We start from the raw sequence: 57,196 nt of genomic DNA on the forward strand, positions 1-57,196 counted from the left end.
CGCACAATCCGGCGTTTGTTGGCCCGTTTTCAAGAGGCATGAAAAGCAACCACAAGCGCCTTCCACGGCCGTTTTCTTGGCGAATCGGATCAGGTCAGCCATTGGGTAACAACTAACGGCGCGGGGCGGCTTTCACCTTGGGTATTTGCCCCGTTGAGTGAGGATGGGCAACAACGTCCGGCCGAATCGGATTGCCCTCGACAAACCCCTGAAGGCTTGGTACGGCTCTCGTCATGGGGGGATGGTTCCGACTCGCGGCCCTGCCGATGATGATCGGCGCCTTGCTGGCGCATGGAATCGCGCGAGCCGAGGAAGATCCGCCCCCGCCGACCGCTACATTGGGAGTTCCTTCCTCTCCATTGCCTCCGGATGGCGATAACACCGGCCCGGCCCCGCCGGGACCGCTGGCTCCTCCGGCTTCGTTGGGGGTTCCGGCCCGCCCGCCGACTCCCGGCGGTGATGACAATTTCGGGGCCAATCCTCCGGGGCTTCCTTCCGTCGCCCCACCGCCGCCGTTGCCGAAGAACTGGCAGCCCCGGCAGGAGAAATACGCTTTCGGAACACAGTTCGGGGCGGCGTTGCTCACCAGCAAAAACGGCCTGCCCGGTTATGGCCTCACTTGGTTTCCTTCCGGCAATGTCGGCAATCAACCCGGCAAGGATCTGGGGTTGGTTCGGCAAGAGCTTGCCCTGTTCAGCCCGTTCTGGCAGGAAGGTCCGGATGCCGCCATCGCCTTTCTCGGTGTCCGCAATTCGCTTTTCAAAACCGACGCGAAGTTAGTGAACTCTGATCGGGACTTCCCGACCAATCTCTGGGACATCAACGTGGGGGTCAGTTATTCCCACTCCTTTGCCGAGGGATGGACGGCCGGGGTGAACGTGAATGCCGGTTCCCCCAGCGACAAACCCTTCTCGGCCGCCAATGTGCTGAACGCCGGCATCATCGCCTACCTCACCACGCCGGGCCGGGCCAACGATCATTGGGTGTTCGCCGTCATTTACTCCCCGACATCGGACTTTGCCTATCCGATTCCCGGCGTGGCGTACTTTTACCAGCCGAACGAGTATTTCGAGATGAACATCGGCATCCCTTTTCTCATGAAATGGAGACCCTACGAAGATGTGACCTTGGAGGCGTTCTACCTCCCCATCCGCACACTATCGGCCAAAGCCTCTTGGGAGGCAACGCCGGGGATACGGGCTTTTGCCTCGTTCAACTGGTATTACGAAAGCTATTTTCTCGCGGAGCGGGCCAACAACGGGGACCGTTTCTTTTCATTTGAAAAGCGACTGGCCACCGGCCTGTCGTTTGATTTGCCGTTCAATCTCGCCCTCGAAGTCTCCGGGGGATACGGGTTTGATCGCTTCTATTTCCAAGGACGACGTTACGGGGACCGCAACCGCGACCGCGTGAGCGTCGATCCGGGAGTGTTCGGCCAGCTTCAAATTCGCCTCAAATTCTGACCGGATTTTCGGAACAATCCCAACTTCCCTTCCGTTCTTCCAAAAATCGTCTTACGATTCATGAGCCGGGGATTGCCGTCTCGGAATTCAAATTACCCACAGGCGAACCCCGGTCCCGCCGTTGCTCTCCTATGGATATCCCGTCCGATTGAATCGCACGCACAAGGAGTGTCCAAGCATGTCCTCCCTTGTCTCTGCTCGGCGAACCCGGAACGAATTGTTCCTCGGGTGGCACAATTCCCCGGCCAGATCGGTCGGCTTCCACACCAGCACAATGGCCCCGCCGCCTGCCGCCAGTTCAAACGGCTTGTGGTACGATGGCGACCGCCACCTGATGACCATCGCTCCGACCCGTTCCGGCAAGGGACGCGGCCTCGTCATCCCGAATCTGCTGATGTATGACGGCCCGGTGATTGTTCTTGATCCGAAAGGGGAACTGTATCGGGTAACATCCGAGCGACGGCGGGCGATGGGCCAGAAGGTTATCAAGCTGGACCCCTTCCGGGTGTTAGGACCGGAAAGCGACGGATTGAACCCCTTCGACGTGTTCGACCTTCCCAATGCGGATGTGGAAACCGACTCCCAAACGATGGCCGACTGGCTGTCCCTCGGCAACAAAGGGGTGAAAGACCCGTTCTGGGATTTGAACGCGGGGGGCGTGTTAAGCGGCCTGATCGGCTACGCCACCATCTCCGAACCGGAAAAACGGCATCTCGGCACCGTGTTCGACGTGCTGATGGCCGACGACGCGGCCTATCAAATGGCCGTGATTCTCGACACGGTCGGCAAAAGGCTCAACCGCCTCAGCTATCAGGAACTGGCGGCTTTCCTGCAACTTCCGGAGAAGGAAACCCGGCCCAGCGTGCTTGGCACGGTCAATTCCTACATCAAGCCGATGCTCTCGGAACGGGTGCGTTCCACGTTTGCCCAGTCGAGTTTCAAGTTGCAAGAAGTGATCGACGGCGAACCAATGTCCGTGTACATCGTCCTGCCGCCGGACAAGATGACCAGCCACAAAGCCATCCTGAAACTCTGGCTTGGCACCTTGATGAAGGCCGTGATCTCCCGGACGTCCATCCCCGAAAAGAAGACCATCCTCTTTTTGGACGAATGCGGCCAGATTGGCAATTTCCCGTTCCTCGAAACAATGATGACCCTGTGCGCCGGCTACGGCCTGCTTTGCTGGACCTTCTGGCAAGACCTGCACCAGCTTTCCTCGGCCTACCCGACGACTTGGCAGACCATCGTCAACAACTGTGCTGTTCTGCAAACCTTCGGCATCAACAACCGGATGCTGGCCGCTAATTGGGGCGTGTATCTGCGTCACACCGCCGACGAACTGCTGATGCTCCCCGGCGACGAACAAGTGGTGCAAATCAACGGCCGCGACGAAATCCGCTGCCGCCGGGGCGATTATCTGAACGACCCCCTGTTTGCCGGTCTGTTCGCGGACAATCCGATGTATGCGGAAAAAGTGAAAAATGGAGACGGTGAACGGGGCCGGTAAGAGAAAATGACCAGTCTACTGTGAAGCCGCGACGCGAAGGCTTTGCACAGCGGAGCGTGAACCGGAACCCAATAAAACCAAATACCCTGTTCCAGTCATCGTCCACCTCGCGTTTTGCGATTACGGTTTTTTGGTTTTCAAAGTTTTGGTATTGGCGAGCCGAGCAGCGTAAGCTGCCGGATGGCTTCCAGCGGGGAAGTCGCTCCAGCCACGGGCTTGAGTCCGGCTGAGTAAAAGGGAAGTGGTTTAACCGCCGGAAGCCACCCGGCAGCTTACGCTGCTCGGCTCGCCAATACCAAACCTTGAAAACCAAAAGACACCACCGCAAATTCGCCGACCTTCTGTTCTTTTGAAGTTTCGGGGAATTAGCCCGTTTTCAGTTCCAAGTTCCAAGTCTCGCTTGACGTGTGGTATCATGGCCTCCGCGCCCGGAGGATGATTCCATGCGGTCAATCGCTCTTGTTCTTCTTGCTTTGGTGTTCGCCGTTCCCCATTTGCGGGGTGAAACCAAAACCACCACGGTGAAGCTGAACGGCCACACGTTCACCCTTCCCGAAGGGTTCACCATCGAACTGGCGGCCAAGATACCGCTGGTGGACCGGCCCATCGTTGCCTCGTTCGATGACAAGGGCCGGCTATACGTTGCCGATTCCTCCGGGTCGAACGAGCGACCGGCCGAGCAATTGAAGAATCCCACCCACCGGATCATGCGGTTGGAAGACACCAACGGGGATGGCATCTTCGACAAATCGACCGTCTTCGCCGACAAGATGATGTTTCCCGAAGGCATCCTCTGGCATCGCGGCAGCGTCTACGTCGGCGCCCCGCCGCATATCTGGAAACTGACCGACACCGACGATGATGGGAAAGCCGACAAACGGGAGATTTGGTTCGACGGCAAAACGGTGACCGGCTGCGCCAATGACCTGCACGGCCCCTATCTCGGGCCGGACGGTTACATCTACTGGTGCAAAGGGGCATTCGCCAAACAGGAATACACGCTTCCCAACGGCAAAAAGTTCACCACGCGGGCCTCCCACATTTTCCGGGCCAAGCCGGACGGCACTGGCATCGAACCCGTGATGACCGGCGGCATGGACAACCCCGTCGGCATGGCCTTCCTGCCCAACGGTGAACGCTTCTTCTCCTGCACGTTTTTCCAACACCCCGGCAACGGCCAGCGTGACGGCCTCATCCACGCCATCTACGGCGGCATCTACGGCAAAGACCACGACGTGATCTACGACCCCGACCACAAATGGACCTCGCCCAACCTAATGCCGGTGATGACGCATTTGGGACCGGCCGCCCCGGCGGGGTTGCTGCGCGTCGGCCACACGTTGTACGCCACCCAATTCAACATGCGCAAGGTGAGCAAGCACGTTTTGAAACCGACCGGATCGACGTACACAACAGAGGACAGTAACTTTGTCGTCTCCGACAATCAAGACTTTCACCCGACAGACGTACTCGAGGAAGCGGATGGCAGCATCTTGGTTGTGGACACGGGCGGTTGGTACAAGTTGTGTTGCCCGAGTTCGCAACTGGTGAAGACCGACGTGCTGGGGGCGATTTACCGGGTGCGGAAAGCAGACAAGAAGTACGATGACGAGGCATGGAACAAAAAAGCGTGGCCCAACAAAAACTATCCCGTTTCAAAACTCATTTACTATTTGCTTGAGTTTCCCGTCTCTTCGCCTTTCGTCCAGAGATTGATCGAGAGTATTGCCGGGCGGGGCGATGAATCTATCGAAGTCATGGCGAAGACTCTCTTGTCCGCCAACAATGGCGATTTGGACGATACCGCTTGGGCAAACGCCATTCGTGTCGCCATTCGGATTGACTCCCCGGCTTCTCGTGAACTTGTTCGCAAGGTGGTGGCTGAACTGACAAAGCGGTCTTTGAAAAAGGATGGCGCATTCCAAGCGTCAGCTCATGCCTTGGGACTCTGGCGAGACAAATCCGATGTTCCCGCATTGTTGAAAATGCTCCAATCGGACAACCTCATCACCCGCCGCATGGCCGCCGAGGCGTTGGGCCGCATCGGCGATGAATCAGCCGTGCCGGGTCTGTTGGAGGCATTGGCCCCCAAGAATATCGACCGCACGCTGGAACACGCCCTGACTTATGCCCTCATTGAGATCGGTTCCGACAAGGCGACGGCTGAGGGATTGAAGAATCCGAGCATCACCGTTCGGCGGTGCGTAATGATCGCCCGCGATCAACTGGGGCTGGCAACTCCGGCCGAGAGCATCACGCTCGGGTTGAAATCGCCGGATGCCGCGTTTCAGGAAGCGGTTTGGTGGATCATCAGCCGGCATCCCGAATCGGCAGAACAGTTGTCGCCTGTCATCCGTGAACGGCTTACGGACACCACGATCAAGCCGGCCGAGTGGAATGCCCTCGCGGAACGAATCGCCAAACTGGCGGGAACGCCGGTCATTCAACAACTGCTGGCTGACCTGTTGCCCGTAGCCTCCCCGGCCATCGCCCGTGAAAGAATTTTGCCCCTGATGCGTTCGGCGGTTGGTCGGGAGATGCCACGGCCGTGGCAAATCGCGTTTGAAGGTTTTTTGGCCAAACCCGATGGCGAACTGACCGACGACGTGTTGCAGACCGTGCGGCGAATGCCCGCCCCCAAGGTTGATGCGGCGGGTTGGAACAAGTTGATTCAACACATTGCCACGAACGCCAAATCGGAGGCCACTCGGGTTCTGGCGCTCGCCTCGGTGATCGGCGGGGCAAACACCCTTTCCGACCAACAGGCAAAAATGGTCTTTGGCTTGTTGGTGTCCCCGGAGGCGAAGCATCGGAGCGTGGCCGCCGATGTGCTGGCCCGGTCAAAGTGGTCGGAGGCCCAATTGCTGGAACTCGTCCGGTTGATGCCCTCGACGACTCTTGCGGAACGAGATCGGGTGTTGGCCGCTTTTCAACAATCGACGAGCGAAACGCTTGGCCTCGAAATTCTGAAGCAACTCCAAGCCCCCGGCTGGCGAACCACGCTCCGCGTCGATCAAGTGCGGGGGACATTCGCCAAATACCCGGAGGCGGTCAAGGCCGAGGCCGAGAAGTTGAACGCCCATCTGAACGCGGACCTAAAGCAACAGACGGCCACGCTGGACGCCCTCGCCAAACGCCTTCCCGCCGGGGACATTCGCCGGGGCCAGGCGGTGTTCAACAGCGCCAAGACCTCGTGTATCGCGTGTCATACTCTCGGCTACGTCGGCGGCAAAATCGGGCCGGACCTCACCCGGATCGGCTCCATCCGCAACGAACGGGATTTGTTGGAATCCATCGTCTTCCCGTCGGCCAGTTTTGTGCGGAGTTATGAACCCGTCTCGGTGAAAACCTCCGACGGCCGGGTGTTCAACGGCGTCCCCAAAAAGGACGCCCCGGATGAGTTGATCCTGACGCTGGCCGCCGACAAGGAAATCCGAATCGACCGCAAAGAGATCGAGGAACTGACCCCTGGCAAAGTCTCGATCATGCCCGCCGGACTGGCCCAACAAGTCACGGAACAGGAACTCGCGGATTTGATCGCCTTCCTAAGAAACTGCAAGTGAGTGCCAGTTGTGTCCGCTGCGCGGAAGGGTTTAGGGTTTACAAGAGATTGGTAGTTGACAAACCTCCTGTCGCCGCTCAGATACTGCCCGCAAACCCTAAACCCTAAACCCTAAACCCTAAACCCTAAACCCTAAACCCTAAACCCTAAACCCTGCCGCGTAGCGGCCGATTTCTCTCAAATCCAGCCACTCGGCGATTGACAGTGTACAGGTGTTCAGGTATTTATTAGGGAGCAACAAGACTGCGTTTTCCCTTCGGGTGCATGATGTTATTGAGCGAACTTCCCCCCCGGCACCAGGATGGTGCGCCGCCGGTATATTCCGTCCCACACACGGAACCCGTCGCCCACACAACGGAAATCATGATTTCACATATCCCGCTGGCCAAAGCCCTCGCGTGGAAATTCGCCCGGCGGGAGGGGCGGCGGGTTCCCGTTGATGATCTGTTTGCCGAGGCTCTTTTTGGTCTGGCCTACGCCAACCACCTGTTCGATCAATCGCGGGGCGTGCCGTTTAAGAAATACGCCATCATGGTGATTTGCCATCGGCTGCGGCATTTGATTAGCGGCTGGCAACGGCATGATCGGGAAGTGCCTCTTCCCCGGCTACCCCATGAGCCGGAAACCGAATGGCAGCCGCCGGACCGGGAAGACTTCCAACAGGCGGGGCGGGACATGGATGCGGCCCAACTCTGGTCGGAAGTCCGGGATACCCTCTCGGCCCGCCAATACGAGATTATCCAGCTCCATTACCGGTCGGGTTGTTCGCTGGCCCAGATCGGCCGCCGCTTCGGGATCAGTCGGCAACGGACCAGTCAGTTGCTCGCCAAGGCCCAAAAAAATCTTCGGACTCGTTGGGCGAACCACGAACCGGAGGTGTGAGTTTCTTTGCCGCTCATCGGCGGCGTTGGCGGCATCCCTGAACACTTCCGCTTCAAAATTGTCTCTCCCCTTCGGCGATAATCCTCTTCCTGATAAGTAGTTTGAGTGTGGTTGCCCGACGTCTTCGACGGAGATGTCGTTTGGCCCGAGTCCGGGCGGCTCTCATGAAGTGAAGGCTTGATGAGAGGCGTACAATGGTGGGCCAGTCAAAAGTGCAAAATTGAACACTCTACATGTAATTCTGTCCACTAACCCACTTTCCTTGCAAGTGTTCCCGCTGATATTCTTCCGCAATTTTTAATCGCAAATCATTTATAAATAATGCTTTACAACAACATATCTGCCTGGGCCATTTTTGTTGTCAGGAATCTTTCATTTTTGGCATGACCCTTGCTTCTCTATACGGCGGGTGTCAAGGCCAGGTCGGCCGGATGCCCAAGGTAGTTGGGCGACTCGACCAACGAGACTCTGATCTTCAGAATCCGACACTTGGTCAAACTCCTCCAACCTCCTGTCCCCGGAAAAATTCGAGTGCGGAATGCAACTTTGCGTAAGAGTGGCGTTCCAGAAACGAATCTTCTTACGGGACAACAACTTATGGATATAACCGGGGAAGTGTCCCATGGAATTCCTGACTGCCGCCCTGAAAGAGTTGACCGACCAGCAAGTTCGGTACGCTCCGGCGCAGCGACGGCGGGAGCAGGCGGCCAAGGCGACCAAGCTTATCGGGGAGATCGATCCCCGGCGGTTGTATCCCTACCCGTTTGTGTGTTTTCGGATCACGGACTTTTGGTCGGAGGCTCATGCCGACCTGTTGATACCGGGATCGGATCTGCTGTCCGACCTGGCCGAGTTCATTCGGTTGGCGGGAGAGAATCTCCCGGCCCCGACGGACGAGGACATCCCCGAGCGGATGTACACGCTGGACGAACTCAGCCGGGAATTCAACGTCTCGACCAAAACCATCGGCCGGTGGCGGGTCAGGGGGTTGGTGGGCCAGCGGATGATCGTGAACGGCCGGCGACAACTCGGTTATCCCAAGTCGCTGGTGGAACGGTTTATGCGGGAAAATCACGACCTCGTGGAACGCGGCCGGAATTTCAGCCGCCTCGACGGGGATGAGCGAACGCGGATTTTGTATCGGGCCCGTCGTCTTGCCAACGCGGGTGGTGACATCACGGAAGTTTGCCGCCGGATTGGCCGCCGGTTCAGGCGATCGGTCGAAGCGATCCGTTACACGATCAAAAACTTCGACCGCGAGTGTCCGCAGCACGCGATCTTTCCGGATCGCCGGGTGTCGTTGGATGTTCAGGTCAAGGAAATGATCTTCAAAGACTACGAAAGGGGTGTTCCCGTGGAAACTCTTGCCAAACAATATGATCGGACCCGTCTCGCCGTTTATCAGGCGATCAACGAGATTCAAGCCCGCCGGGTGATGGAAAAGCCGGTGGAATATATCCACCACGAATCGTTCGAGGTTCCCGAGAACGAAGCCGTCATCATGGCCACCATGCCCGGCGAGGAAGCCTTCCAGGCGGCCTGTCTGACCATGACAGCCCCGAAGGATGTCCCGGCCGAGATGCAGCATCTGTACCGGATGCCACTGCTCAACAAAGAGCAGGAACAGCACCTCTTCCGGAAGATGAACTACGTCAAGTACCGGGTGAACAAACTCCGGGACACGATGGACCCGGCCGCCGCTCAAACTGGCGACCTCAAACAACTGGAAGACCTGCATGCCGAGATCCGGCTGGTGCGGGACCGGTTGATCGGCTGCAATACCCGGTTGGTGGCGAGCATCGCCAAGAAGCACGCCAACCAGTTCGACAACCTGCCGGAACTGATGTCCGACGGGTCGATCTCCCTGATGCGGGCCGTCGAGAAGTTTGACTTCTCACGGGGCAACAAGTTCAGCACCTATGCGACGTGGGCCATCATGAAGAACTTCGCCCGGAGCATCCCGGACGAAAAGACCCACCGCGAACGGTATGTGACCGGCCACGAAGACATGTTCGAGGCCCGGCCGGATGTCCGCACCGACGAGCAGGAAGTGCTGGCCCAAGCCGAGTTGGTCAAGGACAAGGTGAGCAAGTTGCTCGAAGTCCTCGACCCCCGGACGCGGGACATCATCCGCATGCGGAACGGTCTCGACGGCAGCGCCGAGATGACCCTCGAACAAATCGGCCAGCACTTCGGCATCACGAAGGAACGGGTGCGGCAGATCAATGTTCGCGGCATGAAGCAGTTGAAAGACAAGGCCGACGTGAAAGATGCCTGAGTCCTGACGACAGACAGTCAACGCAAAAGGCCGCCTCGAAATGAGGCGGCCTTTTTTCGTTTGAAGAAGAGCAGACTTCACGCAAAGATCGCAAAGGGGACGCAAAGCTCGCCTAAGTTGTCAAAGCCCGGTATCAACAACTTCCCCCCGCGTGTTTGGTGAAAATTAAAATTTCATCAGTCACACGGGGGCGAGCGTTTGCCAGTGGGCTTTGACAACTTAGGCGAACTTTGCGTCCCCTTTGCGATCTTTGCGTGAACTCTTCTCTTTTCTGAGCCCCTGAACTTACTTCCCGCCACCATTTGTCGGGGGCAGCAACGCCTTGCGGGACAGTTTGATGCGGTTCTGGTCGTCGATGGCGACCACCTTCACGTCAATCACCTGGCCGACTTGCAGCACGTCTTCGACCCGGCCGACGCGGAAATGGTCGATTTCGCTGATGTGCAGGAGGCCGTCTTTGCCGGGGACGATCTCAATGAACGCCCCGAATTCCTTGATGGACGCCACCTTGCCGGTGTACGTCTTGCCGATCTTCACTTCTTCGCACAGCGCCTCGACCTTGGACTTGGCCGCCTCGGCCCCGGCGGCGTCGCTGTGGGCGATGTACACGGTGCCGTCATCATCCACATCGAGCTTGGCGCCGGTGGATTCTTGAATGGCCTTGATGTTCTTGCCGCCCGGCCCGATGAGCAGGCCGATCTTTTCGGGGCTGATCTTCGTGGTGAGCAACCGCGGGGCTCGGGGGCTGAGGCTCGGCCGGGGCTTGCGAAGCGTCGTCAGCATGTGCCGGAGGATTTCGCGGCGGCCTTCCTTCGCTTGTTCGAGGGCGGCCTTGATGATTTCTTCGGTGATGCCTTCGATCTTCAGGTCAAGCTGAATGCCGGTCACGCCGTTTTGAGTCCCGGCCACCTTGAAGTCCATGTCGCCGAAGTGGTCTTCGTCGCCTTGGATATCGGTGAACAAGGTGAACTTCTTGCCTTCTTTCACGAGGCCGATCGAAATCCCGGCGACGGGTTGCTTGATCGGCACCCCGGCGTCCATCAGGGCGAGCGTCCCGCCGCACACGGAGGCCATCGAGGAGGAACCGTTCGATTCCAGAATGTCGGAGATGAGTCGCAGGGTGTACGGGAATCGGGTGGTCGGCGGCAGCACGGCCTTCAGGGACCGTTCCGCCAACATGCCGTGACCGATTTCCCGACGACCGGGAGCCCGCACCGGCTTCGTTTCGCCGACGGAGAAGGGCGGGAAGTTGTAGTCCAGCATGAACTTCTTGCTGTACTCGCCTTCCAGTCCTTCGATCTTCTGCTCATCGGCGACCGTCCCGAGGGTGGCCGTGATGAGGGCTTGCGTTTCGCCCCGTTGGAACAGGCTGGAACCGTGAACGCAAGGAAGCAAACCGACTTCGCTGGACAGCGGCCGGATTTCCTTGAAGCCCCGGCCGTCGAGACGGACGCCACTGAGGGCGAGGTCGCGGAAGACCTTTTCTTCCAGCGTCATCCACGCGAAGCCGAATTGCTGGGTGGTGTAAGCGGTCCCCTCGCCCATGTACTCGGCCTTGACCTTGGCCTTGAGTTCATCGACCTTTTCGTAGCGCTCGAGTTTGGCCTTGGTGAGCTTGCGGGTCTTCAGATCTTCGGCATACTTCTCCGCGAAGATCGCCGTCAGCGGATTGGGGGCCGAGGCCGGGGCGCCGGGCTTTTTGCCAAGGCCAGCTTTTTCACGCAGTTCTTCGATCAACTCAATGATCGTCACGATCTGCGAATGACCGAATAACACCGCTTCGAGGATCACGTCTTCGGGGAGTTCACGGGCAAAGCCCTCGATCATAGCGACGGCGTCCCGCGTCCCGGCGACCACGAGGTCGAGGTCGCTGGATTCCATGTCGGCCACGGTCGGCATCACGACGTACTTGCCGTCCACGCGGCCAACCCGCACGGCGGCGGTCGGCTTGGCGAAGGGGATGTCCGAGACGTGGAGGGCGGCGCTGGCCCCGATCATCGACAGGATGTCCGGGTCGTTTTGCCGGTCGGCGGCCATCACGGTGCAGATGATCTGGACTTCGTTAACGTAGTCGGCGGGGAATTGCGGTCGAAGGGGTCGGTCAATCAGGCGGGCGGTCAGGGTTTCCTTGATGGAATTTCGCCCTTCCCGCTTGATGTACCCGCCGGGGAACTTGCCGGCGGCGGCGTAGCGCTCGCGGTATTCCACGGTGAGGGGGAAGAAGTCGATGCCCGGCCGAATACCGCCTTCGACGACGGTGTTCAGGGTCATGGTGTCCCCGAACCGGACGAGGACGGCCCCGGAGGCTTGTTTCGCCAGTTTTCCGGTTTCAAGGACGAGAGTGGAGCCGCCAAAAGCACATTGGACTTGAGTCACTGACATCAGGGTGTTACCTCTCACATGCTGCGGCAGGAGTCAATCGGCCGACTGAGTGAGAATTTTTCGTTGTTTCTGTTCCGAAGTGACTGAGATTTGATTCTGGCTATTTGCAAAAAACCCCGGCCGTCGGAGACGGTCGAGGTTTTTTGAGAGATGACAACAAATTCCAAGCGAATCTGTTGATCGTTTGGCCGTGAACCAGAAACCAAAAACAGTTACTTGCGGAGGCCAAGCTTCTGGATGAGCGCCAGATAGCGGGGCCGATCCTTTGTTTGCAGATACTTCAGCATGTCGGAACGCTTGCTGACCATCTTCAGCAAGCCACGCCGCGACGCGTGGTCCTTCTTGTTGTTCCGCATGTGCTCGGTGAGGTCATTGATCCGCGCCGTCAGAAGCGCAATCTGAACTTCCGGTGAACCACTGTCGTTCTCTGCACGCTTGTGGTTGGTGATAATGTCCGTTTTGCGTTCCTTGGAAATCGCCATATGCGCCTCGACGAGCCCTGCCCGCTAATCGACTCCTGCCTCGTTGTTCAAACCGTTACATAGTGGTTTGCTTCGATACCTTAGCATTGTGGGAATCAGCCACCGGAACGACAAGTGAGTCATTGAAAGAAACTCGGAACTCGAAGCATGGAACGCCGAACTCCTTACAATTCGGAGTGGGGGATTTGAACTTCGGAATGGAAGACATGAAGACACACGGACGGATGCGCGGAGCATTGATGCTTGGCTGGGCGTTTCTCATGGTGATGAATCTCCCGGCCGCTGGCGGGGAGTATGCCGAACTGCGAGTCATTGACGCCGAGACGAAGCGGGGTCTTCCCCTCGTTGAACTCACAACCGTGAACGAACTGAAATTCGTGACGGACAACGCCGGGCGAATCGCTTTCCGCGAGCCGGACCTGATGGGAACGGAAGTGTTCTTCTCCGTGCGGGGTCATGGCTACGAAGCCCCCAAGGACGGTTTCGGCATCTCCGGCGTGCGTGTGACGCCAAAAGCCGGGGAAGTGGTCGAGATTCCGCTGAAGCGAATGATTGTTGCTCATCGGCTGACTCGGCTCACCGGAGAGGGAAAATGGCGGGATACCAAGTTGCTCGGACATCCTGTCCCGCTGGCCGACTCCCCGAATCCGGGGCAAGTGGCCGGGCAGGATTCCATTCAGGCGGCCGTTTATCGAGGCAAAGTGTATTGGTTCTGGGGGGATACCAACCAAATCAAATACCCGCTCGGGTTGTACCGCACAGCCGGAGCCACGACGGCCATCCCCGACGGGGATATCAGCAATGGCCTCCCCTACGACTATTTCACGGACAAAACCGGCTTCGCCCGGGCGATGATGCCATTGTCCGAGCGTCCCGAAGGAGTGATTTGGATCTTCGGCGTCTGCGCAGTGGCCGACGGCAAAAACGGCGAAAAACTCATCGGTCATTACTCGCGTCGCAAGGGTTTAAACGGTGAACTGGAGCAGGGCATCGCCGTCTTCGATGACGACAAGAACATCTTCACCGTCGCCCGACAGTTGCCGCTTGATGAAAAATGGCGATATCCTCGCGGCCATCCGATCATCATGGAAGAAGGCGGACAACGCTGGCTGATGTTCGGCGCCGCCATCCCAAACATTCGCGTTCCGGCGACGCTGGCCGCTGTTCTCGATCCGGCCCAATATGAAGCGTTTGCCTGTCAGTTCGACAAGGACGGCAAACCGGAATGGCGATGGCAGAAAGAACTTCCCCCGACCGATTCGGACAAGGAATCCAAATTGCTGAAAGCCGGGAAACTGCGCCCGGAGGATGCCCGGTTCACGCTGGTGGATGCCAACGGCAAAGACCGGATCGTGTTGCACACCGGTTCCGTCCGCTGGAACGATTTCCGCAAGAAATGGGTGTTGGTCGCCTGTCGGATCGGCGGCCAGACCTCGCATCTCGGCGAAGTCTGGTATGCGGAGGCTGATTCCCCCGTCGGCCCGTTTACGCCGGGGGTGCGGGTGGCAATGCACGACCGGCAGACGTTTTACAACGTGGGCCATCACGCCTTTCTGGACCGGGACGGCGGCCGAACGATCTATTTCGAGGGAACCTACACCAACGACTTCTCCGGCAATCCCTACGCCACCCCCCGGTACAACTACAACCAAGTGATGTACCGCTTGGATCTCGCGGCCCCGGAGTTAAAGGTGATTCAGGGGAAGTAAGACGGTCGAGATTCAGGTATTCGTTGGACGAATCCGGCCATCGTGCAGGGCCGAGGCGACGAGCGCGCCCTTCACCCCCAAATCAGCCAGTTGTTGAATGTCTTCGATTGAAGTGATTCCTCCCCCGGCGATCAAATCAAGGCCGGGGAATTCACCCGCCAACCGGCGGCACAAGTCATCAGTTCCGGTTCCTTGACCTTCTCCAACACGGGCCAGGTCCAGCACAATCATTCGTTGAACGCCGAGGGAAACGACGTGCCGGGCAATAGCCAGCGGTTCGGCGATTCCCGGCCAAGTCCGCAGGGGAGTTCCCGCTTTCAAATCGAGCGAGAAGACCACTTTCTCCGGGGAAACCGCCTCCAAAATTTCCCGCAAGACCTCCGGTGATTCGACGGTCTCCAATCCGGCGACGACGTGACACCCCGTCCCGGCAACACGCATGGCCGAGGCAGCATCCCGGACACCGGCATCGAGCCAGATTGTGACCGGGTGACAAGGGGACAAGGGGACAAGGGGACAAGAACCGGATGATTGGATCGCATCCAAATCGGCGATGTAGATTTCGGAGGGGTTGAACGCCTCAATCAGCGCATTGGCCACTGGGATGGGATCGACCGAGGAGGTGAGAACACTTTGGATCGGCCGGTATTCGTGCCGCCGACCGCCGACGCCGCGGACGACGACGCCGTTGAGAAGATCAAGGACGGGGATGATTCTCACGAAAGACCAAGCCAGTTAATCATCCACCGAATAACTCACCCCCGGCGACACGACTCCGGGGAGCTTGTTCAATTTGTCCAAGGCGGATCGGAATCGGCCGGTCTCGGCGTAATGGGTCATGATAACCAGCGGGACCACGGCCTCGGCGTGTTCTTCTTGGGCTTCGTGCTGGATCACCGTGGCGATGCTGATTTGCTCGTCGGCCAGCACGCGGGCCACGTCGGCGAGGACGCCGGGTTTGTCGGCCACCAGCACCCGCAGGTAGAAGCGGGATTTGACGCCTTGGGACGGCCGCAGGACGAATCCTTGCGGGGAACCGGACCAAAGTTTGCTGGCGGCGAAGGTTCGCTGGGCGCGACCCACGGCAATGTCGATGATGTCCCCGACGACGCTGCTAGCCGTCGGCAGTTCCCCGGCGCCGGGGCCTTGAAACAGGACTTCGCCGACGGCATCTCCCTTGATCTGGATCGCGTTGAACGCTCCGCGAACTTGGGCGAGCATGTCCGTGTGGCGAAGAAGCACGGGGGCGACGTGCAGGGCCACTTCTTTGCCTTCGAGCCAGGCCTCGGCGAGGAGTTTTACCGTGTAGCCAAGTTCTTGGGCGAAGCGCAGGTCCATCGCGCTCAGGCCGTCGATGCCTTGGCGTTCGATGTCCCCGAGAGTGGCCGTCACGCCGAAGGCGAGTTGTACGAGAATCGCCAGCTTGTGGGCGGCGTCGGAGCCATCCACATCAAGCGTCGGGTCCGCTTCCGCGTAGCCGAGTCGCTGGGCTTCCTTGAGGGCATCCGCATACGACATGCCCTTGTCGGCCATCGAGGTCAGAATGAAATTGCTGGTTCCGTTGAGAATCCCTTGGAGAGCCGTTACTTGATTAGCCGTAAGGCTTTGCGACAAAGCCCCGATGATCGGAATGCCTCCGGCGACGCTGGCCTCGAAGGCGACCACTCGCTCGTGTCGGCGGGCGTGTTCAAAGATTTCGGCCCCGTGTTCGGCCAGAAGCGCCTTATTCGCGGTGACGACATGTTTCCCGGCGGCGAGGGCTTCCATCACCGCCATTTTCGCGGTGGTTGTGCCCCCCATCAGTTCCACGACGACGTGAACTTGCGGATCGTGGACGGCTGCCTTCCAATCCGTGGAGATGATTTCTTTGGGAATCGACGGCCGGGTTTTGGCCGGGTCGCGCACGACGACGTGACGGAGTTGCACCGGGCGACCGGCCCGCGAGGTGATGCGGTCCGCATGGCCCAGCAATATCTTCGCCACGCCGCCGCCGACGGTCCCCCCGCCGAGCATCGCCAATTGCAATGGTTCCACCATGTCCCTGCCGTCTGCCTCTGAGTCGGGGAATTGCGGTTTTGATAAGCAGGTCAGGCTTTCCCGCCTGACAGAGCGTGGGTCAGGCGGGAAAGCCTGACCCACGCTCGAAAATCACGCGTCTTTCTTCAACAACTCGGCCTTGTCCGTCTTCTCCCAAGTGAAGTCCGGCAGTTCCCGGCCGAAGTGGCCGTGACGGGCGGTTTCCTTGTAGATGGGTCGGCGCAAGTCGAGGGACTTGATGATCCCGGCCGGGGTCAGGTCAAAGTGCTTGCGAATCAGGGCGACTAGCCGGTCGTCCGACACGCCCGCCTTGGTGGTCCCGGCGGTGTTCACCCAAATGGAAAGCGGGTCCGGGTGGCCGATGGCGTAGCTCAATTGGACTTCACATTGCTTCGCCAGACCGGCCGCCACAATGTTCTTGGCGATGTATCGGGCAACGTAGGCCGCCGAGCGGTCCACTTTCGTCGGGTCCTTGCCGCTGAACGCCCCGCCGCCGTGCCGGCCCCGGCCGCCGTAGGTGTCCACGATGATCTTGCGGCCGGTGAGTCCGCAATCCCCGTGGGGACCGCCGACGAGGAAGTTCCCGGTCGGGTTGATGTAACAGGGGATGTCGTTCTCGCCGAGCTTTTGGTCCGGCTTGTTCGGGGTCATCATCACGAGTTTCCCCTTGATGAGATCGGCCCGTTCGGCCCGCAACGTCGGATCAATCAACTTGTCGATGATGAGTTGCCGGGCGGCGTCCGTGAAGGTGTCTTTGCCGTCCACCTTGGTCATCACGGAGTCGTCGTGTTGCGTGGACAGCACGACGGTGTGGAAGCGATGCGGCGTTCCGTCCATGTTGTATTCGACGGTCACCTGGCTCTTGGCGTCAGGACGCAAGAACTTCAACCGGCCGTCTTTGCGCATGGCGGCATGATTTTCGACCAGCCGGTGAGCGACATGGATCGGCAACGGCATCAGCGACTTGGTTTCGTCGCAGGCGAAGCCGAACATCATCCCTTGGTCGCCAGCCCCGCCGACATCAACACCCATGCTGATGTCCGGGGATTGCGAATGCACATAGCTGATGACATTGCTGGTCTGGGCGGTGAATTCCATCGCCGGGTCGGTGTAACCGATCTCGGTGATGGTGTCCCGCACTAATTGCTGGATGGCCCCGACCGTGAGGGGGGCACTGGTGGTGATTTCCCCGGCGACAACGGCCAAGTTGGTCGTCACGAGCGTTTCACAGGCGACCCGGCTTTTCGCATCGTGCTTCAAACAAAAATCCAGCACGGCGTCCGAGATTTGGTCAGCCACCTTGTCCGGATGGCCCATCGACACCGATTCGCTCGTGAACAGATAACGCTCGCTCACCGTTTCGTCTCCCCATAGATCGGTAAAACCGTAATCCTTGTGTTCTATGGCGGGCGGGAGTTGTTCCAAGTGGAAGATGCCAAGGCGGCCGGACGAAACCTCGTGAAGCCGCGACGCGGAGTCTTCGTAGCGGAGCGAGGACTGCCAGTCATCGATTCGCTTGGGCCAATAGCACTGACATGTGTGCCAGCTTCAGTCAAACTACTTCGTCCGCAAACCGAAGATTAATCTTACGTTCGACATCATCAATGCGTGTGACGACGACTTTGACCTGATGACCCGGCTGAAAAAAATCCGGTGGCAAGTTAGCCGGGTGCGACCATCGCCCTTCGGTTGTCCATATGATGCCTTCCACGCCGGGTTCCAGTTCGACAAAAATGCCAAATCCGCTGATTTTTGTGACAGTTCCGATTATGACCGTGCCCACCGGAAGGATGTGCCGCACGCCAGACCAAGGATCAACCCCCGTCCATGCCATCCCAAGAATTTGCCGCTCACTTTCCTTTTCGATCTCCAAAAGTAGCACATTTAGGATGTCGCCGGGGGCACACCAATTTGGCTTCCCTCGTTTCTGAGGAGGATTAGTCATATCTTTCACATGAAGCCATCCGATTGTTTGATCGATCCGAACTCGAATAGAATCGTCAAAAATTTCCGCAATGGTGGCGGGGACATGCTCCCCAACTAACAAAAGCCATTCCTTGCTCAAGGTTCGCATAAGCGTTTCTTTTCGCTCACACGCCGAAGCATATTCCGGAGTTCGCCAATAAATATCCTTCAAGTCATGCGAAACTTTGAGGAATTCGCCACGCGGATCGCCTCGTTCTTGTAACCAGTCTGCATATTTGAGCCGTAACCCCTCATCATGAGGGGCTTCGCGCAACGCCACCAAGAATTGATCCTCGTCATTCATGCGTGCCATGTCGCCCATTCTCGTACCATTGTGGTTGTTTTCCTCACGCAAATTAACCTCGAATCCTCGCCTCCAACCCCATCTTCACCAACGCCCATTGCTCCCTGACAATGCCGAACATCACCGTGTCCCGCACGCGGCCTCCCTGCGAAATCATGTGTGATCGAAGAACGCCTTCGCGGGTGGCGCCGAGTTTGGCGATGGCGTTTTGGGAGCGGAGGTTTAGGGCGTCCGTTTGTAGGGCCACGCGGTTGACGCCGAGAATCTCAAACGCATGAGCAAGCAACAGAAGTTTGCATTCGGGGTTGATGGCCGTTCCCCATGAATCGGGGTGGTACCATGTCGAACCGATCTCGATTCTTTTGTGCCGCAGGAAAATGTCGAGGTAACTGGTGCTGCCGATCAATTGGCCGTCGTTGAGTTGCCGAACGACGAACGGCACCCGGTGCCCGGCCAATATATCGGCCTGCGCGGTGTCAAACCATTGATTGAATCCCGCCCCGTCACCGCGTGTGAGTGTGAGTTTCCAGATTCGCTCGTCTTCGGCCGCCAGACGCAATGGCTCGCGGTGCGACTCGTCGAGCGGTTCAAGCCGCACTATTCGGCCGCTTAAAATGGGAATCTCAAGCCTCATGGTGTCTCCGTGATGGTCAGTCCCCCATTTCCGGGAACTTCGCCACCAATTTGGGGAAATGCTCGGCCATCAACTCTTCGTCATCATGATCGAGTTGCTCGCCGACAGGTTCGTCGGGATGGTCGCTGGCATATAGCGGCATGTCCTCCTCGCCGGTTTTCTCCCGGTAAACCTTGGAGGCCACATACTGAAAGCCCTCGGCCTGCATATACGGGACATCCGGACGGTCCACGATGTCCGCCAGCGAATCCGGGTCTTTCAAGATTTGGAAATACAGTTCTTGCCAAGACTGATGAGGCAAGCCCGGAAATCGGTAAACCCGTCGTCGCTGCAACCGCCATGCAACCAATAAGCCGCCGCCCAGAGATCCCAATGGTAAGCCCGGCCGGAATAATGATGGAATCGTTCGTCAAAGGCGGCGATTTCCTCGGCCGGTAGCTGACGAAGCGCGTCCGCAAGCGTCTTCTCGTGAATGTCGATGAAATCTTGGCCCTGACGGCGTTTCTGCTCGCTCGCTTGTTGGCGGGACGTGTCGATGATGTTCCAGAACCGGGTTTCATCCATCATGGCCATGCTCCAGAATCATCAATGTTTGTGATGGTCGATCAAAAATTCATTCCAACGTAGCCGCTTTTGCCGCCAATCCCCGGACGGCTTCTGTGATGTTCGAGACCTGCCAGCCTTCCATCATTTTGCCGTTGCGGACATGAATCCAAGACATGCCGTTGAACGCGACTTGGGAGTGCGTTTCTTTGAAACCGAGACCATCTCCGGTGTGGGTGCCGACCGCGCTCCAACGGATCGCCACCTGATCCCCGTCCCCGATCACCGACTCGACTTTCACCCGCATATCCGGGAAGGCGGCGATCAACGGATAGTATTGCTTGTCCTTGAACTCTTGTGGACCGACGATCGGGCCCTCGTCTGAATAACAAGTGCTTTCGGCAACGAGCAGTTCGTCGATGACCTCCGGCTTTCGCTGGTTCCAGATTTCCTCGAACCAACGCCGAACGATGCCGATGTTTTCGTGGGCCATGTTGTCTCCGAAAAGGGGCTTTGATTCACTGTTTCGGCAGGCGTGTGGGTTGCCATGCCGGACGAGTCTTGCTTGCAAAAATTTGCAAAGGAAGATGGGATTATGCCCGGAAATTTCGGGCGATGCAAGCCGGTGTTTGGCTTGCATCGCCCGAATCTTGATGATCGGTCCAGACGATACATCTAACCCGATGCGGAAGCGCACGCTTCAATTTCGCGGACATACCAATCCGGCAACCCGTGTTCCCTCGCGCCCGTCAGGATGCGACGCAGATATTCGGCAGTTGGGAGGCGGCCTTGCACAAGCCCTGTCGGCCCGGCGAAGTAGGCGAAGGCTTCTTGCCGGTCGCCGTTCTCAAGAACGACGGTCACTCTCTGCCGCTCGTATCCATGTTCAAATTCGTCCAGCCGTTTTAAGGTGTCCGAAGTGCAGCAATAAAGAACGCCATGAACACCCGCTCCCGGTGAATGAATGTTGGCAAACACCTGCCCGTTCTCGCCTGGAACATCGAAGGTGAGGCGATGATCGGGCAGGAAAGCTCGCCGGGGCCGGTCCTCGCCTTCGGCAACCGGGCCGGTGCGCGCGGCCATTTGGTCGGTCCAGAGGTTGCTGCCGTAGGCAAAATACCATTCGGTCATGCCATGCTCATCGAGAAGATTTCCTCGGTCACCACTTTGAAGGACTCCAACTTGTTCACGCCGAAGGTGGTCGTGAGAGCCACATCGGCGGCATCCCGGCCGCGGGCCATGAGGGTACGGCCGATGCGGGGGATGTTGTTTCGCGCATCAAAGGCGTACCAGTTCCCGCCAAGATAAACCTCGAACCACGCGCTGAAGTCCATCGGAGAGGCAGCCCTCGGAACACCGATGTCGCCGAGGTATCCGGTGCAATAACGGGCCGGGATATTCAGGCAACGGCAAAAGGTGATCGCCAAGTGCATGTAATCCCGGCACACGCCGATGCGTTCCCGGTAGACGTCCAACGCCGTTCGGGTCGCGCGGGCTTGCATATAGTCGAAGCGAACATGCCGATGAACGAAGTCGCAGACCGCCTGCACCAGCGGCCAGCCGGCCGGGAGATGGCCAAACGTATTCCAGGCAATTTCCTTGAGTTCGCTGTCGACTTCGCAATATCGGCTGGCGAGCAGAAACAGCAAGGCGTCGTCCGGCAAATCCTGCACGCTGTGTTGGCGGGCGTTGGAGGCTTGCGGGTCGGTCAGGCCATTGTCTTCCACGATCGCATCGTTGCGAAACACCACATGCCCCGCCGGGACATGGACGCGGGCGCATTGGTTGCCATAGATGTCAAAGTACTTCATCACCGGGACATAAGGAACCGTCTCCAACCGCTCAAATCGCCGGGTCCGGAACGACAGCGAGGGATGCAGATGCAGCATCAGGACGATGGCCGTCGGCTCCGGAAGGATAAACCCGATTTCGCAATTGACGTGAAGCAGCATAAACCTTGTTCCCGGTGAAAAACGTCCGCGTCCCGGAGCAAAAAGCATCCGGAAGCCGCCGACAGCGCCGATCACGGGCGGGGGCAATTGCAGCGTTTGATTATTTCAGATGACGCCGATGACAACGGATCGGAACCGCCCGTCAACGGCAAGAAAAGGATCTCGGCCAATGCCGGTCCCGACGCGGATATTTCAGGAGAGGAACCCCGTTATGCTATGGAATCAGGGGGATTTGACATTCCAAAGCGATCTCGGGAATGGAATCAAAAAGCGATTATCCTTTGCTGCCGAACAATAAAACCGTCGGCCGTGAGTCTGAAAATTTCGCAAGGGTTTTCAAGTTTTCTCTCCCCCTTCGGCGTCTCTCGGCCGGTGAATACAAAGAGGGGAAGCAAACAATCACCCCGCCCCTGTGGGAATCCCCTGATGTCTCTTCCGGTTCTTCATCGTGTGTTGCAAACCGCCCCCCAGCCGACCATCACGGACGTGGCGGGCGAAGTGCGGCGGCAATGGCTCTCGTCGCGGCTCATCAAGCGGGTCAAACCCGGTGACCGGATTGCCATCGGCTGCGGGTCGCGGGGGATTCGGCATATTGATGTGATCGCCAAGGCCACTGTGGATGTGTTCTTGGAACTGGGGACGAAGCCGTTCATCGTCGCGGCGATGGGATCGCACGGCGGGGCGACGGCCGACGGCCAGCGGGAATTGTTGGCCGAGTATGGCATCACGGAGAAAAACCTCGGCGTCCCCGTGAAGACGGAAATGGAAACCGAGCAAATCGGCGTCAACTCTTGGGGAGATCCCGTATGGTGGGACCGCAATGCGGTGGCTGCCGATGGCGTGGTGGCGCTCGCCCGCATCAAACCGCACACCGATTACCGGGGGCCGTTGGAGTCCGGCATCGCCAAGATGTGCGTCATCGGTCTCGGCAAGCGCGACGGAGCCAACCAGCATCACCGTTGGGGTTGGAAAGGGTTGCAGCAAATGTTACCCGAATCGGCCAAAGTCATCATCGAGAAGACGAAATTCCTCGGCGGGCTGGGCATTTTGGAAAACGCCAACGAGGAGACCGCTCATCTGCAAGTGGTGGATCGCGATGAGTTGATGACCGTGGAACCCGGCTTGCTTGACCGGGCCAAGGCGATGATTGGCACGATTCCGTTCGATGAAATCGATGTGCTGATTATCGGCGAACTCGGCAAGAATTATTCCGGCGCCGGGATCGACCCGAACGTCGTCGGCCGGTTGTTGATCGAAGCGGCCCCGGAACTGGAAACCAACCGCCCGAAAGTCACGCGGATGGTGGTTTTGGATGTGTCCCCCGAGAGCCACGGCAACGCCACCGGCGTCGGCATCGCCGACCTGACCACCAACCGACTGATCGCCGCCATCGACCCGATTCCGTTTCGGATGAACAACCTGACGGCCTGTTTCCTGCGACGGTCTCAAATCCCGTTCGCCTTTGAAACGGATGCCGAAACCATCGGCATGGCGATTCAAACCTGCTGGCAGCCGATTGCCGAGAAACTGAAAGTGGTCATTATTCCCAACACGTTGGAAGTGTCCGAAATGTGGGTGTCGGCCCCGCTGGCCGCTCTGGCCCGCCAGAAGGCCGACTTGAAAGTGTCGGACGAGGCCATCCCCATTCCGTTCGACAGCAAAGGGAACATTGAACAGGAAAAATTGTTCCCCCATTCCGTGCGGGGACGCCGCAAGAAAGCCCACTGAGGTTACACAAACCTTCTTGCCGGAGAGGGGTTAAGGGACTATTGAATCCTTCGCCTTGGAGACGAATCGGCGGCGGGTTGATAGACCATGATTCCAACACACCGTGACGCGACACCATGATCCACGTCGAACACCTGACCAAGTTTTACGGCGATTACGCGGCCGTCAAGGACGTGTCGTTTGATGTGGACCGGGGCCAGGTGGTTGGTTTTCTCGGGCCAAACGGGGCCGGCAAATCGACCACCATGCGGATGTTGACGGGGTATCTCACCCCCACCTCCGGCCGGGCCTCCATCGACGGCAAAGATGTGTTTTGGGACCCCATCGCCGCCCGCCGCAAGATCGGCTATCTGCCGGAAAGTTGCCCCCTTTACACCGAAATGCGGGTCGAGGAATATCTGCACTTTCGCGGTGGCCTGAAGGGAATGAACCGCAGGGAAACCGTTCAACGCAGCAACTTCGTGATGGAACGTTGCTGGTTGAAGGAAGTTCGGCGCCAACTGATCGGCACCCTCTCCAAAGGTTTCCGGCAACGGGTGGGCCTTGCGGATGCCTTGCTCGCCAACCCGGCCGTGCTGATCCTCGACGAGCCGACGGTGGGGCTGGACCCCACGCAAATCATCGAAACCCGCAAGCTCATCAAGGAACTTGGGGCCGATCACACGGTTTTGCTCTCCACGCACATTTTGCCCGAGGTTGAGATGACCTGCGACTCGGTCATCATCATCTATCAGGGACAGGTGGCCGTGCAGGGCACCCTGGACGGAGTGCGGGCCATCCACCGGGCCAACACTCTGGAAGATGTGTTTTTGAAAATCACGGGTCTGATGGTCTGACCTTCCGACACTCCCTCCGAGACCCACCTCATGCGACCAACACTGGCCCTCATCAAACGCGAGTTCACCGCGTATTTCCTGTCGCCGATCGCGTATGTCGTGCTGACGGTCTTCCTGCTGGTGACCGGCAGTCTGTTCGTGATCACGCTCAAGTTGCTCACCAGCGACGGACCTCGCGGCATTGAATACCCGATGTCCCTGATGCTCGGGGAAGATCGCTTCTGGCTGGTCTTTCTGTTCATTCCACCGCTGCTCACCATGCGGCTGTTCGCCGAGGAACGGGGTTCCGGGACACTGGAAATGCTGATGACCTCCCCCGTGCGGGACTGGCAGTTGGTCTTCGCCAAGTATGTCGCCTGTTACGGCTTCTACTTGTTCATGTGGATGCCGACCGCCGTTTATCTGCCGGTGGTGATGGATTTGAAAGTGGATTGGAACCTCTCGGCGTGGACGCCGTACAGCGTGCCGTTCGTGGCGGGGTTGGTTCTCGCGGCCTTGGGACTGGCGATGATGCCGATCGGCTGGATCAGCCGGGGCGCTTTGCTGTTCATTGCCGGGGCTTTGATCGCGACCGCCGGGGGATACTTTCACTATCGGCATGATGCGAATCATCTGGCAAGTTTCACCGCCGGGATCGACCCGTATCCCGTGCTGACCTCTTACATCGGCATTTTGCTGGCCGGGGCGATGTTTTTGGCCTTGGGATTGTTTGTCAGCAGTCTGGTGAAGAGTCAGATGGTGGCGGCCATCGTGTCGCTGGCCATCGGGTTGCCGTTCATCGCCGGAGTGCTGCTCTTCCCGTACATCGACGCCTCCGGGGATACCTTCCGGGTCGTCTCCTCCTTCACGGTTCCGTTGCATTTTGCCCGAGACTTCACTCGCGGCGTGCTGGACACCCGGCACATGATGCTTTATGTGACGGCCACCATGTTGTTTTTGTTTCTGACGGTCCGCAGTGTGGAAAGCCGCCGTTGGCGGTGATTTCGGCCCTTGAGAGTCTTCCCGGATGAACACCCACGGTAGCCGACGATGAAAGCAGACGCACGACAAAATCTGGGATGGGGCAGCCGCCTGCGGTTGGGGGGGCGCATGCTCGGCCTGACCGGCCTGTTCGCCGCCGGGGTCGGGGCTTTGTTGCTCGGGCCAAGCCTCCCGGATTGGAACCATTCCACGCTTGAAGCCGCCACTCACGGGCATCTTGGCCAGACGCCGATGATCGGGGCTTGCCTGCTCTTCCTGGGGCTGGCGTTGGCGGCTCTTGTGGTGATCATCGAACTGCTGACCTCGCTGTTCGGCTCCGGCCGACGCTCGGCGGCCGGGTTCAACTCGACCGTGCAAACCGTGCTGGCAGTCGGCATTCTGCTGGCCGTCAACTTCCTGGCCTTCCAATATCCAAAGCGTTGGGATCTGACACGAGATCGTGAATTCACTCTGCCGAAAAGCGTCGTCAGCGAGTTGAAAAACCTTAAAGGTCAGACGACCATCGTGGTTCTTCAGCAACACAAGACATTCGGCCAACTCTCCACGAAGCCAGATATTTACGACTATGCCGCCGAGCGCAAAGTCGTCGAAAAGGTACGCGATCTCGTCGATCAGTTCCGCGAAATCGGCCCTCAATTCCATGTGGTTTCGCTCGACGTGGAGGCCATCGGCTTCGACAAGTTGCTGAACAAGGAAACCAGCCAACGCCCCGGATTGCGGGAAGCCATTGCCGCCGCCCCGGAGAACAGCATCTTCTTCTATGCGGACGACCGGGTGGAAACCCTCACCACCGAGGAAGCCGCCCGGCGACAGGCCGACGGCCGCAAGTTGTCCGTCCAGCCGCTGACGAATGCCCCGGAAAAGGTTGTCACGTTTGAGGGGAACATTCCCCGGATGAGCTTCAACGAGTTTTTCCAACTGGACAAGACCGCCTCCAAGGCCGCCAACCCGGATGCCGATGGAAAAGCCCGCGGCAATCTCGTGCTGCGTCCGCAGGGCGTGGAATCGTTCGCCAAACGGGTGATTGCCATTGAGGAGAGGAAGCCAAAGATCGCCTTGATGACGATTCACCCCGCCCTCTCCACCCGGCGCCGCGAGGGTGGCAAGTCTCAATACTCTGCCCGCGGCCTCGGTGTCTCACTCGAACAGCACGGTTTCGAGGTGACAGACGTGCTGTTAATGAACTGGGGATCGGACGAGGGGCCAGCCCCTGCCGCCGACAATTTAGAGCAGGGCGAATTTGATCGATTGGCGGCGAAACTGGATGCACTCGAAGGAAACATTCTGCTCTATCGCGAACAGGAAGAGCAAGCATCGGCATTCCGCAAAGATTTCAAGGAACTTTCGCTTGAGGAACTCAACAAGCAATATCGATCTCCTCTCCGCCGTGAGGTGACCGAAGAGGTTCGTCAGCAAAGTTTGCGAGAAGTGGAAGACGCCCTGAGACGCTTCTCTGAACGATTGGGCGAGCTGGAAAAAAAACGGTTGGACACCGAGACCAAGGTACAGATCCTGATGCGAAAGGATCGGGCTTTTGAAGACCGCCGCATGACTGACTTGCGGGCCAAATTGACCCGGATGGTCGCGGATTGTGATCTGCTCATCATTCCCCGCCATTCGCTCATCGACAACATGGGGCCATCGTTCATCCCCTCCTCCTTGTACCGGATGTCCAAAGAGCAGGTCGCCGTGGTCAAGGAATTTATGGCGGCCGGCAAACCGGTGCTGGCGTGCATCGGACCGAACATTGATCCCCGGTCGCCCTCGACCTCGGAGCCATTGGACGACTTCGAGCGTTTGCTTGGAGACGTCGGCTTGGAACTCGGGCGGCAAACAGTCTTGTACGACAACGAGGCGGAAGGCTTTGCCGCCCGGCAGGCCGACAGCCAGCTTGGCGGAGATCCGACCGAAATTCCTCCGGTGGTTTTTCCGTCGATTTCCAAAGACAAGCGGCCAAACGCGATCGCTCAAGCCATGAAAGTCATTGCGGACAGCGCCGGACAACCGCTTGAAATCCGTATTCGCCATCCCCGGCCGGTCTATTTCAGCCCCGATCTGACCAAGAAACTGACGGTCTCGCCTGAGTTCTTGCAAACAACAGGTGATTCGTGGAATGAAGAATCTCCCCTGCCTCGCCGGAGACAGATCGCTCCGGGCCGAACAATTCCCATCCCGCCACGATTCGAGGCGACGCCGTTCGACGATCCGAAAAAAGGAACTCGGGACGAAATTCGTCGGGGGCCGTTCCCGATCGGAGTGGCTTTTGAGGCGCAGATCCCTCCGGAATGGTCTGATAGCCATGACCAAGCGCCCGCCCAACGACTGTTCGCCGCCGCCGTGATGCCAGTCGAGAGAGGATTGACGGCCGGATTGATGACCGTCGCGTCCCTCTTGGAAAAAGATCGTCACACGCTGGACTTGATCACGGCGACCCGGCCAAAGACTGCAAGACTTGCCGTGATTGGCAACGGCGGCGTTTTTATCGGCGAGGAACTCAGCCCGGCCCACGAGCAATTGCTGCTGAACACCTGCAATTGGCTGCTGCAACGGGATGATCGCCTCCCCCGGACGGAGGAGACCTGGAGCTATCCCCGCACGGAGCTTTCGGAAACCAACCTGTTCTACTGGCAATGGGGGCCGTTGCTCGGGTTGCCGCTGCTGTTCTTTTATGTGGGCGTGATGGTGTTGATGATCCGACGTGTTCGCTAAGACCTTCTCTCCCTGGACGGACGACCGCCATGAATTTTCGCACAACCTTTGTTCTCCTTCTCGTCGGCGGGGCCGTCGGGGCATTGGTCTGGAAACGGGACACGGTTTCGGAAATGGCCGGCCTTGCGGAAAAGCCGATCAACCCGCAGCCCCGCGAAACTTCGGGCACGCTGGGGGAACTGCGCGCCGACCGGATCTCGGCCATCACCGTCCGTGTGGCGGGCAGCACTCCGGTGGAATTGACGGCCGCCGGTCCCGGCTTGCCGTTGGAGCTCCCCGGCAACTGGCCGGTGCGGCGCAATGAAGTCGGCGAGTTGATCGGGGTCATCACCAACCTCAAATCGCGGTTTCAGCCGATCCCGATGGGGACGGAGGAAAATCTGCGAAACTTTGGCCTGATCGCGTCCCACAATCAATCACCCATTTTCGCGGACGTCGTCACCCGGTCTCCGGAAGGGCAGATTCAGCTCATCCATTTGAGTTTCGGCCAGCCTCTTCCCGCCCCCGGCGGCAATCCCTTTTTGATGCCCGCGTTTGTGCGAGTCAACGACGAACCCTCGGTGTACAGCGTCAGTCAGGATGTTTTGGCCATCCTGCGGCGGCCGCTCGATTTTTACCGGAAACGGCAAGTGTTCCCCGAAGCCGAGCGAGTGAAGATCGCCGACAGCGCCCGCGACACGGGAAGCGCCCAGCCGACATTTCTGATGACGGACGCCGTCACCGCCATCAATGTCAGCGGCCCGAACGGGGGATACACCCTCACCCGAGTCGCCCCGACACCGAAACCGGCCCCGCCCGTTGACAAGCCGACCGGCGAGGCCATCCTCCCGGCCAGCGCCCTCGCCGAAAGCTGGCGGTTGGTCTCCCCTGTCTCCGACCGGGCGGACCCGGTGAAATTGAAGAACGTGCTGACGGCCATCCCCGATCTATGGGTGGAGCAGTTCATCATCAATCCGGACCCGTTGTTGTCGCTGACCAGCTTCAGCCCCGTTTTGTTCGGCGACATGCCCCTCACCTCGACGATCCGTTATGTCGGCGGCGTGGTTGAAGCGGATTCTTATTCCCAAAACGGCCCGTTCCTTGACATCACCGGATTGAAAAATCCCCCGATGACGCTGGCGGTCACGATGGCCGATGGTTCGACGCGAACGCTCTTGGTCGGCAAGGTCTCCCGCACCACCAAACGGACGGAACCCGCCCCGCCGCCAATGATCCCCGGCCAGCCGCCAAGCCCGCCCCGCGTGATCGAGGAACCGTACTATTTCGCCAAACTCCCGAACACCCCGCTGGTGTTCGAGATCAAGGGAGAGAGGCTCAAGGATGTGTTCTTGCTGCCCCCGCCGCCCGAGGGACCGAAGGTTGAATTCACCGGCAAGGCCCACGAGCAACTCCGCGACGCGAACGTAGTCCGCTTCGAGACCGAACACGTCACCGGAGTGGAGATTCGCGGACCGAACCAGACGCTTCATTTGAAGAAGACAAAGAAGGACCCGAAGGCCGAATCCGAATCAGCCCGGACGGATCGCTGGGATCTGACCGCTCCCTTCAGAGGATTGGCAGAGACGAAGCAGGTGACTGACCTGCTCGACCCGCTGGACCGGCTCGCGGCCAAACGCGGGGACATCATCGACCGCGCCGCCCTGCATGCCATCACTGGTTCGATGGGTGCCATCGATCTTCGTCTCGCGGGGCTGACGGCCGATCAGGCGATCACCGTGGAACTGACTTCCGACGAGAAAGCCAAAGTTCCCGCCCGTACCTTATTGGTGGGCAAACACGATGCGGCCAAGAAAAAATTCTTCGTCTGGTCCCCGGCCACGCCGAACCGCATCAACCAAGTGGATGATGCCGCATGGGCGGTGATCGACCGGCAACCACGGGCCTACCGGGCGTTGAAACTCTTCGATCTCGGGGACGACCGGGTTGAGTCTATCCGCGTCGCCGGAGCCAAGGGAACATTCGGTCTGCAGGAAACCTTCGATTCGAAGAAGACCTACCGCCTGACCGAACCCGTCGCCACGGAAACGGACACCGAGAAATCCGCGAAACTGTTGGCTGATTTGGGGAGTTTGGAAGCCACCGAATACGTTTACGACCCGCCGGGGGAAAAAGACCTCGCGGCCATTGGCGCCTTCCTCGGCGCCCTTGGCGAAAACCTGTTGAAGACCGCCTCCGGTTCATTCGGCTTCGACAAGCCCATGGCCACCGTCACGCTGAACTTCGGCGGTCCGAAGGAAATGCCCGCCCGTCAACTGGTCATCGGCAAAGCCCGCGATGGCAAGCCGGAATATTACGCCCGGCTGGATGGTTCGCCGAGCGTGTTTACGATCAAGAAAGAAGTGCCCGAAACTCTGGCGGCCGGTTCGTTGGGATTGCTGCCGACGCAACTGTGGAACGGCAGCCCGGACGGATTGGCCGTCGCGGAAGTGAACCGGGGCAAAGAGACGCCATACACGTTGAAGCAAGAAGGCGGGACATGGAAACTGACCGCCCCGTTCGAGGCGGCCGTGGATGCCCCGGCGGTGATCCCGCTGGCGACGGCCCTGTCGGCCGTGAAAGCCGAACGATATGAAGCCCATGTCGCCAAGTCCCTCACGGAATACGGACTGGACAATCCCGCCTTGCGAGTTCGCTTCACCCTGACCGAACGGCTGGTCGCCAAACCGGGCGACGAACCCAAGGAAACCACCAAGGAACGGGTGTTGCTGATCGGCAAACCCGAGGGAGAAGGCAAACCCGGCCGCTTTGCCAAACTGGAGGGTGACGCCAATCCGGCCGTGTTCGTGTTGAGCGACAAGACCTTCGCCGATCTCGACAAACCCGCGTTGGAACTGCTCAACAAGAAACTGCTGAGCCTCAATCCGTCGGCCGTCACCAAGCTGGAACTCACCGGCCCGGATGGCCCGATCACGCTGGAAAAGCAGGGCAACGACTGGAAGCCGGTCGGGGCCGTCTTCCCGGTGGACCGGCCGACCGTCGATCAACTAATCCGCTATCTGAGCAATCTAACCGCCCTGAAATTTGCCGAATATGGCCCGAATCTGCCGTTCGCCAAATACGGCCTCGATCCTGCTTCCAAGCCGGTAACGCTGAAGGTCAGTCTGGGCATGGAAACGCACACGCTGGAAATCGGCAAAGTGGCCGAGGGGACGCCGAACGACCGCTATATGCGGGTAGATGGCGGCAATGCCGTTGGCGTTCTGGCCGTCACCACGGCCCGCGATCTTAGCAAAGGCAAACTGGAACTGGCCGACCGGGGCATCTTCAAGTTCGACCCCATCGACCTGCAGGCGATTCGCCGCACGATGGATGGCAAAGACTTGGAATTGACGATGGATGCCGCCAATTGGTCGATTACAAAACCGGCCAAAACCGCCGCCGACCAACCGATGGTTGAAGAACTCGCCGACCGGTTGGGCAATCTTCGGGCCGAGCGTATCGCGGATATCGAAGGCAAAGACCTGCCGAAGTTCGGGCTGGACAAACCGGCCGCCACGCTCAAGTTGGAGATGATCGGCAAAGGGGCCAAAACCGTCGAAAAAGCCCTGAAGATCGGCGCCCCGGTTGACCCGGCTAAGCCGGAGGGCGAACGCTTCGCCCAAGCCGAGGGAGCCAGCACCGTCGTTGTGCTGTCCGCGTTCATGTCCAAGAAAATGCTGGCTGACCCGATTAAGTTTCGGGAACGCAACCTCGCCAGTTTCGTGACGGCCGACAAGGCGACCGTTACCCGCAACGGCAAGGACACCACCTTCGAGAAAGTCGGCGGCGTCTGGAAAGTGAAACAACCCGCCGAGGGGGATGCCGAGGACGAGGGGTTGCGGGAACTGCTGGACTTGCTCGCCCGGTTGCGGGCCGAGGAAATTGTCGCCGAGAAACCGGCCGACCTCAAGCCCTACGGCCTCGACAAGCCCGACCGCTGGAAGTGGTTCAACGGAGACAAGGAAGTGTTAAACCTGCTCGTCGGCTCGCCCGAAAAAGCCGGTGATCCGACCAAGCCGACGGAGACGATGCGGAGCTATGCAAAGCTCGACAAGGGCGACATGGTGGTGCTGCTCGACATGGCCCTTTCCACCAAACTCCGGGCCGAATATCGCAAGCGAGCCTTGTGGGAACCGCTTGATGTCGCCCAAGCCATGATGGTGATCGTTGACACTCCCGAGGGGCCGGGGTCGTTCAAATTAACCAAGGGGCCGACTGGCTGGATCGATCCCGTGAACATGGGCGACAAGATCGACACGGCCGCCGTCACCGATTTTCTGGACGCCTTCGCCGGGCTGAAGGCCGAGCGTTTCGTGGACACGGACGCCAAGGAAGGGGCCAAAATCTTCGGCCTCGATCCGGCCCGCAAGACAATCACCATCAACACGCAAGGGGGCCAGAGCCGCACACTGTTGTTGGGCCGTGTGGATGAGCAAAAGCGGGTGTATGGCCAAAGTCCGGGCCGCAAGGATGTGTTTGTCCTCAACGCCGGAGACACGGCCAAAATCAACCGCGACCGGGTCGGCTTCTTGGTGTCTCCTCCCAAGGAGGAGCCGAAGAAGACCGAGCCGAAGAAGGCCACAGAACCGAAAAAGGATGAGTCCAAGAAGGACGAACCCAAGAAGGACGAACCGAAAAAGGATGAGTCCAAGAAGGACGCAGAACCGAAGAAGTAACCCCGCCGGAATCCATCTCATGCAACGAATCGTTCGAGAACAGGCTAAAAAATTCGCCTTTGACTGGCGGGACGAACCTCTTCTGAAGGTTTCGCCCGGCGAAACCTTCGAGATGGAAACATGGGACGCCAGCGTGGGCTATTTCAAAACGCCCGAGGACAAGGCGATCCCCGGCAAACGCCCCGGTTTTGACCGTCATCCGCCGCTGGTCAACCCCATCGCCGGCCCGGTGTATGTGGAAGGCGCCCAGCGGGGCGACGCGGTGGCCATCACCATCGAGAGCATCACGGTGGAGCCGTATTCATGGGTGGCCGTCGGCCCGAAACGCGGCCCCTTGGGTGAATCCACCCGCTTTCCGGATTGTTCGACCGAATACACCACCAAAATCTTCAAACACACCCCCGGCCCGAGCGGCACCACCCGCGACGGCACGCTTCACTTCAATGACAAAATCTCGTGGCCGATCACCCCGTTCATCGGCACCATCGGCGTCGCCCCCGACCGCGAAGTGACGACCACCCTCGACGGCCAGGGAGAATGGGGCGGCAACCTCGACATCCGCGACGTGGCCCCCGGCAACACCATCCTGCTCCCCGTCTGGCACCCCGGCGGCCTGCTCTATCTGGGAGACGTCCACGCCTCGCAAGGCGACACCGAATTCACCGGCACCGCCGCCGAGACCCAATCCACCGTCCGGCTAAAAGTCGAACTCCTGCCCAAAAAACGCATCCCGTGGATGCGCATCCGCAAGCCGGACTCCATCGTCTCGGTCTACGCCTTCCGCCCCCTCGAAGTCGCCGTGGAAACCGCCACCATTCAACTCATCGAATGGCTCGTCGAAGAATACGGTTTCTCGGCCGTCGATGCCTACTGCCTCGTCAGCACCTGCCCGGATTTCCGGATCAATGTCTATCAGATGTGCAAGCTGGCCAAGTTGAACTATGTGGCAGGAGCGGAGATCCCGACGAAATATCTGGTTGGGTAATGCCTGTCAGATGTTTGGTAGGATTTTTTGTCAAGAACCTGTCGAGAACCCTGTTTACATCTAATACCCGAGAGGATTGAACCCGGAGGATAGGCAGAGAGGCGCGAACCCAAGCCGACACACTACCCTGAATGCCGATCCCCAAGAACCGCCCCTATCAGTTACGGGGCTCATCCGGGATGAGCCAAATTTCATTTGGATGTCAATATCTGCGGCAGGGGCAACAAGATGGTTGACATCGCGCGGGCGTCGGCAGAAACTGGTCTGGATCGCGGCCCAATCGAGATGGTCGAAGGACCGTGATTCACCCCTGCCGAGGAGCTCTTTCGATGATTGTTGTCCGGCCGTTTTTGAGGTTTGCCTTGGCGGCCTCCGCCATCTTCGCGGCAATATCCCCTTCGTTGGCGAAAGATCCTCTTGTCTTCGTTTCGGCGTTTGCCCCCGGCGACAAAGGGGGCATCCATGCCTACGAGTTCGACACCAAAGAGGGCAAACTCAAGCCGGTTCACCGTATCGGCGGGGTCGAGAACCCGTTTTTCCTGGCCCTCTCTCCGGACAAGAAGTTTCTGTACTCGATTCACGCGAAGCAATTCGGCGGGAAGGAAAACGAACACGTCGCGGCCTACGCGGTCGTTGGCCGGACTGGCGAATTGAAACTGCTCAATCGGCAGTCAGCGGAAGGCACGGCCGCTTGTTATCTCGATGTTGACAAGACGGGCAAGTCGGTCCTGGTGGCGAACTACTCTTCAGGGAGCGTGGCCTCGCTGCCGGTGAAGGCTGATGGGTCGCTCGGCGAACCGGTGTCGTTTCACCAGCACAAAGGCTCCAGCGTGAACCCCCGACGTCAGAAAGAGCCGCACGCCCACAGTATTGTCATCAGTCCGGACAACCGCCTTGCGTTCGCCGCCGATTTGGGGCTGGATCAGATCCTCTGCTACAAACTCGATCCGGCCACGGCGAAACTGACGCCGAACGAGCCGCCTTTCACGAAGTCGCCGGCCGGAGCCGGACCCCGACATCTCACCTTTCATCCGAACGGGAAGCGGATTTATGCCATCAACGAGTTGCTGAACTCCGTCACGGTGTTCGATTTCAACGCGGAGTCTGGCGTCCTGACGGAAAAGCAGACGATCCCGACGCTTCCGAAAGACTTCAAGGGTGAGAGCTATTGCGCGGATTTGAAGATCACGCCGGACGGGCGTTTCCTTTACGGGACCAATCGCGGGCATGACAGCATCGCATGCTACTCGATTGGGGACGACGGAAAATTGTCCCTCATCGCCATCGAGCCGAGTCTTGGCAAGGGACCGCAGAATCTGGCAATCACGGCCGACGGCGGCTGGTTGCTCTGCGCCAACATGCCGGGGAACAATTTGGCGGTCTTCAAAATTGACGGCAAAACGGGGCAGTTGAAATCAGTCGGCGACCCGGTCAGCCAGACAAGCCCGTCTTGCATCATGCTTTTGCCATAACATGGATGTTGCATTGTTTCCCAAGAGTGAGTCGCCGCGATGCGCTGGCTATTACCCGTCTTGATGGTCACAGTCTCAGCCGCTCACTCGCTCGCGGCCGAGCCAAAATCTCCGATTCAGCATGAGCCTGTTCAGCCGAAACCGGATGTGCCGGTGCTGGTCACCGCCCAATTGGCGCCCGGCGTGACCAAGGCGGTTTTGAAACTGCAAGCGGTCGAGCCGGGGAAATACATCCGCAAATCCGATCCGGCTTACGAAAAGAGCTGGACCGATTTGCCGATGCACGATGACGGCAAAGACGGGGACGCCAAGGCTGGCGACGGTGTTTTCAGCGTCCAAGTCCCGGCGAAATATCAACAGCATCGCTGGCTGATTCGTTACCGCGTGGTGGCGACCGAACAGGATGGCAAAGCGAAGCAATATCCCGCCGATGAGGCTTGTCCCAATTTCGCCTGGTGGTGCGATGCCGGCACTGCTCCTTGGACGGGAAGCCGGGAGCCGGGGAAGACGCCGCCGCTGGTTTTCTCTCAAGAATTTCTCGGCACGATGCAATCGCTCCGATTGATTGCCCGAAACGAAGATGTCGCCAAGAGCCAGTGGGATGGCAATGCCCACAAACAGAAACAACAGGGCACGATTGTCTATCGGGGTATCGCTTACGATCACATCCAATTCAGCAACCGGGGACAAGGGAGCGCCCATATCTCCGGGAAGAACAAGTGGGGTGTGAAGTTCAATCGCGGTCATGACCTGCCGCTCGTGGATCACGATGGGATTCCGTTTCCGGATACCTGTGACAGCCTGAATCTCAACCCCGGCGGTTCAACGCCTTATTTGCCGGTTCTGCGCGGCGTCGCCGGTCTTGATGAGGTGCTGTCGATGCGGGCCTATCGGCTGGCCGGGGTTCCCAGCCCGCCCGCCACTTGGATTCAATGGCGAGTGGTCGATCATGCCGAGGAAGTCAACGCCAAGGATCAATATCAAGGCGATCTCTGGGGGCTTTATGTCGCCATCGGCGAGATGAAGCCCAAGATGCTCGCCGACCAGAAATTGCCGGACGGCATCACATTCAGCACCCAAAGCGGCTTGAAGCACACTCCCAAGGGCATGACCGACGCGGACAAGGTGTGGGAGAAGTTTCTCACCGGCATGAGGTCAAACCCCAAAGAAAGCTGGTGGCGTGAGAATCTGGATCTGCCCGCTTACTTCAGTTTCCACGCCATCAATCGGCTGATGGGCAACGTCGATCTGCGACCCGATGGCAACCACGGTTATTACCGTCATCCGGACGGGCATTGGCTGCCGATCCCTTGGGACAATGACATGATGTTCGTCCCCCGACACCACCAACCCGGTTACATCGAAGCCGTCGGCTGCCTGAACCATCCGAAGATCGCCCTCGAATACCGCAACCGGGTGCGTGAAATCCTCGATCTGTTCGCCGCGAACCCGGGCCCAACCGGCGGGCAGGTTGGCCAGTTGGTCATGGATTTGGGGGCGGCTCTCACGCCCAAAGGCTTCAAGGTTGACTGGCCCCGGCTTGACGAAGCCATCTGGAACCAGCATCCGCGAATGAATCAGAAAGGGTCGTATTATGTGAATCCGGCCGATGGCTCACACTTCGGCGGGCCTTGGAAGCGGACGCTGGCGACCAACGATTTTGCCGGCTTCGAGAAGTACCTCATCGATTTCTGCACGGATTCCCGGCCTGTCAAGAACTACGCCCCCAACGACGGCGACCAGCGTGGTTACGGCTGGGGATATCTGAATCACGAGGCAAAAGACGACAAAATCCCCGCCACTCCGAAAGTGGAACAACTACCCGGCGATGCCAAGCAGTTTCAAGCGAGCGAGTTCAAATCACTCGCCGGCCATCAGCAAGCCGCGCTGGAGTGGCGGGTCGGCCGGGTGGGCAAACTTGGCTGGTATGAACTCAGCCCGTATTGGCGAAAAGACGTTGAATCCGGCTCAAAGATCGAGATCCCGGCCGAGACCTTCAAAGAACCGGGAGAATACCGTGTTCGGGCCCGCTGGCGGGATAGCACGGGCCGGTGTGGTCACTGGAGCCCGCCAGTCGAAGTCCGTGTGCGGTGATGATCCTCAAGCGAAATCCAGATTGCCAGCGGGAGAATGCCGCTATTTTTTGGGAGACGAGGCCGGAGCCTTCCCCTCGCCGAGTTCCTTGAAATCGCCGTTCGTCTCGGCCTCCTTCGCCGTGCTTGTCCGGCTGCAAAGGCTGACCGGAAGGGGTTTGTCCTTCATGGCCGCCCCAGCGTAGACTAGATAACGACTTCCCTTTTTAAAACCGTATCCGCAGGTGGCCCCGCTTTTGTGGGTGGAAACGGTCAACTCGGCCGATTCGCCCCCCTTCCACCACTTCTCCACCTTGAGCGTTACTGTCCAATACTGACCGTCGTCTTCAAGTTTGACCACCTCGGCCAGACACACCGCCGTCGCCCACTCCATCTCCGCCTTCGGCGGCGGAGGCGCGGCACAGCTACAGGCGGACAGATTTTGTCCAGCCACGCCAATAATCAATAACAAAACAGCCACAGAGAATCGCATGAGATTGTTCCTCAGTTGATAAGGGAGACTGATCGGGCAAAAGGCTCTCTACACGTTAGACGACATTCGAGGAAAATTCACTTGTGTTTGTAATGTATTCGTCTTGAAAACTTGGAGGACATCATAATGTTGTTTTGAACTCGATTAATAGCGTTCGGGAACAATAAAGCAAAACCCTTTGTTTTTACGGGTGTTCATCATTATTTCCGAACGTTCTTGGAATGTGGCATCTCTATCTTTAGTTGTTACCTGACCGACGGGCGGGGATAAGAGATGCCCAGACGGACAAGCTCTCTCGTCGCTGCAGCCAATCCGTCAACTCCTGGAAACAGTGAGGCGGCCGTGACGTTCATCATCCGAAGCTGACGCAATATCAAGGGCTTTAATGCTTTCGGGACAATCAATTTTCGATACACCTCGCCTTGTCCTGACGCATGCGATGGTGCCAGAAGCGAGCGAAGCAATGGCTCTTGATCGTCAATAATGTCCTCGGAATACAAAAACAAACCTTGTTGGGCGACCATCCGACGTGAGGGGCGTTCTGGAAAGAAGATCGTGAGTTTTTGATACGCAGCTAGCGCCTGTTCAAAAAGAGCCATTGGATGAACAACCCATATTGCTCCGTCTGATTCCCAAGAATTCACCGAGGCAAAATATGCGGCAACATATGGGGAACGAGTCCAGTCGAGCAATCGCGTCGGAGCTCCGTGATGCTGCATTAAAGCCCACCATGCTGTTCTATCATCAGGCTTGGGCAATTCACATGGTTCAATGAGCAGGTGAGCTTGCTCTCTGAACGCATTGACACAATCTTCTTCAACTCTGATGGCGTCTGCCAGTTGAATCGAATTTGGGAGTAACCGACAGAGGGATGATGTGATGCCCCAACTCGCGTCTGATTGTCCCCGAAAAATGTAGGCGGTTGTGGTCGCCGGGCCAATTGAGCAAAGCTGATTTACGATTTGTCCGAAGTGTTCAAGGTCTCGCAATTCAATCGGTAACGAATTCAATCGTGCTTCTCCTTGAGTAAGTCAATGAAGAGGAGAGATCGCGGCACTGCCATGATCGAATGTCTGACAGACAATCATGCCATGAGTCAGGTTCGCACCATGACCTTTAAACAGCATCAACTTTGGAGTGGTATAATTTCCGTCGAAAACATGCCCCTTTTGCCTCATTGGTAATTTCAATACATCCAAACATCACGGTTTCAGGTGCTTATCCAAAAACTCGTAAGCCGTATTCCGGGCGGCTTCGGGAAAGTCGTGGCCCGCGTCAGGGTAGATCGCCTTTAGGTTGTCGGCCGCGTTTGCCGCTTTGTAAACCGGTTCGGCCACCGCGATCACATCCTTCACCCCGTCCACGGCAAAGTTGTCATCCCGCACCGGGGACACTGCCATGAATGCCCGAGGGGCAAAACTTGTCACCACGTCCGTGAAATCGAACGGCATTTTCTTTGCGTCATTCTTGTATTCGGACGAAATTCGCGGCATGTAGCGGTCGCTTGTCCAGCCTTTCAGGTCGCCGTTATAATACTTGGGGAAACTGGTGAATCCGCAGCATGACACCACCGCTTTGAGCCGTTCGTCGAAGGCGGCCGTGAACATCGCATTGTGACCGCCGAGCGAGTGGCCGATGACGCCGATGCGTTCGCTGTCCACGTTCGGCAGTGTCTGCAGCAGATCGACCGCCCGCATGTTGTTCCAAATCGCCTTCATTGATCCAGACTGGTAATCGCCCCGCTTGAACGCCGCTTGAAAATCGCATTTGTAATCGCCGAAACTCGGGTAATCCGGGACGAGGCAAACATACCCGCGTTTGACGAGATGCTGCGCGTACCAGAGGTTGGGGTTGCCTCCCAGCCCGACCGGTTCGTTCTTGCCAATCCCGACGGTCTGTTGAAGGCACAACATGGCGGGCCGCTTGCCCGTCTTGCCGGTCGGAACAAGGAGCCACGCCGGAACGCGGTCCCCCTTCTCGGCGGCATAAGTGAGCTTCGTTCGGGTGTAGCCATCGAGCTTTTCCTCGGCGTCAAGTTTCACATCCAGCGGCACCTTGCGATCGGCGGCCGGCAGCGGTCCCATCGCCTGTTCCATCTTCTTGCGGATGGCCGCCCGGTCAGGCTCGACCGCCACGGAATGGAGCGACAGTGAGAGTGCAAGAGGAAGCGCAAGGCAAAGCGTGAAGCGAGGCATGTCGGTCTCGGTGTGATGGAAAAAGGATCAACCACAGAAACAAGGTGGGAGAGAGCAGATATTTTTATAGCCCTCTTCCGGGTTGGTAACCCGTCCGTTTTTGATCTCCCGTCAGTCTGATTACAATGAACCCCGAAGAACCACAAGGAACGAACTTGAGATGAAAGACGCCGAGTTGGCGATGATCGACAGCCGGATCAACGCCCTCCTGCCTCCCGTGTATCGGGGATGCTACTCTCGCGTCTCCCCGTACTCCATGAGTTCTACGAAACTCAAGTATGGCCCGGACGGAAGGGTTGCTTGGGATGACATCTGGACAACTTTTTGCGACCTGGCTCTGGCCGGCGGGCCGCCTCATCGTGGCAAACTCCTTGAATTCGTCACCGCCAAGGCCATTGCCGACGATCCGGCCCGTCACCATGAAGTGGTCGAAGAGATCATCAGGGCGATTCAACTCACGACTGGTCTGACCGCCGCCGGAGACTCCACCGGGTGTGTCGCGGTCACTTGCCAGACCGAGGCGATGGCCGTCTGGCTTCAGTTCGCAGTGGTCGCTGAAAACGTGTCCTGCCGCCGGAAGGGTTGTTTCCTTCTGCTTCCGGCCGGGCCGGAGTTTCGGGTAGAAAAGGAAATCAAGAACGTCACCGTCGCCCTGGCCAAAGCATGTCACTATTGGGAAGGGCATATTTCGGAGGACCAACAGACGACCGCCGGAACGTTTGCCGTTTGGGAACCGGCCACCCCGTCGGAAGCCGCCGAGTCACCGGTCGAATATCAGACGTCCGTCCAAATGGTGTCGAGTGGTATCGGAGAGGCGACGGGCCTGCCCGTGGAGACCCGATCAACGGGATGGGTGGAAATTGACGCAGACGGTTCGGACGCGGCCGTCTGGATGCTCCGGGCGATCGTGGCTTGCGGAGTCCTGACCCGCCGGGAAGACGGCCGCTTGTGCCTACCGGTTGGCTACCCCGCCGACCCCGTCAAATCCAACCATGTGGCGAGGACTTTTTCATCCGTGTGGCGGCTGTGGAAATTGCATGAAGCCGGGGAGTGATCGGTTGCTCTTCATCAAGGACGGGGGCAAGCCTTTGAGAAATCCGATCTTCACCCGAAAATCCCGCCCCCGCCTGTCACGAATGACTTTGGGAAGAGGTGTGATTCATTCGGAACAATCTTGGCCCGTTTCGCTAATATTGATTCAAACACCCGCTTCCACGGAGATTGACCCACATGGCCGAGCCGACATCGAAACCGAACCTCCCCAAACTCATCGTGACCACCGGCAACGAAGTGCAGGGGCATGAGATTCACGAATATCTGGGAATCGTTCGCGGCATCGTCGTCCGGGCCGCATCCATTTCGCAGGGGATTCGCGGAGCGTTCAAGAGCATCCTTGGCGGAAACGTGGAGGCTTATGCCGAGGTGTGCGAAGCCGCCCGGCAGGATGCCTTCAAGCGGATGGCTAAGCAGGCCCGTGAGATTGGCGCCGATGCGATCATTGGCATGCGATATGATGCCACCGAGTTCATGCAGGGCGCCACGGAAGTGCTGGCTTACGGAACCGCCGTCACGCTCACGCCGCATGCCTGAGCATCAGACAGGAATTGGCCGCGACAAACACACTTTCGGGGATGTCGCGGGTTGCCGCACTTTGTGTCCCGCCGGTCAGTCCGGGACAGATCATCGTTCAACCGCACATCTTCCCATCGACTGATGGCTGAACTCCCGCCCTCACTTTTACGTTTCATGTGATGACGGACAGGGTCGCCATCTTGAAACATCCCGGCGAAGTGAGCAAACTCATCTCATGCTGAATTGTTGATTTTTACCACCAGTCCCGAGACTCTCCCATGTCATCGCTTCGCACGCTGTCGGATCGTTCGCTCGTCACCGGTTGGGACTTTAGCACCGGGGCCGTCAAATGCCTCGCCTTCGATCTGGCCGGGCAGGTCGTCGCGGAAGTGCGATTCCCCACGGACTTGTGGACCGAAGGGGGCGTTTCCGAATTCAACATGCTTCAACTGGAAGGCCAGGCCCGCGCCACCACTCGGGGAATGGCCGCCCGGTTGCGGGAGTTGGGCCGGCTTCAGGACTGGGTGGCCGGGGGCATCTCCGCGACGCACCACACCGCCGGACGGGTGGATGCCCTCGGCAACCAAGTCCGCCGGATGATCTGTTGGAACGACCAAACGCTGGCCGCTTATCACGCCAAGGGAATGGAACGGCTCGGCGGGCCGGATGTGGTGAAAAAGCTCATCGGCGGCCCTTGGGCGATCCGGTATAGCCTCAGCCATTTGGTGAAGGACGAGGATACCCTGAACGCCGCCGACTGGAAGCGCACTTCCCGCGTGTTGCCGCACGGCCCGGCCGCCGGCGGATATCTGACCGGGAAGTTTGACGTGACCAGCGTTTCCTCGGCCGCCTCCACGGGCATCATGGATTTTCGCACCAACCAATGGTCGCGGGAAATGCTCGGGAGCCTCGGCTCGGCCGAACATCGGGAAATGGCTTGGAGCTCGTTGCCCAAGATCATCCAAGACATGAACGAACCCATCGGCCCCCTTTCGGAAAGCATCGCCCGCGATGCCGGCTTGCCGGATGGCTTGCGGCCGCTGGTCTTCCCGACACTCGACGATCAGGCGGCCGGGTTGGTCGGCGGCGGGGCCGTCGATGCGGGACAGGTGGCCATCATCCTCGGGAACTCGGCGGTGGTGAACTCATCGGCCTCGGCCGCCCCGCAATCGGGTTCGCTGGATGCGATGAAACTCAACTGGGGTCCGTATCTCTGGATGCGATGCTACAGCAACGGCGCTCAATTCCTTGATCGCGTGATTGGCTCGAAGCCCGATTGGGAATCGCTGGAGAAAGCGGCGAGGGCCGTGCCGCCGGGTTGCAACGGAGTGAGCGTTCTGCCGTTCGTGTTGTCTGAACCATCCGTGGGCGTGACCGCCCCGCGCGTGCAATGGTTCCCCCAAGAGCCGACGGATGCCGGAGTCCGTTTCCGGGCGGCCTTGGAAGCCATTGCTTACCTGATCGCTTTGGCGGTGAAAGAACACGAATCAGCCGGGACAAAAGTTACCCGGATCACGGTTTCCGGCGGAATTGCGAAGAGCCCGTTGATGGGAGAGATTCTCGCCTCCGTGGTGAACAAGCCGCTGGAGCGGTTGCAATCCAGCGAAGGCACGGCCCTCGGGGCGGCCGTCGTGGCCCTCGCGGGAATCGAGAACCACAATCGACGGTCACAAAAGATCGCGGAAGAATACACCGTGGCTGATGCCGTCACTCAACTGGTGCGATTTGGCGAACCCGTCGCCCCGGTCGGCGAATGGACGAAGACTTACGCGACGGGGCTGGACGGGTTTCGGAAGAAAATCGGGTGACGCTTGAGATCACCCGAGAATGACATCACTGCTTGAGCGTTGGGGTGGCCGGTTGGGCCGGAACAGTGGCCGAGGGGACAATTCTGATCTCTGCCGGCACTGGTTTAGCGGTGGCTGGCTCCCCCGGTTTCGGTTGAACGAGGATAAAATTCCCCGACGTTGTCTTCTGGGGAACCGCAATTGTGGACGTTGTCTTCTCGGTGTCCGCAATCGTGGTCCAGTAGACATTCTTGGTCTTGTCCCCCAATGTGTTCGTCGTCGGGCGGTCCGTGGTGATATTGATCGTCTCCGGCTTTTCCGTGTTTTCCATTCCCAGCTTCAATCGTAAATAGATGCCTTTGTCTCCCCCCGTCATCATCTTCACAAAACCCTGAATCGCCTGCTGGGCTTCCGGGGTGGTGGTCACGATCAGCGTGTCTCCATCCGTTTTTATTTCCATCACCACGTTCTTGATGCCGTTGAGCAGCGTGATCAGCGAAGCGGCTTGCTCTTTCGGGAGTTTGTACGTGGCCCGCGACAGGAGGATTGTTCCGGCCGTCGAGGGCATCGTGACAAGGTGAGGTTGATTCAACCAAACCCCCATCGGGGCCGGTTGGGCGGGGGGGACCGCAGGCGCCGTTTGTGCCCATAGCATGGGGGGGGCAACTGCAGCGGGGGTCAACGGCTTGGCGGGGACGGCGGGAGCCACGGCCGTGGGAGCCGCGCCCGGAGGCAACGGCTGGGCGACCGGCGGCGTCACGGGTGTCGTGAAACCGTAAAACGTATTAGCCGAGGGCTGAGACGCGGTAGCGGAGGGCTTGAGTTGATTTCCGTCGATCACCACGATCACGCCGGGAATCTCTTTGCCATCCGGCCCGATGACTTTGACGCCGTTGGTCCCCGCCTTAATCAGACGTTGTTCCGGCTTGGCCTTGGCCGCCAGCAAGTCATGAAGCCGGGCAACGAGGGCTTCATGGGGGACGTTCGCAGGTTTCGGATCGGCCGCGTCCCGAGATTTGAGCTCGTTTGCTTTCAGGTGCTCGTCGAATACCTTTCTCTTTTCCAGTTCGCGTTGCTGTCGTTCAAGCAACACTTTCGCCTCAATGATCTCTTTGTTGGCTTGGGCAATTCTGGCGGCTTCTTTCGCCTCTTGTTGTTGTTTGGATCGCAGGGCATCCATCCGCGCGGTCAGGGCTTTGATTTGTTCTTGAAGCACTTTCAACTCGGCGTCTTCCGGCGGCGTCTTGACCAGAATCCCCTGCATTTCGATGTCAGCTTCCACCAGGAGGGGCGGTTTCGCCGGTTCGGGCTTGGCCGGGGCCTGTCCGAGCGTTAACGCGGGGATGGCGGCCAGACCGAACAAGGCCACGCAGAGTTTGGCGGCAAAGGCCGCGCGGCTTGGTGTCGTCGTTCGCATGATTTGAGTCAACCTTTCTTGCATGTCCCGCTTACCTTCCCCAAGAACACCGACGGCGGCAGCGGGTCGCCGGCGGGGTTGAAACATACACACGGTCAGCAAAGCCTCGGCATACGTCCGGCGGTCGGCCTGCGTGGTCGCCCATTGATCGCAGGCCAGTTCGGCGTCGGCCCGCAACCGTCGGCGGGCCAGCCAGAACACCGGATTCCACCAATGAACCACGGCCGCCAGCATTTCCAGCCAGCGCACCCAATGGTCCCGTCGTCGCAGATGAGCGAGTTCGTGGGCGATCACCGCCCGGCGTCCCTCGCCGCTCACCTGTTTTTCCAAGTCGGCCGGCCACAACAGCACGGGCCGGCCCACGCACCACATCACCGGGGAGGCCAGTCCCGCCAACATCCGCACCACGGGCGTTCGCAGGCCCATCCCGTTCGCCACAATGGCCACCTCGGACACCAGCGAGTCCGGCGCCTTCTTCGCCAGCCGGGCAAATCGGCCGAACCGCCAAGTGTCCCGTGTCATCCGCAGGACCGTCAGCATCCCCCCGCCCATCCAGACAAACAACACCCACCATTCCCATCGCCGATCAGGTTCCGGCTTGGCGACAGTGACGGCCTCGATCTTCGACGAAGTGGATTCTTCGACAACCGGGAATTCCTCGCGGACAAACACCGGGGCGGCATTTTCCCCGAGCGGCACTTCGATCATTTCTTCCGAGACCAACCCATAAACCGGCTCGGGCGAAAGCGTCAACGGATCAACCATCGTTGATACATCTTCCAACGGCGGGGCCGGCAGCGCCGCCACGGGAACGGACCAGAGGAATTCCACCGGCGACACGAGTTTGAACAACACAATCAGCCAAAGGGCATGCCGGACGCCGGGGGCGGGCCGGCCGAAACGAATGACCGTCCACACCAAGGCGGCGAACAGGGCGGCCGTCAGCGTGTTGGCCAAGAGCCACGCAATCATTTTTTGCCCCCCTTCTTCGGCTTCGCGGGCGGTTCGCCATCGAGCTTGTCGAGAAGTTCCCGAAACTGGGCGATCTCCTCCGGCGAGAACTTGCCCCCCTCGACCAAGGCAAGCATTAACGGGGAGGAAGTTCCCTCGCAATACGTGGCGGCCAGATCGGTGAGTTGCTGTTGCAGCAACTCATTGAGCGTGACGGCCGCCTTGTAAACATGGGCCGGGGTGGACCGGCCGCACTCCACATACCCCTTGCCCGCCAGCCGGGTAAGCAGGGTCTGCACGGTGGTGTACGCCCAGGTGGCGCCCTGATCCAACAAGACCGTGTGCAGCTCACGAACAGTTCCCGGCCCGTGGTCCCACAGGGCCTTCAGCACGGCCCGTTCGGTTTCACTGATGGGTGACGGCGACGACAAGAAAAGCCCTCCTACATGTTGTCGGAGGACAGTCTACTACAATGTGTCGGAGGATGTCAATCCGAGATTCTGGATTTGTTACACTTCGGGGGAATGACCAACTTGGAATGACCAACTCAGAATGACCAATGACCAATGACCAATGACCAATCAGGATTTGTTCACTAACCCAGATAAGGCTCAAACACAATCGGTTTGGTCATTGGTCATTGGTCATTGGTCATTCCGAGTTGGTCATTCCAGCCGGTCATTTCCACCATCATTCCCGCCGGCCCGGCGTTGACAACGAGCGTTGGGCCGTTTTGGAATTGCTTGCCGCCGCTGGCATGAATATGCCCGCAGACGACGAGACGGGGGAGCCGCTCATCAACGATCTTTCGCACGGCCTGGCTTCCGAGATGCTTGCCGTTGGAAGCCATGTCGAGCAATCCAAACGGCGGGGAATGGCTGACGAGGATGCCCCCGGCCGGGAAATCTCGCAACAATTCGGCCGCTTGTTCTTCACTGAAATCGTAACTCCAGCTTCCGAACGGCGTGACCGGAACCGCTCCGCCGAGGCCGAAGATATCGAGGCCATTCAGAGTGATCCCCGTGCCGTGCAAGACGTGCGTGCGGGGATGATCCCGGCAGGCTTCTGTGAGTTCCTCCAATGATTCATTGTTGCCGGGAACATAGACCGCCGGACATGAAAGATCCCGCAGAATGTCCAGTGTCAGCGCCAGACGCTGGCGGCCATTGGCGAAGTCCCCCGCGCCGATGGCAATGTCGGTCTTCGCGGACAGGGCGACCAAATTTCGGGCGGCCGCGGTGTCACAATGCAGGTCGGAGAATAAGAGGAGTTTCATCGCGAGAGTTATCCGGTTGCCTGATGTGGGTTTTCGACTAACCTACCCGAATCGGTTCCGGGGGGCGAGATGCCCGTCAACGGAGGAACGGATCATGCAAACGCGGCTTGCGGCCATCATCACACTGCTTTTCATCGGCTCCATCAGCCGGGCCGATGAAAAGGATGGTTGGATGGAATTGTTCAACGGCAAAGACTTCACCGGCTGGGTGATCGACGGCCCGAAGGACTACAAGGACAAAGCAGACGGAAACAAGGTGAAACCGCTTTGGACCGTCGAAGAGGGTCTCATCCGCACGACGGGCAACGGTTTCGGCTTCTTGCGATACGACAAGAAGTTCGACAATTTTGTGTTCCACGTCGAGTACCGGATGGTGAAAGAAAAAGACGTGAACAGCGGACTTGGCATCCGGACGATGATTTTCGATCCGAAGAAATCATTGGAAACCCGGCCGAGCATGTATTCCTACGAAGTCCAATTGCTGGACGACACGGGAGCCAAGCCGAACGAACATGGAACCGGATCGCTATACCGTTATGTGGCCCCGGCGAAAACGGCCCATAAACCGGCCCCGGAATGGAACACCGTTGAAGTGGAATGCGTCGGCCCGAAGATCCGAATCAGTTTCAACGGAACCGAAACACTGAACTTTGACCAGTCGACAAACCCCAAATTAAAGGACAAACCCCTGAGCGGTTATGTGTGCCTGCAAACGCATAGCAAACAGGTGGAGTTCAAAAATGTTCGATTGAAGGTTTTGAAATGAGATGTTTGGCGAGTAGGTCAGGCTTTCTAGCCTGACGTGTTCGTCAGGCTAGAAAGCCTGACCTACTTTCTTGAAGTGCCGACGCCCGAAGTGAAGCTCCCCCAAGTTGAAAGTGAATCATGAGCGACGAAAACACCACCCCGACACCCTCCCCGGCCCCGGCCGAAATCCCCGCCGCCGAAGCGGCCGCTCCGGCTCCGGCGACGGGAGCAACCCCGGCACCGGCCGGACCTCCCGCCACCGGCGAACGGCCGAAGATTGTCAAAAAGTTCTTCAAGGATCGACCGAAGGACGACCGGCCGAAACTAGACCTGACGGAAATCTCCACGGGCGTGAAACTTCGTCAATTGGACGCGGACATCGAAGCCGAACTGGCTTCCGCCATGTCCGGGTTCGACGACCGGATGACCACGGACACCAAAGCATTCAAGGAGAATGCCGCCAAGCCGAAGGAGGCCAACAGCGGCCGGTTCATGGGCACGGTGTTGAGCATCCACGGCAAGGATGTGTTTCTGGACATTCCCGGCCGCCGACATCAAGGACTTCTGCCGTACAGCGCCTTCGAGAAACCGCCGGTGATCGGCGATCAGATCGAAGTGGGCATCGAAGGATTCGACTCCGAAAACGGCGTGCTTCGCCTCACCAAAGACGGTTCGGCCATGTCGGTTGACTGGTCTTCCGTGAAAAAGGGGCAGACGGTCGAGGCCCGCGTTGTGGGCACGAACAAGGGGGGATTGTCCGTTGAAGTCAACGGCATCCGGGCCTTCCTGCCGATCAGCCAGATTGACATGTACCGCGTCGAGAACATCGAGCAGTTCATGAATCAAAAGCTGATTTGTCAGGTGATGGAAGTCATTCCCAGCGAGAAGAATCTCGTCGTGAGCCGCCGGGCCTTGCTGGAGGCAGATCGCAAACGATTGGAAGAATCGTTCTGGAACGACATCGAAGTCGGTCAAGTGAAAAAGGGAACCATCCGCTCCATCCAGAAGTTCGGGGCTTTCGTGAACATCGGGGCGGCTGATGGTTTGCTCCCCATTTCCGAACTGATGTGGGGCCGGGTCGGCAAAGTCGAAGATGTGGTGAAAGATGGCCAACAGGTCGAAGTTAAAGTGACGAAGGTGGACCGCGAAGCCCGCCGGTTGACCCTGAGCTTGAAATCGATGACCGAAAGCCCGTGGATGTCGATCTCGGAACGGTTGCCGATCGGCACCAACCTGAAGGCCAAGATCACCCGCATCGCCGAATTCGGCGCCTTTGCGGAAGTGGAACCCGGCATTGAAGGCTTGATCCACATCTCCGAAATGGGCCTCCCCCGTGGTCGCCGGATTCGTGATCGGTTCCAAGAGAACAAAGAATACGACGTGCAAGTCGTGAGCATCGACAAGGAAGCCCAGCGGATGGGATTGTCGGTGCAGGCAATTGAAGTGGCGAAGCAAAAGACGGAAGCTGAGGCCGCCAAAGCCGAGATGGCCGCCCGCGAAGCCGCCGAAGAGGCCGCCGAGGAAGAACCGAAGCCCAAGAAGGTCTTCCCGTTCAAACTCCGCGGCGGGAAGTAAAGAGAAGACAAGAAAAGACTTAACCACAAAGACGCAAAGATCACACAAAGTTTCACAGAGAAAGCAAAAAAAGATTTCTTCTTTCTTCTCTGTGAAACTTTGTGTGATCTTTGCGTCTTTGTGGTTAAGTCTTTTCTTCTTGTCAGTTAGCCGCGACCGGGTCCAACAGCGTGTTCCACTTGCGGAACGTGCGGTTCTTCCATTCGCCGGTATGATAGGCGTAGCCTAGCAGCAGCGGCATCGCCAGTGTCGCTTCGGCAAACACCATTTGCTCGTAAGCCAAATCCACTTTGCCCCAACTGGAGGCTTCCTTCAGCGTGCTGCCGGAGAGGGCGCCGTCGCGGGAGTCAGCCACCGTCACTTGAATGGCATACTTGTGCATCGGGGCGTCATTGCCGAGGATTTCGGCGGCCACCACGATGTCTTGGGCGAAGTTCTTCGGCACGCCGCCGCCGATCATGAACAGGCCGGTCGTCGGGTTGGCGATCTTCAATTGCGTCAATTCGTAGAAATCTTTGGCACTGTCGATGGACACTTTCGGGGCGTCGCCTCGGGCGTGCTGATGGGCGACGAAACCGAAACCGGCCGAACAATCGCTGAGGGCCGGGACGAAGATCGGCACTTCGTGCTTGAAGGCTTCGTACACAATGCTGTCAGCAGTCTTGCAGCCGTTCTTGTCGAGGTATTCGCCCATCGCCCGGACGAACTCGCGGGAAGAATACGGCCGGGGATCGAGGTCGTCCGTGATTTGCCGCATCACGTCGTCGCACACCCGCAGTTCGTCTTCGTCGATCAGCGTGTCGTAAATCCGGTCGATGGCCAGTTCTCGCAAGTCGGCATCGTGCATGCCAGACTTCAGGGCTTCTTCGGCCACATAGTGCTTGAACCCGAGGGCTTCAAAGAAGTCTTGGTCAACAATGTTGGCTCCGGTGCTGACGATGGCATCCACCATTTTGCAGCGGATGGCGTCGACAATGACCTTCTTCAACCCGGCGCTAATGAGCGACCCGGCGAGGCAGAGAATGATGCCGCAATCCTTGTCCTGGACCATACGAGCGGTGATGTCGGCCGCCCGGCCGAGGTCGCGGGCCGAGAAGGCCATGTTCTTCATGGCGTCCACCATCGGCACGACGTTATGCTTCGTCATGTCGATGTGTTCGATGGGCGTCTTCAGCAATTCTTTCTTGGTCAACATGGCGTCGGCCTTTCTCGGGTCAAAGCGGGTTCGGAAAACGAAACAAGCCACCACGGCCTGCTACGGTGTGGGTCGCCCGTGCGACGCACCCGCCATTGCAGCCCGAGGTGGCTTGAGAAATTAATATATACGTCAGCCGAACGCTAAGACAAGTCTCCGGGATGTTCTCCAAAATTTCATGATTCGATGCCGAGTTCTTCCAAGGTATTTGCCGTGAGAATTCGCGTGGAAAGCTCCATTAGTTCATCAATACTCTTCATTTCAAGTTGATGATCCAGTTCGGATGGGACACCGCCAAACTTCGCCGTCAATTGACGGATCACGACCTTGATAATTCCCTTGCTAATTCCCTCTTGAACACCTTTCTCTCTTGTAGTCACGTTCATGGCTTTTAATCCTCGAAAATTAGGGCTGCCCTGAAGTTGTTCAAACTGGTTTTGCTGATCGGGCGTCAGCGGAAGATATGCCTGCACACATTCGGCAAGCAAGTATTTCCGGTTTTCATCCAGTTCTGATCCGGCGATTCGCTCCAATGCCCGGCCACCCAGAGGCACTGTTTGCGAAGGGTTCATCTGCATGAATGGAATCAGGCCGACACCGAGCAGGTTTTGCCCCTCGACATATTCTAACGCATCCAACCGGGGAAGACCGACGTACAAATAGCGAAACCGCAGTACTTCCAAGTTTCCGAACGTCTCGGTGTATTCGTCCTGATCGATGCCGCCCATGCCGACCTTGAGATAGATGGCCACGGGAAGAACCGGCAAGCCGTGTTTTGTCCGCAGGTGGGAATAGCTCTCCCACAATTGTCGGCGGGCAACGGTGGTCCGGTCGGCCGATTTGATCTCCACATGAACAAGGGCCAGATATTCGGCCGGATCGCCGGGCCGGACCAGTTCCGGTGAGCGAACCGGAACTCGGGCCAGCAAATCAAGCGTCCGGCGCCGCCCCTCCGGCGGATCGGCAAAGACTTCTTTGTCCAGCCACTCAACGTGAGAGAAGTCCAGCCATTCGGCCCACGACGGGAAGAACAGTTCAAAAAACTCCGGGAAGAACAAAGCGAACAAGTTCTTCAGGCGTTGATCGTGGTCTTCCATGTCTGGTTCCTCAGCGCACGATCACATACATCGCCTCGGGGGGCAGCGTCACCTTCAGCGTTCCGGTGGCCAGCTTATTGCTTTTCACCGGGGCGACGGGGTTAAAGTTTGCGTCCAGCAGGGTGGCGTTGGAGAGACCGGGGCTGGTGAAACTTACGGTCGCCTTGGTGGCGTCCACCATCCACGGGCCGCTGCCGATGTTGTCCACTTCTTTGCCGTCGAATGGCTTTTCGCCCTTGGGCATCACCTTTTTGGCGGTTTCCTTCCAATCCTTCGGATGGCATTTGGTGCCGATCTGAAGCAGAATTTTCCCGGAGGTCTGAATCGGCTTACCATCAAGGCTCACAGCCAGAATCGCCGCATAGTCGTTTTCGCTGGTGATCTCCAATCCGTCCGTTTTGAACGTGCCGCCCGCCTTCTTCAAAAAGCCGCAGATGCCTTGGGCGTTCGGGGCGTTGATGATGGCCACTTGCTTGCCCCAGTCGAGCGTCAGTTCGCCGGTGTTGCTCTTCACGGTCTTGGCGGTTTGATCGATGAACTTGGCTGAATCGTTCGTCGTCTCATTAGCCTTGCCGCCGTAGACCACCTCCACCGGGCCGACGTAGAACGCCAGCGGGTCGATGGCGGCCATCTCCGATTTCTTGGCGGTGTTGCCGGTGTCGCGGTTGGGGTCGTAGCCCGGATCTTCGGCGATCAACGGCGGGTTGCGATTCCACAAATCCGGCAACGGGCGATACTCGACGACGGCGGGCGTTCCTTTCTTCACCAAATTGGTTCGGAACAAATACGCGGCCGCCGGGAATTGGCCGAGTTGGGTCGGTGTGGCAATCACCCATTTGCCGAGCGTTTCCTTGTTGAAACCGTTGGCCGAAGTTGGCGGCATCCATTCGGTGGCAGTCGTCGCAAACCAATAGAAGCAATCGACGCCGCTGAGGGATTGGTAAGCGGCCGCGAGGAATGCTCCCTCGGCCTGAAATTCATTGGGCGTCACCCATGCGGATTCGGGTAGGATCATTGCCTTGCCCCGAACTTGCTTCAAATTCACCGGCAATTCGCGGGGTTCTTGAAGCACGGAGACGCTGGCGAACGTGTCTTTGCCCGTGATCGCCCAACCCCGGTTCACTCCCAAGTGCGGCGGGCTGAAATAGCGGTTCACGCCGATCACTTCGCCGGGGGTGTAGGAATATCGCTCCGCGTCATCGAGCAAAAACGTGTCCGCGCTTCGCCAGTTGCCACAGTTCACCACTTGTTTGCAACCCACATCATTCCGAAGAAAACCGATGATTGATTGGTTGAATTCTCGCATTGTTTCCGTCAAAAATTCAAGTTGATCGGCCAACCGCTTTCCTTTCGATGCCTCCCACTTCGGCGCCCCGCGAGTCATATCCCAAGTCCCGTAGAAGCCGAGACGTTTGGCGGCCGCGTCGTCTCCGGGAACTTTCGTGTTATTCCATGCGGCTTGGGCTTTCTCCAGCGAGCCGTATTTGGTTCCCGCCCATGCGGCAAACTGCTCGCCCAACACTTCTTTTTGCGGGCCGCTGATGCCTTGGAAGGTCCAGAACAGCAGGCTGTCCTCGTTTTGAATTTGAATGATGGCGAGGGCCGGATCATCCTTCAGGGCCAGCCCGGTATATGGGTTCTTGGTGGTGAAGAGGGTCTTCAACCAGCCTTTGTAAATCTCCCGTAACTTTGGGTTGAAGAACAGCAATCCGTGGGAATCTTGCCTGTCCGGCCCGTCGATGTTCCAAGTGCGGGGCACCCGAAGAGCGTTGGCCCAATATGGGCTGACAGTGGTGTAAATCCCCTCTTTCTTCATCGCGGCCACAAGTTGGAACAACCGGTCCATATAGGGTTCATTGACACGGGTTGGATCGTTCGATGCCCCTCCCTTCGGCGCAGCATTCGGAAGATCGGCGCCGTGCCAGCGGACCATGTTCACGCCGCGTTTCGCCAAGAAACGGGCGTGGCGTTCGAGGTCTTTCTTCGGATGTGAACTGTATTGCGGCAGCGGGTCTTGCACGTTGGTGTTGATGCCCCAAAACCGGATCGGCTTCCCGGCTCCGTCGAGGAAATCGCCATCCTTGGAAACGGTGATGAAGCCGTTTTCTCCGGCGACCTTCTCGTTGAGAGACCGGAGATCGAAGAGAGCGTCTTTGGAAAAATCATCTGGTTTCGGATCAAACGGCCATGCCTCTTGGGCCGTCACAATCGTTGGGAGGAAAAGCAGGAGCAAGAAGTAGCGGGACATGGAGAAAGTCCTTCTGTTTTCAGTGAAAGCGCGGCCAAGGTGGCGTGTCCGCACTCTGAAGTGAGATTACTGAAAACAGAATGCGGGATGCTCATTCCTTGAGCAAAACCCCAACCAACGACTTCAATGCGGTCAAATTGGCGGTGAAGTCTCCATCCGGGTCGTGGCTTTTCTCGGCCCGCATGCCATCGAAAAATCCCCGGATGTTCCCGGCCTTGTCCACCACCACCAAGCGGGAACTGTGGTCGAATTCCTCGCCCGGTTTGGGCGTCTTGCTTCGTTGAGCCGAGACTTTGAATCCGTCTTTCAACAGGTGATGAATCTTTTCTTCCGGCCCGGTGAGAAACAGCCATTGCTTGGGGTCGGCCCGAAACTTGGTGGCGTAATCTTTCAATTCATCCGGCGTGTCCCGTTCGGGGTCCACGGTGAAAGTCACCAATCGCAAGTTCGGTTCGGCCGTCAGGTTCAACTCCGATTGCAGGCGCCCCATCGTGGCGGTCACCTGCGGACACGGGCCGGTGCAACGGGTGAACACAAACGAGGCCACCCACACCTTCCCTTGCAGGTCGGTGTTTTTCACAGATTGGCCGTTGCGCTCCGTCAGCGTGAAATCGGGAACCGGAATGCTGACTTCGGCTCGCACAACTCCGGGCGTTGGTTTCGGTGAATCGGGGCAACCGAGAAAAGGCAACACACACAATGCGAGCAGGAGGCGGGAACGCATCGAACACCGTTGACAGAGGAGAAATCAACCAAGCAAAAACGCATGAACCATCAGCAGGGCCATCACGGCAGGCAGATACAAAATCGAAACCTGCAACACCTGCCGGGCTTGTTTGTCCGTCCGTTCGCGGGAAAACTTCAACGTGCTGAGCAGAAACAGCACCCCGCAGAAGATGGCGCCGAAGGCATAACTCACATCGGCCAGTTGAAAATCGGCCCGCATCACCGGGAGCAGGCTGCTGACAATCAGCAACACACACCAAACGATCATCGCCCGGCTGGTCCGGCGGCCGGTTTCGTCAACCACCGGCAGCATCAGATGCCCGGCCTTCGCGTATTCCTGCCGATACATCCAGGCGATGGCCATGAAGTGTGGCAATTGCCAGGTGAACAACACCAAGAAGATGGCGACGCCCCCAAGGCCGATTTCCCCCTTCGCCGCGTACCAACCGATCACCGGCGGCAACGCCCCCGGAATCGCCCCGATCACCGTGTTCCAAGTCGTGACGGGTTTGAGCGGGGTGTAGATCGCCACATACGAGATAAACGTGATCGCGGACACAATGGCCGCATAGGGAGTCGGCAAGGCGTGCCACAAGTAATTCACGCCGGTGACCGCGATGGCGGTCCCGAACACGACGACTTCCAAATGATGCAACCGCCCGGCGGGCAATGGCCGATTGGCGGTTCGCCGCATCCGCGTGTCGGTGTCGCGTTCGATCCACATATTCCATGCGCTGGCCCCGGCGGCCACCAACCCGGCGCCGAGGAGCGTATGGATCATCGGAGCCAGTTTGGCGCTCATGCCGGCCCCCATCAGGTAGCCAGCGCCGACGGTGATGAGAACCATCACCGCAATGCGAGGCTTGGTGAGGGTGACGTAGTCCGACATCCGCTGACGCAGCAGGACCGGGAACGGAGCTTCCGGAGTGGACAAAGTAATGGGACCGCTGGCCAGTTTCATGAGGTTATTCCTGCCGTGCCGGCCAACGATGGTTCCGGTCGCGGCGATTCTTTCCAATCTACGTTTCCTTGGGCCGTCGGGCCAACCGGAGTAGCCGGGTTCTTTCGCACCAGCAGGGCGACAATCACGGACACCGCGAGAATCCATGTTCCCGTGTGAGCATGAATGGTGCGGATCACCGCTTTTCCGACGGTGATTTTTTCCAATTCAGGCAGGGTGGGACCGAGGAATTTGCCGATCCATGCCTCGACGCCGAGGAGAATTTGCACGGTGATTAATCCCATCAGAACACGAAAGGGGAATTTCAATTTCGCCTTGCTCTCGGGGTCCGACAGTCCTTGTTTCATCACCAGCGTGGCGAACCCGACCACCACAAACGCGAAGATCAAATGCAACCGGATGCCGATGGCGTCCGGCGAATGCCTGATCCACGCCCCCCAGATAATTTGCATGTACGCGAACAACACCAGGGAAATCGTCTGCCATCGCAACCGGCGGCGAGTTTCTTCGGGAATCATCACCGGACCGGGTCGCCGGGTGAGAACGGCGATGGCGATCAGCAAACTGAAAACAATCTGGGCGAAACTGCCGTGGACGGCGGCGAGGTCCGTGCCCGCCAGTTCGTTGAAACGAACACGCAGGCCGCCGAGCATCCCCTGAATCATTACGGCCACCAAAGCGATCACGCCCAAGAGCCGAACGCCGGAACCTTGCGCCCCGGCAAAGCACCGGCCGATGGAGATCAGCAAAATCACCGCGAGCGAACCGAGCAGGGCATAGATCACCTCCATCGGCCAGACCGCCACCAGCAGTTCCTTTTGGGCAGTCATTTTGCCGTGGAACTGGCCGAACAGGGCGAGAAAAGCGACCAGCGGAACCAACCCGGCAAAGCGAGCAAGCTTGTTGCGATCCGTGAACCAAAGACCGATGGACAACACCGAAACAAAACCGCCGGTGAGAAAGCCAAACAGCCGATGAGTGTGTTCGATGAGAAAGCCGGGTTCCTTCTCCTGCCAGTTAATCATCGCCAATGCCCACGGTTCGGTGGGCCAGACAGGGTCGGCCATGCCGACTTTGAACGTGGTGACCAGTCCGCCGAGGATGAGAAGCAGCGTGGTCACCACCACGGTGGTGATGGCCCAGACATGCAGCCAGCGGGGAAACGGGCGGGACTCGGCCGGGGTGTTCATCAGGGGAAGCTCGTCGGCGGGGCGACATTCCGGGCAAAAAACCATTATCGGAATGAACCGTCAAACAGAGTAGATGACAACCAGCCGGGAAAAGCGGAATGCGAAATTTGAAAAACAGAGGCGGTGTTCGCGTCTGACAAAGACCGCTGAACACCGCTGTGAAGTCATCGTGGCCAATCGACGGGCTTGTAAGGAATCTTGTGTCAGGGGAGTGGAACGGGTATTACCCATCCTCTTTCTTTGACGGAGATTACGCATGGACGCGATCTTGAAATCCCAAGCCGAGCAACTGGCGCGGGACATGGCCGCGCAGGCCACGACGATTGACGACCTCAACGCCCTGATGCGGACGATGATGAAGTCGGCCCTCGAACGGATGCTCAACACCGAGATGGATGTTCATCTCGGACGCCGGCCAACCCCGGCGTTGGCGGCCGGTCCCGTCGAACCCGCCGCTGTTCCCGACGATGCCAAACCGGCGGCCAAAAATCGTCGCAACGGACATTCCCGCAAGACGGTCGGCGGTGATATGGGGGAGTTCACGCTCCAGACCCCGCGTGACCGGCGGGGCACCTTCGAGCCGCAGGTGATCGCCAAACACCAACGCCGCCTGGACGGGTTCGACGAG

Annotated in this window: 44 protein-coding genes; 20 read left to right on the forward strand and 24 right to left on the reverse strand. The window is 58.5% G+C overall.

From position 1 onward, the window contains the following. Window positions 1-233: 233 nt before the first annotated feature. The 5 genes from BGIM_RS0139115 to BGIM_RS0139135 all read left to right on the forward strand — a co-directional run bounded on the left by BGIM_RS0139115 (window position 234) and on the right by BGIM_RS0139135 (window position 9,692). Window positions 234-1,463, forward strand: coding sequence for a hypothetical protein (locus BGIM_RS0139115; RefSeq protein ID WP_029631555.1), 1,230 nt, complete (start codon window positions 234-236; stop codon window positions 1,461-1,463). Between the two features lie 178 nt (window positions 1,464-1,641). Beyond that, the gene (locus BGIM_RS0139120) at window positions 1,642-2,970 is read left to right on the forward strand and encodes a type IV secretory system conjugative DNA transfer family protein (RefSeq protein ID WP_020475053.1); all 1,329 of its coding nucleotides are present in this window, start codon (window positions 1,642-1,644) and stop codon (window positions 2,968-2,970) included. 443 nt (window positions 2,971-3,413) lie between these two features. Beyond that, window positions 3,414-6,533 carry a PVC-type heme-binding CxxCH protein gene (locus BGIM_RS0139125; RefSeq protein WP_020475054.1) on the forward strand — a complete coding sequence of 1,040 codons (3,120 nt, stop codon included), beginning with the start codon at window positions 3,414-3,416 and terminating at the stop codon, window positions 6,531-6,533. Between the two features lie 362 nt (window positions 6,534-6,895). Continuing rightward, on the forward strand, window positions 6,896-7,414 hold the full coding sequence (locus BGIM_RS0139130; RefSeq protein ID WP_157369768.1) for a sigma-70 family RNA polymerase sigma factor: 519 nt from the start codon (window positions 6,896-6,898) through the stop codon (window positions 7,412-7,414). A gap of 622 nt (window positions 7,415-8,036) precedes the next feature. Then, window positions 8,037-9,692: a sigma-70 family RNA polymerase sigma factor gene (locus BGIM_RS0139135; protein ID WP_020475056.1), complete on the forward strand. Its 1,656-nt coding sequence runs from the start codon at window positions 8,037-8,039 to the stop codon at window positions 9,690-9,692. A gap of 285 nt (window positions 9,693-9,977) precedes the next feature. On the opposite strand, the gene pnp is transcribed toward BGIM_RS0139135, so the two are convergent. Both pnp and rpsO read right to left on the reverse strand, forming a co-directional pair. Then, the gene (pnp, locus tag BGIM_RS0139140) at window positions 9,978-12,074 is read right to left on the reverse strand and encodes a polyribonucleotide nucleotidyltransferase (protein WP_020475057.1); all 2,097 of its coding nucleotides are present in this window, start codon (window positions 12,072-12,074) and stop codon (window positions 9,978-9,980) included. 212 nt (window positions 12,075-12,286) lie between these two features. After that, entirely contained in the window at window positions 12,287-12,556 is a 270-nt protein-coding gene (gene rpsO, locus BGIM_RS0139150; RefSeq protein WP_020475058.1) for a 30S ribosomal protein S15, read from the reverse strand. A gap of 206 nt (window positions 12,557-12,762) precedes the next feature. On the opposite strand from rpsO, the gene BGIM_RS0139155 reads away from it, so the two are divergent. Further along, window positions 12,763-14,265, forward strand: a complete 1,503-nt coding sequence (locus BGIM_RS0139155; protein ID WP_157369769.1) for a hypothetical protein — start codon at window positions 12,763-12,765, stop codon at window positions 14,263-14,265. Between the two features lie 12 nt (window positions 14,266-14,277). Here BGIM_RS0139155 and BGIM_RS54800 read toward each other — a convergent pair whose 3' ends face one another. The 10 genes from BGIM_RS54800 to BGIM_RS0139205 all read right to left on the reverse strand — a co-directional run bounded on the left by BGIM_RS54800 (window position 14,278) and on the right by BGIM_RS0139205 (window position 21,700). Further along, window positions 14,278-14,985, reverse strand: coding sequence for a HisA/HisF-related TIM barrel protein (locus BGIM_RS54800; RefSeq protein ID WP_020475060.1), 708 nt, complete (start codon window positions 14,983-14,985; stop codon window positions 14,278-14,280). Between the two features lie 15 nt (window positions 14,986-15,000). Continuing rightward, on the reverse strand, window positions 15,001-16,302 hold the full coding sequence (locus BGIM_RS0139165; RefSeq protein ID WP_020475061.1) for a homoserine dehydrogenase: 1,302 nt from the start codon (window positions 16,300-16,302) through the stop codon (window positions 15,001-15,003). A gap of 111 nt (window positions 16,303-16,413) precedes the next feature. Next, entirely contained in the window at window positions 16,414-17,658 is a 1,245-nt protein-coding gene (gene metK / locus BGIM_RS0139170; protein WP_029631559.1) for a methionine adenosyltransferase, read from the reverse strand. 196 nt (window positions 17,659-17,854) lie between these two features. Then, on the reverse strand, window positions 17,855-18,580 hold the full coding sequence (locus BGIM_RS0139175; protein WP_162136336.1) for a TIGR02996 domain-containing protein: 726 nt from the start codon (window positions 18,578-18,580) through the stop codon (window positions 17,855-17,857). 43 nt (window positions 18,581-18,623) lie between these two features. Beyond that, window positions 18,624-19,205 carry a GNAT family N-acetyltransferase gene (locus tag BGIM_RS0139180; protein WP_020475064.1) on the reverse strand — a complete coding sequence of 194 codons (582 nt, stop codon included), beginning with the start codon at window positions 19,203-19,205 and terminating at the stop codon, window positions 18,624-18,626. A gap of 16 nt (window positions 19,206-19,221) precedes the next feature. After that, window positions 19,222-19,437, reverse strand: a complete 216-nt coding sequence (locus tag BGIM_RS59065; RefSeq protein ID WP_238537811.1) for a hypothetical protein — start codon at window positions 19,435-19,437, stop codon at window positions 19,222-19,224. Between the two features lie 26 nt (window positions 19,438-19,463). Beyond that, window positions 19,464-19,772, reverse strand: a complete 309-nt coding sequence (locus tag BGIM_RS0139190; protein ID WP_020475066.1) for a DUF4240 domain-containing protein — start codon at window positions 19,770-19,772, stop codon at window positions 19,464-19,466. A gap of 46 nt (window positions 19,773-19,818) precedes the next feature. Continuing rightward, window positions 19,819-20,241, reverse strand: a complete 423-nt coding sequence (locus BGIM_RS59990; RefSeq protein ID WP_084760451.1) for an ester cyclase — start codon at window positions 20,239-20,241, stop codon at window positions 19,819-19,821. A gap of 182 nt (window positions 20,242-20,423) precedes the next feature. Then, a complete protein-coding gene (locus BGIM_RS0139200; RefSeq protein WP_020475068.1) occupies window positions 20,424-20,879 on the reverse strand; it encodes a gamma-glutamylcyclotransferase family protein in 456 nt (151 codons plus the stop codon). Continuing rightward, window positions 20,876-21,700: a transglutaminase-like domain-containing protein gene (locus BGIM_RS0139205; protein ID WP_020475069.1), complete on the reverse strand. Its 825-nt coding sequence runs from the start codon at window positions 21,698-21,700 to the stop codon at window positions 20,876-20,878. The genes BGIM_RS0139200 and BGIM_RS0139205 overlap by 4 nt, the downstream gene beginning before the upstream one ends. A gap of 426 nt (window positions 21,701-22,126) precedes the next feature. Here BGIM_RS0139205 and BGIM_RS0139210 point away from each other — a divergent pair, with 426 nt between their 5' ends. The 8 genes from BGIM_RS0139210 (at window position 22,127) to BGIM_RS0139245 (ending at window position 37,160) form a co-directional block, all read left to right on the forward strand. Beyond that, window positions 22,127-23,428: a nickel-dependent lactate racemase family protein gene (locus tag BGIM_RS0139210; RefSeq protein WP_029631563.1), complete on the forward strand. Its 1,302-nt coding sequence runs from the start codon at window positions 22,127-22,129 to the stop codon at window positions 23,426-23,428. Between the two features lie 116 nt (window positions 23,429-23,544). Beyond that, window positions 23,545-24,264 (forward strand): ABC transporter ATP-binding protein, encoded by a 720-nt coding sequence (locus BGIM_RS0139215; protein WP_020475071.1) that lies wholly within the window; start codon window positions 23,545-23,547, stop codon window positions 24,262-24,264. 30 nt (window positions 24,265-24,294) lie between these two features. Next, complete coding sequence (locus BGIM_RS59070; protein ID WP_020475072.1) at window positions 24,295-25,245, forward strand: ABC transporter permease; 951 nt, start codon at window positions 24,295-24,297, stop codon at window positions 25,243-25,245. A 48-nt stretch (window positions 25,246-25,293) separates the two neighbouring features. Then, a complete protein-coding gene (locus BGIM_RS64020; protein ID WP_157369772.1) occupies window positions 25,294-27,954 on the forward strand; it encodes a hypothetical protein in 2,661 nt (886 codons plus the stop codon). Window positions 27,955-27,983: 29 nt separating this feature from the next. Beyond that, entirely contained in the window at window positions 27,984-32,609 is a 4,626-nt protein-coding gene (locus BGIM_RS61850; protein ID WP_020475074.1) for a DUF4340 domain-containing protein, read from the forward strand. Window positions 32,610-32,628: 19 nt separating this feature from the next. Then, a complete protein-coding gene (locus BGIM_RS0139235) occupies window positions 32,629-33,594 on the forward strand; it encodes an acetamidase/formamidase family protein (RefSeq protein WP_020475075.1) in 966 nt (321 codons plus the stop codon). A 329-nt stretch (window positions 33,595-33,923) separates the two neighbouring features. Further along, window positions 33,924-35,066, forward strand: coding sequence for a lactonase family protein (locus tag BGIM_RS0139240; protein ID WP_020475076.1), 1,143 nt, complete (start codon window positions 33,924-33,926; stop codon window positions 35,064-35,066). A 39-nt stretch (window positions 35,067-35,105) separates the two neighbouring features. Next, a complete protein-coding gene (locus BGIM_RS0139245) occupies window positions 35,106-37,160 on the forward strand; it encodes a choice-of-anchor X domain-containing protein (protein WP_063607951.1) in 2,055 nt (684 codons plus the stop codon). A gap of 42 nt (window positions 37,161-37,202) precedes the next feature. Here BGIM_RS0139245 and BGIM_RS54820 read toward each other — a convergent pair whose 3' ends face one another. The 3 genes from BGIM_RS54820 to BGIM_RS0139260 form a co-directional block, all read right to left on the reverse strand. Continuing rightward, the gene (locus BGIM_RS54820; RefSeq protein WP_052640199.1) at window positions 37,203-37,631 is read right to left on the reverse strand and encodes a hypothetical protein; all 429 of its coding nucleotides are present in this window, start codon (window positions 37,629-37,631) and stop codon (window positions 37,203-37,205) included. A 245-nt stretch (window positions 37,632-37,876) separates the two neighbouring features. After that, window positions 37,877-38,641 carry an FRG domain-containing protein gene (locus tag BGIM_RS60735; protein ID WP_084760431.1) on the reverse strand — a complete coding sequence of 255 codons (765 nt, stop codon included), beginning with the start codon at window positions 38,639-38,641 and terminating at the stop codon, window positions 37,877-37,879. A 192-nt stretch (window positions 38,642-38,833) separates the two neighbouring features. Next, on the reverse strand, window positions 38,834-39,826 hold the full coding sequence (locus BGIM_RS0139260; protein WP_020475080.1) for an alpha/beta hydrolase family protein: 993 nt from the start codon (window positions 39,824-39,826) through the stop codon (window positions 38,834-38,836). A 160-nt stretch (window positions 39,827-39,986) separates the two neighbouring features. Here BGIM_RS0139260 and BGIM_RS59080 point away from each other — a divergent pair, with 160 nt between their 5' ends. From BGIM_RS59080 to BGIM_RS0139275, 3 genes are all read left to right on the forward strand, one after another. After that, window positions 39,987-40,880, forward strand: a complete 894-nt coding sequence (locus BGIM_RS59080; protein ID WP_020475081.1) for a hypothetical protein — start codon at window positions 39,987-39,989, stop codon at window positions 40,878-40,880. A 176-nt stretch (window positions 40,881-41,056) separates the two neighbouring features. Then, window positions 41,057-41,416, forward strand: a complete 360-nt coding sequence (locus BGIM_RS0139270; protein ID WP_020475082.1) for a YbjQ family protein — start codon at window positions 41,057-41,059, stop codon at window positions 41,414-41,416. A gap of 260 nt (window positions 41,417-41,676) precedes the next feature. Beyond that, the gene (locus tag BGIM_RS0139275; protein ID WP_020475083.1) at window positions 41,677-43,206 is read left to right on the forward strand and encodes a xylulokinase; all 1,530 of its coding nucleotides are present in this window, start codon (window positions 41,677-41,679) and stop codon (window positions 43,204-43,206) included. 25 nt (window positions 43,207-43,231) lie between these two features. On the opposite strand, the gene BGIM_RS0139280 is transcribed toward BGIM_RS0139275, so the two are convergent. From BGIM_RS0139280 to BGIM_RS0139290, 3 genes are all read right to left on the reverse strand, one after another. After that, window positions 43,232-45,574, reverse strand: coding sequence for a M56 family metallopeptidase (locus BGIM_RS0139280; RefSeq protein WP_020475084.1), 2,343 nt, complete (start codon window positions 45,572-45,574; stop codon window positions 43,232-43,234). Next, window positions 45,571-45,984 (reverse strand): BlaI/MecI/CopY family transcriptional regulator, encoded by a 414-nt coding sequence (locus tag BGIM_RS54835; protein ID WP_020475085.1) that lies wholly within the window; start codon window positions 45,982-45,984, stop codon window positions 45,571-45,573. The genes BGIM_RS0139280 and BGIM_RS54835 overlap by 4 nt, the downstream gene beginning before the upstream one ends. A gap of 206 nt (window positions 45,985-46,190) precedes the next feature. Beyond that, window positions 46,191-46,829 carry a metallophosphoesterase family protein gene (locus BGIM_RS0139290; protein WP_020475086.1) on the reverse strand — a complete coding sequence of 213 codons (639 nt, stop codon included), beginning with the start codon at window positions 46,827-46,829 and terminating at the stop codon, window positions 46,191-46,193. Between the two features lie 94 nt (window positions 46,830-46,923). Here BGIM_RS0139290 and BGIM_RS0139295 point away from each other — a divergent pair, with 94 nt between their 5' ends. Together BGIM_RS0139295 and BGIM_RS54840 are read left to right on the forward strand one after the other, a co-directional pair. Continuing rightward, window positions 46,924-47,595, forward strand: a complete 672-nt coding sequence (locus tag BGIM_RS0139295) for a 3-keto-disaccharide hydrolase (protein ID WP_020475087.1) — start codon at window positions 46,924-46,926, stop codon at window positions 47,593-47,595. Window positions 47,596-47,714: 119 nt separating this feature from the next. Then, on the forward strand, window positions 47,715-49,151 hold the full coding sequence (locus BGIM_RS54840; RefSeq protein WP_020475088.1) for a 30S ribosomal protein S1: 1,437 nt from the start codon (window positions 47,715-47,717) through the stop codon (window positions 49,149-49,151). Between the two features lie 142 nt (window positions 49,152-49,293). Here BGIM_RS54840 and BGIM_RS0139305 read toward each other — a convergent pair whose 3' ends face one another. The 6 genes from BGIM_RS0139305 to BGIM_RS64025 form a co-directional block, all read right to left on the reverse strand. Further along, window positions 49,294-50,346: a 1,9-bis(guanidino)-5-aza-nonane synthase gene (locus BGIM_RS0139305; protein ID WP_020475089.1), complete on the reverse strand. Its 1,053-nt coding sequence runs from the start codon at window positions 50,344-50,346 to the stop codon at window positions 49,294-49,296. 176 nt (window positions 50,347-50,522) lie between these two features. Then, a complete protein-coding gene (locus BGIM_RS0139310; protein WP_020475090.1) occupies window positions 50,523-51,443 on the reverse strand; it encodes a DUF4351 domain-containing protein in 921 nt (306 codons plus the stop codon). Between the two features lie 10 nt (window positions 51,444-51,453). Further along, window positions 51,454-53,691 carry a hypothetical protein gene (locus BGIM_RS54845; RefSeq protein ID WP_020475091.1) on the reverse strand — a complete coding sequence of 746 codons (2,238 nt, stop codon included), beginning with the start codon at window positions 53,689-53,691 and terminating at the stop codon, window positions 51,454-51,456. Window positions 53,692-53,782: 91 nt separating this feature from the next. Next, complete coding sequence (locus BGIM_RS54850) at window positions 53,783-54,415, reverse strand: SCO family protein (RefSeq protein WP_052640201.1); 633 nt, start codon at window positions 54,413-54,415, stop codon at window positions 53,783-53,785. Window positions 54,416-54,439: 24 nt separating this feature from the next. Further along, the gene (gene cyoE, locus BGIM_RS0139325) at window positions 54,440-55,378 is read right to left on the reverse strand and encodes a heme o synthase (RefSeq protein WP_020475093.1); all 939 of its coding nucleotides are present in this window, start codon (window positions 55,376-55,378) and stop codon (window positions 54,440-54,442) included. Next, window positions 55,375-56,568, reverse strand: coding sequence for a COX15/CtaA family protein (locus BGIM_RS64025; RefSeq protein ID WP_157369773.1), 1,194 nt, complete (start codon window positions 56,566-56,568; stop codon window positions 55,375-55,377). The genes cyoE and BGIM_RS64025 overlap by 4 nt, the downstream gene beginning before the upstream one ends. 256 nt (window positions 56,569-56,824) lie before the next feature. On the opposite strand from BGIM_RS64025, the gene BGIM_RS66725 reads away from it, so the two are divergent. Beyond that, window positions 56,825-57,196, forward strand: a 372-nt coding sequence (locus tag BGIM_RS66725) for a transposase (RefSeq protein ID WP_202947376.1), incomplete at its 3' end; no start/stop codon positions are given.

Source organism: Zavarzinella formosa DSM 19928, from assembly GCF_000255705.1.
Classification (GTDB): domain Bacteria; phylum Planctomycetota; class Planctomycetia; order Gemmatales; family Gemmataceae; genus Zavarzinella; species Zavarzinella formosa.

What these genes read in the sequence shown, in the direction of transcription:
- BGIM_RS0139280 (WP_020475084.1), bottom strand. Translation starts at nt 45,574, where the DNA reads ATGATTGCGTGGCTCTTGGCCAACACGCTGACGGCCGCCCTGTTCGCC.
- BGIM_RS0139115 (WP_029631555.1), top strand. Translation starts at nt 234, where the DNA reads ATGGGGGGATGGTTCCGACTCGCGGCCCTGCCGATGATGATCGGCGCC.
- BGIM_RS0139270 (WP_020475082.1), top strand. Translation starts at nt 41,057, where the DNA reads ATGGCCGAGCCGACATCGAAACCGAACCTCCCCAAACTCATCGTGACC.
- BGIM_RS54850 (WP_052640201.1), bottom strand. Translation starts at nt 54,415, where the DNA reads ATGCGTTCCCGCCTCCTGCTCGCATTGTGTGTGTTGCCTTTTCTCGGT.
- BGIM_RS0139245 (WP_063607951.1), top strand. Translation starts at nt 35,106, where the DNA reads ATGCGCTGGCTATTACCCGTCTTGATGGTCACAGTCTCAGCCGCTCAC.
- BGIM_RS0139175 (WP_162136336.1), bottom strand. Translation starts at nt 18,580, where the DNA reads ATGGCACGCATGAATGACGAGGATCAATTCTTGGTGGCGTTGCGCGAA.
- rpsO (WP_020475058.1), bottom strand. Translation starts at nt 12,556, where the DNA reads ATGGCGATTTCCAAGGAACGCAAAACGGACATTATCACCAACCACAAG.
- BGIM_RS0139190 (WP_020475066.1), bottom strand. Translation starts at nt 19,772, where the DNA reads ATGATGGATGAAACCCGGTTCTGGAACATCATCGACACGTCCCGCCAA.
- BGIM_RS61850 (WP_020475074.1), top strand. Translation starts at nt 27,984, where the DNA reads ATGAATTTTCGCACAACCTTTGTTCTCCTTCTCGTCGGCGGGGCCGTC.
- BGIM_RS0139135 (WP_020475056.1), top strand. Translation starts at nt 8,037, where the DNA reads ATGGAATTCCTGACTGCCGCCCTGAAAGAGTTGACCGACCAGCAAGTT.
- BGIM_RS0139210 (WP_029631563.1), top strand. Translation starts at nt 22,127, where the DNA reads ATGTCTCTTCCGGTTCTTCATCGTGTGTTGCAAACCGCCCCCCAGCCG.
- BGIM_RS0139155 (WP_157369769.1), top strand. Translation starts at nt 12,763, where the DNA reads ATGAAGACACACGGACGGATGCGCGGAGCATTGATGCTTGGCTGGGCG.
- BGIM_RS0139295 (WP_020475087.1), top strand. Translation starts at nt 46,924, where the DNA reads ATGCAAACGCGGCTTGCGGCCATCATCACACTGCTTTTCATCGGCTCC.
- cyoE (WP_020475093.1), bottom strand. Translation starts at nt 55,378, where the DNA reads ATGAAACTGGCCAGCGGTCCCATTACTTTGTCCACTCCGGAAGCTCCG.
- BGIM_RS0139120 (WP_020475053.1), top strand. Translation starts at nt 1,642, where the DNA reads ATGTCCTCCCTTGTCTCTGCTCGGCGAACCCGGAACGAATTGTTCCTC.
- BGIM_RS64025 (WP_157369773.1), bottom strand. Translation starts at nt 56,568, where the DNA reads ATGAACACCCCGGCCGAGTCCCGCCCGTTTCCCCGCTGGCTGCATGTC.
- BGIM_RS0139240 (WP_020475076.1), top strand. Translation starts at nt 33,924, where the DNA reads ATGATTGTTGTCCGGCCGTTTTTGAGGTTTGCCTTGGCGGCCTCCGCC.
- BGIM_RS0139205 (WP_020475069.1), bottom strand. Translation starts at nt 21,700, where the DNA reads ATGCTGCTTCACGTCAATTGCGAAATCGGGTTTATCCTTCCGGAGCCG.
- BGIM_RS0139310 (WP_020475090.1), bottom strand. Translation starts at nt 51,443, where the DNA reads ATGGAAGACCACGATCAACGCCTGAAGAACTTGTTCGCTTTGTTCTTC.
- pnp (WP_020475057.1), bottom strand. Translation starts at nt 12,074, where the DNA reads ATGTCAGTGACTCAAGTCCAATGTGCTTTTGGCGGCTCCACTCTCGTC.
- BGIM_RS0139290 (WP_020475086.1), bottom strand. Translation starts at nt 46,829, where the DNA reads ATGAAACTCCTCTTATTCTCCGACCTGCATTGTGACACCGCGGCCGCC.
- BGIM_RS59070 (WP_020475072.1), top strand. Translation starts at nt 24,295, where the DNA reads ATGCGACCAACACTGGCCCTCATCAAACGCGAGTTCACCGCGTATTTC.
- BGIM_RS0139275 (WP_020475083.1), top strand. Translation starts at nt 41,677, where the DNA reads ATGTCATCGCTTCGCACGCTGTCGGATCGTTCGCTCGTCACCGGTTGG.
- BGIM_RS0139260 (WP_020475080.1), bottom strand. Translation starts at nt 39,826, where the DNA reads ATGCCTCGCTTCACGCTTTGCCTTGCGCTTCCTCTTGCACTCTCACTG.
- BGIM_RS0139165 (WP_020475061.1), bottom strand. Translation starts at nt 16,302, where the DNA reads ATGGTGGAACCATTGCAATTGGCGATGCTCGGCGGGGGGACCGTCGGC.
- BGIM_RS0139235 (WP_020475075.1), top strand. Translation starts at nt 32,629, where the DNA reads ATGCAACGAATCGTTCGAGAACAGGCTAAAAAATTCGCCTTTGACTGG.
- BGIM_RS59990 (WP_084760451.1), bottom strand. Translation starts at nt 20,241, where the DNA reads ATGGCCCACGAAAACATCGGCATCGTTCGGCGTTGGTTCGAGGAAATC.
- BGIM_RS0139200 (WP_020475068.1), bottom strand. Translation starts at nt 20,879, where the DNA reads ATGACCGAATGGTATTTTGCCTACGGCAGCAACCTCTGGACCGACCAA.
- BGIM_RS0139215 (WP_020475071.1), top strand. Translation starts at nt 23,545, where the DNA reads ATGATCCACGTCGAACACCTGACCAAGTTTTACGGCGATTACGCGGCC.
- BGIM_RS0139125 (WP_020475054.1), top strand. Translation starts at nt 3,414, where the DNA reads ATGCGGTCAATCGCTCTTGTTCTTCTTGCTTTGGTGTTCGCCGTTCCC.
- BGIM_RS54840 (WP_020475088.1), top strand. Translation starts at nt 47,715, where the DNA reads ATGAGCGACGAAAACACCACCCCGACACCCTCCCCGGCCCCGGCCGAA.
- BGIM_RS0139180 (WP_020475064.1), bottom strand. Translation starts at nt 19,205, where the DNA reads ATGAGGCTTGAGATTCCCATTTTAAGCGGCCGAATAGTGCGGCTTGAA.
- BGIM_RS54845 (WP_020475091.1), bottom strand. Translation starts at nt 53,691, where the DNA reads ATGTCCCGCTACTTCTTGCTCCTGCTTTTCCTCCCAACGATTGTGACG.
- BGIM_RS64020 (WP_157369772.1), top strand. Translation starts at nt 25,294, where the DNA reads ATGAAAGCAGACGCACGACAAAATCTGGGATGGGGCAGCCGCCTGCGG.
- BGIM_RS59080 (WP_020475081.1), top strand. Translation starts at nt 39,987, where the DNA reads ATGAAAGACGCCGAGTTGGCGATGATCGACAGCCGGATCAACGCCCTC.
- BGIM_RS0139130 (WP_157369768.1), top strand. Translation starts at nt 6,896, where the DNA reads ATGATTTCACATATCCCGCTGGCCAAAGCCCTCGCGTGGAAATTCGCC.
- BGIM_RS54820 (WP_052640199.1), bottom strand. Translation starts at nt 37,631, where the DNA reads ATGCGATTCTCTGTGGCTGTTTTGTTATTGATTATTGGCGTGGCTGGA.
- BGIM_RS0139305 (WP_020475089.1), bottom strand. Translation starts at nt 50,346, where the DNA reads ATGTTGACCAAGAAAGAATTGCTGAAGACGCCCATCGAACACATCGAC.